The 57018-nt window shown below is 65.5% G+C and carries 58 protein-coding genes and 1 riboswitch (1 of these 59 only partly in view); of the genes, 37 read left to right on the plus strand and 21 right to left on the minus strand.

Annotated elements, in window-relative coordinates:
• Positions 1–313: 313 nt before the first annotated feature.
• The 3 genes from ACFWCF_RS22330 to ACFWCF_RS22340 all read right to left on the minus strand — a co-directional run bounded on the left by ACFWCF_RS22330 (position 314) and on the right by ACFWCF_RS22340 (position 2825).
• Positions 314–517, minus strand: a complete 204-nt coding sequence (locus ACFWCF_RS22330; protein WP_378566189.1) for a hypothetical protein — start codon at positions 515–517, stop codon at positions 314–316.
• Positions 518–1583: 1066 nt separating this feature from the next.
• Positions 1584–1853: a HicB family toxin-antitoxin system gene (locus tag ACFWCF_RS22335; protein ID WP_378566192.1), complete on the minus strand. Its 270-nt coding sequence runs from the start codon at positions 1851–1853 to the stop codon at positions 1584–1586.
• Positions 1854–1946: 93 nt separating this feature from the next.
• The gene (locus tag ACFWCF_RS22340) at positions 1947–2825 is read right to left on the minus strand and encodes a replication protein (protein WP_378566195.1); all 879 of its coding nucleotides are present in this window, start codon (positions 2823–2825) and stop codon (positions 1947–1949) included.
• Between the two features lie 273 nt (positions 2826–3098).
• Between ACFWCF_RS22340 and ACFWCF_RS22345 the strand changes: the two genes are divergently transcribed.
• Complete coding sequence (locus tag ACFWCF_RS22345) at positions 3099–3722, plus strand: YdcF family protein (protein WP_378493122.1); 624 nt, start codon at positions 3099–3101, stop codon at positions 3720–3722.
• Between the two features lie 25 nt (positions 3723–3747).
• Here the strand turns inward: ACFWCF_RS22345 and ACFWCF_RS22350 are convergent, their stop codons facing one another.
• Entirely contained in the window at positions 3748–3942 is a 195-nt protein-coding gene (locus ACFWCF_RS22350; RefSeq protein ID WP_378566198.1) for a hypothetical protein, read from the minus strand.
• 117 nt (positions 3943–4059) lie between these two features.
• Positions 4060–4533 carry a general stress protein gene (locus tag ACFWCF_RS22355; RefSeq protein ID WP_378566201.1) on the minus strand — a complete coding sequence of 158 codons (474 nt, stop codon included), beginning with the start codon at positions 4531–4533 and terminating at the stop codon, positions 4060–4062.
• Between the two features lie 139 nt (positions 4534–4672).
• On the opposite strand from ACFWCF_RS22355, the gene ACFWCF_RS22360 reads away from it, so the two are divergent.
• From ACFWCF_RS22360 to ACFWCF_RS22375, 4 genes are all read left to right on the plus strand, one after another.
• The gene (locus ACFWCF_RS22360; protein ID WP_378493125.1) at positions 4673–5284 is read left to right on the plus strand and encodes a TetR/AcrR family transcriptional regulator; all 612 of its coding nucleotides are present in this window, start codon (positions 4673–4675) and stop codon (positions 5282–5284) included.
• A gap of 25 nt (positions 5285–5309) precedes the next feature.
• Complete coding sequence (locus ACFWCF_RS22365; RefSeq protein ID WP_378566204.1) at positions 5310–6155, plus strand: ribokinase; 846 nt, start codon at positions 5310–5312, stop codon at positions 6153–6155.
• 341 nt (positions 6156–6496) lie between these two features.
• Positions 6497–6724, plus strand: coding sequence for a type II toxin-antitoxin system RelE/ParE family toxin (locus tag ACFWCF_RS22370; protein ID WP_378566207.1), 228 nt, complete (start codon positions 6497–6499; stop codon positions 6722–6724).
• Between the two features lie 6 nt (positions 6725–6730).
• The gene (locus tag ACFWCF_RS22375) at positions 6731–7036 is read left to right on the plus strand and encodes an XRE family transcriptional regulator (protein ID WP_378566210.1); all 306 of its coding nucleotides are present in this window, start codon (positions 6731–6733) and stop codon (positions 7034–7036) included.
• Between the two features lie 312 nt (positions 7037–7348).
• Here ACFWCF_RS22375 and ACFWCF_RS22380 read toward each other — a convergent pair whose 3' ends face one another.
• Both ACFWCF_RS22380 and ACFWCF_RS22385 read right to left on the minus strand, forming a co-directional pair.
• Positions 7349–8179: an ABC transporter gene (locus ACFWCF_RS22380; RefSeq protein ID WP_378566213.1), complete on the minus strand. Its 831-nt coding sequence runs from the start codon at positions 8177–8179 to the stop codon at positions 7349–7351.
• A gap of 42 nt (positions 8180–8221) precedes the next feature.
• A complete protein-coding gene (locus ACFWCF_RS22385) occupies positions 8222–8536 on the minus strand; it encodes a DMT family transporter (RefSeq protein ID WP_378566216.1) in 315 nt (104 codons plus the stop codon).
• A 9-nt stretch (positions 8537–8545) separates the two neighbouring features.
• Positions 8546–8611, minus strand: a riboswitch (guanidine-III (ykkC-III) riboswitch).
• A 151-nt stretch (positions 8612–8762) separates the two neighbouring features.
• Between ACFWCF_RS22385 and ACFWCF_RS22390 the strand changes: the two genes are divergently transcribed.
• Positions 8763–9878 carry an alpha/beta hydrolase gene (locus ACFWCF_RS22390; protein ID WP_378566219.1) on the plus strand — a complete coding sequence of 372 codons (1116 nt, stop codon included), beginning with the start codon at positions 8763–8765 and terminating at the stop codon, positions 9876–9878.
• 2 nt (positions 9879–9880) lie between these two features.
• Here ACFWCF_RS22390 and ACFWCF_RS22395 read toward each other — a convergent pair whose 3' ends face one another.
• From ACFWCF_RS22395 to ACFWCF_RS22405, 3 genes are read right to left on the minus strand one after another with little or no spacing between them, the layout of a single operon-like run.
• Positions 9881–10306 carry an HIT family protein gene (locus ACFWCF_RS22395; protein WP_378566222.1) on the minus strand — a complete coding sequence of 142 codons (426 nt, stop codon included), beginning with the start codon at positions 10304–10306 and terminating at the stop codon, positions 9881–9883.
• An 18-nt stretch (positions 10307–10324) separates the two neighbouring features.
• Complete coding sequence (locus ACFWCF_RS22400) at positions 10325–10813, minus strand: ArsR/SmtB family transcription factor (RefSeq protein WP_378566225.1); 489 nt, start codon at positions 10811–10813, stop codon at positions 10325–10327.
• Positions 10810–11904 carry a serine hydrolase gene (locus ACFWCF_RS22405; RefSeq protein WP_378566228.1) on the minus strand — a complete coding sequence of 365 codons (1095 nt, stop codon included), beginning with the start codon at positions 11902–11904 and terminating at the stop codon, positions 10810–10812. The genes ACFWCF_RS22400 and ACFWCF_RS22405 overlap by 4 nt, the downstream gene beginning before the upstream one ends.
• A gap of 118 nt (positions 11905–12022) precedes the next feature.
• Between ACFWCF_RS22405 and ACFWCF_RS22410 the strand changes: the two genes are divergently transcribed.
• From ACFWCF_RS22410 to ACFWCF_RS22425, 4 genes are all read left to right on the plus strand, one after another.
• Complete coding sequence (locus ACFWCF_RS22410; protein WP_378566231.1) at positions 12023–12688, plus strand: nucleoside/nucleotide kinase family protein; 666 nt, start codon at positions 12023–12025, stop codon at positions 12686–12688.
• 10 nt (positions 12689–12698) lie between these two features.
• Complete coding sequence (purD, locus tag ACFWCF_RS22415; protein ID WP_378566234.1) at positions 12699–13952, plus strand: phosphoribosylamine--glycine ligase; 1254 nt, start codon at positions 12699–12701, stop codon at positions 13950–13952.
• A gap of 84 nt (positions 13953–14036) precedes the next feature.
• On the plus strand, positions 14037–15839 hold the full coding sequence (locus ACFWCF_RS22420) for a CocE/NonD family hydrolase (RefSeq protein ID WP_378566237.1): 1803 nt from the start codon (positions 14037–14039) through the stop codon (positions 15837–15839).
• Between the two features lie 31 nt (positions 15840–15870).
• Positions 15871–17046 carry a pyridoxal phosphate-dependent aminotransferase gene (locus ACFWCF_RS22425; protein ID WP_378566239.1) on the plus strand — a complete coding sequence of 392 codons (1176 nt, stop codon included), beginning with the start codon at positions 15871–15873 and terminating at the stop codon, positions 17044–17046.
• Between the two features lies 1 nt (position 17047).
• Here the strand turns inward: ACFWCF_RS22425 and ACFWCF_RS22430 are convergent, their stop codons facing one another.
• Positions 17048–18676 (minus strand): GMC oxidoreductase, encoded by a 1629-nt coding sequence (locus ACFWCF_RS22430; protein WP_378566241.1) that lies wholly within the window; start codon positions 18674–18676, stop codon positions 17048–17050.
• 141 nt (positions 18677–18817) lie between these two features.
• Between ACFWCF_RS22430 and ACFWCF_RS22435 the strand changes: the two genes are divergently transcribed.
• From ACFWCF_RS22435 to ACFWCF_RS22465, 7 genes are all read left to right on the plus strand, one after another.
• Positions 18818–19429, plus strand: a complete 612-nt coding sequence (locus ACFWCF_RS22435) for a TetR/AcrR family transcriptional regulator (RefSeq protein ID WP_378566243.1) — start codon at positions 18818–18820, stop codon at positions 19427–19429.
• A 31-nt stretch (positions 19430–19460) separates the two neighbouring features.
• Positions 19461–20882, plus strand: coding sequence for an adenylosuccinate lyase (gene purB, locus ACFWCF_RS22440; protein ID WP_378566246.1), 1422 nt, complete (start codon positions 19461–19463; stop codon positions 20880–20882).
• Positions 20883–20944: 62 nt separating this feature from the next.
• A complete protein-coding gene (locus ACFWCF_RS22445) occupies positions 20945–21559 on the plus strand; it encodes a TetR/AcrR family transcriptional regulator (protein ID WP_378490875.1) in 615 nt (204 codons plus the stop codon).
• 24 nt (positions 21560–21583) lie between these two features.
• Positions 21584–22012, plus strand: coding sequence for an HIT family protein (locus ACFWCF_RS22450; RefSeq protein WP_378566249.1), 429 nt, complete (start codon positions 21584–21586; stop codon positions 22010–22012).
• Positions 22013–22016: 4 nt separating this feature from the next.
• The gene (locus ACFWCF_RS22455; protein ID WP_378566252.1) at positions 22017–23612 is read left to right on the plus strand and encodes an L-lactate permease; all 1596 of its coding nucleotides are present in this window, start codon (positions 22017–22019) and stop codon (positions 23610–23612) included.
• 65 nt (positions 23613–23677) lie between these two features.
• On the plus strand, positions 23678–24676 hold the full coding sequence (locus tag ACFWCF_RS22460; protein ID WP_378566376.1) for a Dyp-type peroxidase: 999 nt from the start codon (positions 23678–23680) through the stop codon (positions 24674–24676).
• Entirely contained in the window at positions 24673–25476 is an 804-nt protein-coding gene (locus tag ACFWCF_RS22465) for a family 1 encapsulin nanocompartment shell protein (protein ID WP_378566255.1), read from the plus strand. The genes ACFWCF_RS22460 and ACFWCF_RS22465 overlap by 4 nt, the downstream gene beginning before the upstream one ends.
• A gap of 44 nt (positions 25477–25520) precedes the next feature.
• Here ACFWCF_RS22465 and ACFWCF_RS22470 read toward each other — a convergent pair whose 3' ends face one another.
• The 3 genes from ACFWCF_RS22470 to ACFWCF_RS22480 all read right to left on the minus strand — a co-directional run bounded on the left by ACFWCF_RS22470 (position 25521) and on the right by ACFWCF_RS22480 (position 27621).
• Positions 25521–26003: a MarR family winged helix-turn-helix transcriptional regulator gene (locus ACFWCF_RS22470; protein WP_378566258.1), complete on the minus strand. Its 483-nt coding sequence runs from the start codon at positions 26001–26003 to the stop codon at positions 25521–25523.
• Between the two features lie 85 nt (positions 26004–26088).
• A complete protein-coding gene (locus tag ACFWCF_RS22475; protein ID WP_378566261.1) occupies positions 26089–26847 on the minus strand; it encodes a cutinase family protein in 759 nt (252 codons plus the stop codon).
• Between the two features lie 105 nt (positions 26848–26952).
• A complete protein-coding gene (locus tag ACFWCF_RS22480; RefSeq protein ID WP_378566264.1) occupies positions 26953–27621 on the minus strand; it encodes an alpha-ketoglutarate-dependent dioxygenase AlkB family protein in 669 nt (222 codons plus the stop codon).
• A 72-nt stretch (positions 27622–27693) separates the two neighbouring features.
• On the opposite strand from ACFWCF_RS22480, the gene ACFWCF_RS22485 reads away from it, so the two are divergent.
• From ACFWCF_RS22485 to ACFWCF_RS22515, 7 genes are all read left to right on the plus strand, one after another.
• Positions 27694–28374 (plus strand): TetR/AcrR family transcriptional regulator, encoded by a 681-nt coding sequence (locus ACFWCF_RS22485; protein WP_378566267.1) that lies wholly within the window; start codon positions 27694–27696, stop codon positions 28372–28374.
• A gap of 36 nt (positions 28375–28410) precedes the next feature.
• Positions 28411–28914, plus strand: coding sequence for a hypothetical protein (locus tag ACFWCF_RS22490; RefSeq protein ID WP_378566270.1), 504 nt, complete (start codon positions 28411–28413; stop codon positions 28912–28914).
• A 113-nt stretch (positions 28915–29027) separates the two neighbouring features.
• Entirely contained in the window at positions 29028–29846 is an 819-nt protein-coding gene (locus tag ACFWCF_RS22495; RefSeq protein ID WP_378566273.1) for an SDR family oxidoreductase, read from the plus strand.
• A gap of 22 nt (positions 29847–29868) precedes the next feature.
• Positions 29869–31092 carry an acyl-CoA dehydrogenase family protein gene (locus ACFWCF_RS22500; protein WP_378566274.1) on the plus strand — a complete coding sequence of 408 codons (1224 nt, stop codon included), beginning with the start codon at positions 29869–29871 and terminating at the stop codon, positions 31090–31092.
• Positions 31089–31871 carry an SDR family oxidoreductase gene (locus ACFWCF_RS22505; RefSeq protein ID WP_378566275.1) on the plus strand — a complete coding sequence of 261 codons (783 nt, stop codon included), beginning with the start codon at positions 31089–31091 and terminating at the stop codon, positions 31869–31871. Before ACFWCF_RS22500 ends, ACFWCF_RS22505 begins: the two co-directional genes overlap by 4 nt.
• Complete coding sequence (locus ACFWCF_RS22510) at positions 31864–32898, plus strand: phosphotransferase family protein (protein WP_378566276.1); 1035 nt, start codon at positions 31864–31866, stop codon at positions 32896–32898. Before ACFWCF_RS22505 ends, ACFWCF_RS22510 begins: the two co-directional genes overlap by 8 nt.
• Before the next feature lie 53 nt (positions 32899–32951).
• Positions 32952–33935, plus strand: coding sequence for an NADPH:quinone oxidoreductase family protein (locus tag ACFWCF_RS22515; RefSeq protein ID WP_378566278.1), 984 nt, complete (start codon positions 32952–32954; stop codon positions 33933–33935).
• Between the two features lie 64 nt (positions 33936–33999).
• On the opposite strand, the gene ACFWCF_RS22520 is transcribed toward ACFWCF_RS22515, so the two are convergent.
• Positions 34000–35436, minus strand: coding sequence for an MFS transporter (locus ACFWCF_RS22520; RefSeq protein ID WP_378566280.1), 1437 nt, complete (start codon positions 35434–35436; stop codon positions 34000–34002).
• A gap of 102 nt (positions 35437–35538) precedes the next feature.
• Positions 35539–36174 carry a TetR/AcrR family transcriptional regulator gene (locus ACFWCF_RS22525; RefSeq protein ID WP_378566282.1) on the minus strand — a complete coding sequence of 212 codons (636 nt, stop codon included), beginning with the start codon at positions 36172–36174 and terminating at the stop codon, positions 35539–35541.
• Between the two features lie 122 nt (positions 36175–36296).
• Here ACFWCF_RS22525 and ACFWCF_RS22530 point away from each other — a divergent pair, with 122 nt between their 5' ends.
• Genes ACFWCF_RS22530 through ACFWCF_RS22565 form a run of 8 tightly spaced genes read left to right on the plus strand, consistent with a single transcriptional unit; the run spans position 36297 to position 44329 of the window.
• Positions 36297–37088: a 3'(2'),5'-bisphosphate nucleotidase CysQ gene (locus tag ACFWCF_RS22530; RefSeq protein WP_378566284.1), complete on the plus strand. Its 792-nt coding sequence runs from the start codon at positions 36297–36299 to the stop codon at positions 37086–37088.
• Between the two features lie 11 nt (positions 37089–37099).
• Positions 37100–38005 carry a sulfate adenylyltransferase subunit CysD gene (cysD, locus tag ACFWCF_RS22535; RefSeq protein WP_378566379.1) on the plus strand — a complete coding sequence of 302 codons (906 nt, stop codon included), beginning with the start codon at positions 37100–37102 and terminating at the stop codon, positions 38003–38005.
• Positions 38005–39906 (plus strand): sulfate adenylyltransferase subunit CysN, encoded by a 1902-nt coding sequence (cysN, locus tag ACFWCF_RS22540; RefSeq protein ID WP_378566286.1) that lies wholly within the window; start codon positions 38005–38007, stop codon positions 39904–39906. Before cysD ends, cysN begins: the two co-directional genes overlap by 1 nt.
• Positions 39907–39950: 44 nt before the next feature.
• Positions 39951–40328, plus strand: coding sequence for a nuclear transport factor 2 family protein (locus tag ACFWCF_RS22545; protein WP_054714012.1), 378 nt, complete (start codon positions 39951–39953; stop codon positions 40326–40328).
• Positions 40325–41140 carry an SDR family oxidoreductase gene (locus ACFWCF_RS22550; protein WP_241997447.1) on the plus strand — a complete coding sequence of 272 codons (816 nt, stop codon included), beginning with the start codon at positions 40325–40327 and terminating at the stop codon, positions 41138–41140. The genes ACFWCF_RS22545 and ACFWCF_RS22550 overlap by 4 nt, the downstream gene beginning before the upstream one ends.
• Positions 41141–41176: 36 nt before the next feature.
• Entirely contained in the window at positions 41177–42322 is a 1146-nt protein-coding gene (locus ACFWCF_RS22555) for a sulfotransferase family protein (RefSeq protein ID WP_378566289.1), read from the plus strand.
• Between the two features lie 40 nt (positions 42323–42362).
• Positions 42363–43424, plus strand: a complete 1062-nt coding sequence (locus ACFWCF_RS22560; protein ID WP_132475332.1) for a DUF1214 domain-containing protein — start codon at positions 42363–42365, stop codon at positions 43422–43424.
• Positions 43425–43453: 29 nt separating this feature from the next.
• Entirely contained in the window at positions 43454–44329 is an 876-nt protein-coding gene (locus ACFWCF_RS22565) for a TIGR03619 family F420-dependent LLM class oxidoreductase (protein WP_378566292.1), read from the plus strand.
• On the opposite strand, the gene ACFWCF_RS22570 is transcribed toward ACFWCF_RS22565, so the two are convergent.
• Together ACFWCF_RS22570 and ACFWCF_RS22575 are read right to left on the minus strand one after the other, a co-directional pair.
• A complete protein-coding gene (locus ACFWCF_RS22570) occupies positions 44323–44814 on the minus strand; it encodes an FBP domain-containing protein (RefSeq protein WP_054714018.1) in 492 nt (163 codons plus the stop codon). The two genes, ACFWCF_RS22565 and ACFWCF_RS22570, sit on opposite strands and share 7 nt — an antisense overlap.
• A gap of 42 nt (positions 44815–44856) precedes the next feature.
• Positions 44857–45357 carry a MarR family transcriptional regulator gene (locus tag ACFWCF_RS22575; protein WP_132475341.1) on the minus strand — a complete coding sequence of 167 codons (501 nt, stop codon included), beginning with the start codon at positions 45355–45357 and terminating at the stop codon, positions 44857–44859.
• A 76-nt stretch (positions 45358–45433) separates the two neighbouring features.
• On the opposite strand from ACFWCF_RS22575, the gene ACFWCF_RS22580 reads away from it, so the two are divergent.
• Entirely contained in the window at positions 45434–47266 is a 1833-nt protein-coding gene (locus ACFWCF_RS22580; protein WP_378566296.1) for an ABC transporter ATP-binding protein, read from the plus strand.
• 95 nt (positions 47267–47361) lie between these two features.
• Here ACFWCF_RS22580 and ACFWCF_RS22585 read toward each other — a convergent pair whose 3' ends face one another.
• Positions 47362–48504, minus strand: coding sequence for an isochorismate synthase MenF (locus ACFWCF_RS22585; protein WP_378566299.1), 1143 nt, complete (start codon positions 48502–48504; stop codon positions 47362–47364).
• Between the two features lie 247 nt (positions 48505–48751).
• On the opposite strand from ACFWCF_RS22585, the gene ACFWCF_RS22590 reads away from it, so the two are divergent.
• Positions 48752–49777 carry an ABC transporter substrate-binding protein gene (locus tag ACFWCF_RS22590; RefSeq protein ID WP_378566302.1) on the plus strand — a complete coding sequence of 342 codons (1026 nt, stop codon included), beginning with the start codon at positions 48752–48754 and terminating at the stop codon, positions 49775–49777.
• A gap of 95 nt (positions 49778–49872) precedes the next feature.
• Here the strand turns inward: ACFWCF_RS22590 and ACFWCF_RS22595 are convergent, their stop codons facing one another.
• The gene (locus tag ACFWCF_RS22595; protein ID WP_378490903.1) at positions 49873–50283 is read right to left on the minus strand and encodes a hypothetical protein; all 411 of its coding nucleotides are present in this window, start codon (positions 50281–50283) and stop codon (positions 49873–49875) included.
• A 186-nt stretch (positions 50284–50469) separates the two neighbouring features.
• Here ACFWCF_RS22595 and ACFWCF_RS22600 point away from each other — a divergent pair, with 186 nt between their 5' ends.
• Positions 50470–51354: a phosphoribosylaminoimidazolesuccinocarboxamide synthase gene (locus ACFWCF_RS22600; RefSeq protein WP_378566305.1), complete on the plus strand. Its 885-nt coding sequence runs from the start codon at positions 50470–50472 to the stop codon at positions 51352–51354.
• A 5-nt stretch (positions 51355–51359) separates the two neighbouring features.
• Entirely contained in the window at positions 51360–53486 is a 2127-nt protein-coding gene (locus tag ACFWCF_RS22605) for a S9 family peptidase (protein WP_378566308.1), read from the plus strand.
• A 130-nt stretch (positions 53487–53616) separates the two neighbouring features.
• On the opposite strand, the gene panD is transcribed toward ACFWCF_RS22605, so the two are convergent.
• The gene (panD, locus tag ACFWCF_RS22610) at positions 53617–54039 is read right to left on the minus strand and encodes an aspartate 1-decarboxylase (RefSeq protein ID WP_378490906.1); all 423 of its coding nucleotides are present in this window, start codon (positions 54037–54039) and stop codon (positions 53617–53619) included.
• Positions 54040–54381: 342 nt separating this feature from the next.
• On the opposite strand from panD, the gene ACFWCF_RS22615 reads away from it, so the two are divergent.
• A protein-coding gene (locus ACFWCF_RS22615; RefSeq protein WP_378566311.1) for an amino acid adenylation domain-containing protein crosses the window boundary here: on the plus strand, positions 54382–57018 show its beginning. The gene runs 3966 nt beyond the window's last position; only the first 2637 of its 6603 coding nucleotides appear in the window; the start codon lies at positions 54382–54384; its stop codon lies off the right edge, out of view.

The following is a 57018-nucleotide window of genomic DNA, read 5'->3' on the forward strand; positions in this document are numbered from 1 at the left end:
CTTCGTCCCTCCTGGCTCGACTCGAACCAGGATCGGTGGAGAGGGGGTCAAATTTGAGATGCCATGCCGGGGTCAGTATTCACGTGCCGTCGACAACAGGGAGGTCGTGCTGCTCACGTGCATCAGAGAAGTACAGCGCAGCCGTTCGCGGACGGGCTCCGCTGATCGTTGCGCTCACCACCGTACCGGCCGCACCTACAGCGAACGAACAGAGGCCTCGGCCTGCTGGGTGCCAGCATTGCTCGGCCGGGCCCGGAGTGCACTGATCGGCATTGGCGGCGACCAGATCGGCAGATCGCTCGCCGTGAACTGGTCACCGACGGTGTGCCTCATCGTCCTCGGGCCAATAGGTGAACGCAAACCGGCACATCCCCGGCCTACCGGTGGTCAAAATGGTGTCGAACTCGAGCTCCTTCCACTCGATCTGCCGCCCGCGCAACACCTGGGCCACCTGATCTGCCGCTTCGGCGGGGGAGAAACCACAGGGTAGAGCGAGAGCGAACCGTGCGGTACCCACACTCGCAGGGTAAGCCATCCACAGAGGCACGCTCACGCGGACCAGTAGGTGAGCGCCCGTACTGGCGAGCCCATTCGGTCCGAAGCTCGCCGGATTCTTTGACGATCGGACTGGCCGGAGGAACGCTCCTTTGGGCGTTCTCGCCCGCCCCTACACGCGATTCGTTTGCTCCGATATCTCTGTAAAGCCGGAGGTGCGGGCAGAAGCTACCGGGGCGTCTCTCATGGATAATCATGGTTATCCATCAATATCATTATTCTGGATAGAGTCACAGACGGTATGCGTGCAGTGTCCTGGGCCTCGGGTGTTGTCAACACGGGTGGCGCTCGAACAACTCCATGACGTGCATGCGGATGTAATCGCATCCGCATCCGCATGTGCACGGGCGCGAACCGTGCACATGCGGCGGCGAGGCTTCGGCGTCGCGGTGGGCGTGCTGCTCGAGGTGGACCTGACGCCGTCGACGGAGCTGTCGTGTAGCGTCGTCGGTGACGTGGTGCTCCGACGGTCTCGACTCTGAAGCATCGTGCAGGAGAGCCGAATTCGCCGCAGGTTGACGTAATCTAGCTTATCGGCAATCTAGCGCCATCCAGAACTTCTGCAGCCCAAGAGGGTTGAGTGATGATCGAGCCGTCTTGTGGCTCTGCTCGACGTCGAGGCGCTACGTGGGTGCCCCTGATTGCATAGGGCCGGCATATGGCCTTTTGACGATCTCGTATCGCCAGCCCCGTCGACCTTGGCTGCATCTCTTGGCATCGGCACCTTGATCAACGCCAATCTGCGCAGGCATGGACAACAGACCGTCAGATCAAGAATCGAGCCATGCCCGGCATTCATGAGACGTGCGGGGACAGTTCTTCATGGAACGCCGATAAGATCGTGAACAAGCGTCGCACGGCTGGCGCCCTCGCTGCCAGCCGGCGTCTCGGATAGGGGTGCCGCAACTCCAGATCCGGGAGTTGGACGCGGAGGGCGCGGTGGTCAGGACCCGCCCTATTTCTATCCCGACCCAGTGACGTACTGCGCCCACCGCATTCGTGAGGCGCATTCGACCGCAGGCGGTGGGTCACGAGTTCACGAGTTGGCTGGCTCGTTGGAAGGTAACGCCGAGGATCGCACCGATATCGCGGACGGGGACGTTACGTTCGGCCAGGTCGTGGGCGAGCGCTTTGGCGTCAGCAAGGGCGCGGGCCTCGAGTCGTGCAGCCTCAGCTCGGTCGGTGCGGATTCTGTCGGCGCGGTCACCGGCGGGGACGCCATCGACGTCAAGGAACACGGTCACGGTGTTGTCCTCGATGCGGGTGCCGGTGGTGACTGCGATGTACTCGAGAGCCATCTGCTCGGCTTCGCTGACACGGCGGGCCTGGGTGAGTCCGTCGAGTTCGGGGATTGAGACCCCATCGCATCGAGATAACGAGTTCGACGCCCGTCACGCGGCACACCGGCATTCGCAGCGGCCGACGATCTCGTATTCGTCGTCCTCGATCCACCCGTTCACGCACTCGCTACAGGAACTCGGCCGAGGCAGCGAGCGACGGACCGGCAGGGAGGCCCACAGCCGGATCCAACCGTGGACGTGCATCGTCGGGTTCTCGGGCCGGTGCGCTCGGGTGGCCGCCGCAACGAGCGCGTCGATCCCGTGGATCGCGATCAGCCCGGTGATCTCGCGGCTCTGCTCGGGCTTGATGCGCGCGTACGACGCCGGGAGGCCTGCGGCGAGGGTTGCTGCTTCGAGCGTGCTGAAGAGCGCACGGGATTCGTCGACGACCGCGCGAGTCTTCCTGGCGAGAAAGTCTGCCGCTGACGACAACGACGTGGACGTTGCTGCGTCGTCATCGGTCGGTGCGATCGTGCGCGCGGCGTCGTTGTCGGTTTGGGTTCTTGATGATCCGTTCTTTGTAAGAGCGCCCGGTTCTCCGTCGGCCGCGTCACCGGAAGCCGATTTTCTGGGCTTCGGATCGGGAGTCGGGTTCCCGCTGATCAGAGGCTCTTCGTAGACAGTCTGGATGGTCGACCAGCGGCCGCGTTCGTCCTGGATCTTCTCGCGGACGAGATAGCCGTGCTCGGCGAGTTCGCGCATCGCGGTGCGGATCGCTTCGCGGCCTTCGCGTGGAGACTGCCGGGCGATGGCGTCGGAGCGAATACTCCAGTCGTGTGGCTTGGAGAGAAGCCAGATCAGCACCGCGCGTGCGCGGAAACTGAGGCGCTCATCGTTGATGAGAGCGTTGGAGAGGATGGTGAAGTTGTCGGCCAGACGTGGCCCACGACGGATACCACCCGTGTTGTGAACATGGGTATGCTCGGTCACTGTTCGACTCCTCATGTCAGTCGGACAACTGCCCGTCGCGAGGGCCTAATCTCGCGGCGGGCCTTTTCATTTGTGGTCGGAACTCTGGCATATGCGGTTCGGGTTTGTCCACGCTTCAGAGGAGCCCCGCACCGCGTTGTTGAGGGCTCCCAAATTTTCCTGCGAGTGTGGTGACAGCTCCCGATCGTGCGGATGCCATGCCCACGTAACCCATTCGATGTGGCACAGTGCGGCCCAACCGAAATCCGACCGCTCCCTGGAAGGTGGACGTGTATGAGTGGTGTGCGACGGACAGTGCTGGCGGCGACAGTGGCAGCAACGGCCACGCTCGGAGTCTCGACAGGGCAGGCAGCTGCAACACCGTCGGTGGACACGATCGTCAACGGAATACTGTCGGTCACACCGCTCTGTCAGGGCACCATCGACGAGTTGATCATTGCCTGCACCGAACTGGAGAAGCTGACCCCCCGCTTTCCGGTGATGCTCGATCTGAATCCGAGAGGCACCCATCTCGTCGTTCTCGGTGCGGGCCTGACCGAAGACGGCAAGATTCAGCCCGTGCTCGAGCAGCGACTCGAAGCAGCCCTTCGCGCGGCCGAACGTTATCCGGAGGCGCCCATCGTGGTTACCGGTGGAGTGCCGCGCGACGGCATCACCGAGGCCGAGGCCATGAAGGAATGGCTGGTGTCGCGGGGTGTCCCGCCCGAGCGTGTCATCGAGGAATCCGAGTCGACTTCCACCGTGGAGAACGCACGCTTCACCAATAATGTCCTGCTCGAGCGCCGCGCAACGGGAGCCGTGCTGGTGACCAACAAGGATCACCTCGCCCGCGCCATGATCAATTTCCGTCAGGCCGTCGACGCCAGGATTCCGGTGGCGGGCATCGTCGCTGTCTGAGACGACTATCAGACGGAGGCGAGCATCAGACGGGGGCGATCTCCAGATCGTTGTCGTCGACGAACACGAGGCGCCCGTCGTCGAGCGCCACCGCCCACCGGCGGATCGGTGCCCAGTTGCGCCCGAGGTCTTCGCCCACGGCCTGTTGGGATGTGCCGTAATCCTCCACGATCTTGCCGGGTATCGATCTGGTCTCGGCGACCCCGGCTCGGACGATCACGGCACTACCTACTGACAACTGCGGTGGAGAGTTCGACGTTGAACGGGCCATATTCGGATCATGCCACTTCGGCGCGGGCTTGTCGGGGCGAAAGCGTGTACTCGGGCGACGATCACTTCACCGCAGCGCGAGCTTCTCCCGGGCCTGGTCTTCGAAATCCTGCTCGACCATCAGGTCGTAGCGGCTTGCCTCGATGCTCTTGCGGGAGACGAAGTCGCGCCGACCGCCCGTGCTGTAGTGGGCCACGAAGCCGAGTGCGCCGCCCCAGAGTGCACCGAATGCGATACCGACGAGGATTGGCCCGGCGACGGTGCTCGCGGGGAGGAAGACGGTGAGTAGAAGGCCGAACAGCAGACCGGTCCACACGCCGACACCCGCGCCCTTGGCGGTCGAGCGGGCCGTGGTCATCCGGCCTTCGACTTGTTCGACGGTGGTGACGCCCTGACCCACGACCCGCAGGTACTCGACGGGAAAGCCTTCATCGGACAGGTGGTCGATGGCGTGTTCCACGGCGTCGTAGGTGCGGTAGCTCTCGAGGAGCGTCTCCGAATCGAAGTTGTACCCCGGAGTCGGTGCGTAGATCTCGGTCATGTGTAGCCCCTAAAAACTGCATAATTGGCAAAACGATACGCTCAGCGTAGCGTATCGTTTCGTAGGGTTTGATTTCGGGGGGTGTTCTTCCGCAGACTCGATGCATAGGCGAGGGACACTCGCCCTGGAAGGGATGGACATGGTTGTCGATGCCGACGTGGAACCCGCGTCCGTATCGCCGCGACGTTCCGTCAAGTCGCGTGCTGGAACGGACTCGAGAATTCTGGGTGCCGTCCTCGCGATTCTTCGCGCACACGGCCCGAACCGGGTCACCGTGGAATCTGTTGCGGCGTTGTCGGGTGTCGCGAAGACCACCATCTACCGTCGCTATGCGAACCGCGACGAACTGTTGGAGGCGGCCCTCGACTCGAAGGCCGCCGCGCCGCGCGTACCCGACGGGCTCTGCGTGTACGACCGGGTGAAATGGACCCTCGATCTGATCCGAGTGGCCATGTCCAGCGATATCGGTATGGGGAGCGTCAGCGCGATCCTCACCGACCAGGACCCTGACTTCACCGAATCGTTCCGCGACATCATCAACAGTCGAAGCCAGGTCGTCGCGGAGGTTCTCCGTGCTGCCGTCGTGTCCGGTGCGCTCCGCGCGGACCTCGACATCGACACCGCGGTGTCCACACTCGTAGGGTCGTACCTCGGTGCTTACCTGCGGCACGGCCGGGTCGACGAGACCTGGGCCGACGAAGTGGTGCACATGGTGTGCCCGGGGCTCGAACCGAGCAGTGTCGCCGACTGACACCGGCACGCCACGGCAGTGTGTCGTGGCAGTCGTCGGATCTCTGAATCTCGACCTGACCGCGCTCGTGAGCCGTGCTCCGGAAGACGGGGAGACGGTGCTGGGCCGGAGCTTGTCGACTCATCCCGGCGGAAAAGGTGCCAACCAGGCGATCGGTGCCGTAAGGGTCGCCGCGACCGCGATCGTCGGAGCGGTCGGACGCGACGATGCCGCGGATGTTCTGCGCGCCGCACAGCAGTCTGCGGGCATCGACACACGACACTTGACTGCACTCGACGCAGAAACCGGTCGCGCGATCGTCGTTCTCGCAGAGGACGGCAGCAACCGGATCATTGTGATCGGCGGGGCGAATCGACGACTCGACCGCGATCATGTGACCGAAGCTCTGGACGACCTCGATCCGGTAGTGGTTCTCACTCAGCTCGAAGTGCCGTCGGCGGTGACGAGCGCGACGGCAGAATGGGTGCGTGCCCACCGGCGCCGGCTGGTTCTCAATCCGAGCCCCACCATCCCGGTAGGCGCGGAGATTCTGCAGTTGGCCGATCCCCTCGTCGTCAACGAGCACGAGGCCGCGTACTACGCGGCCACCGAGCCGGGCACCGACATCGACGCCGTGGTCGGGAGGCTGCTCCAGCGGGTCCCCGCCGTCGTGGTGACACGCGGCGGTGACGATGTGGTGATCGGCACGAAGGGCGGTGTCGAGCACATTCCGGTGCCGGCCGTCACCGTGGTCGACACGACCGGTGCCGGCGACCATTTCGCAGGCACCCTCGCGGCCCTGCTCGGCACCGGTGTGTCGTTACGTGATGCAGTGGTGCGGGCCGGTGCCGACTCGGCAAAGCTGGTTGCGACGCGGCGAGAGGATCGCTGAGGCCTCGATGCGTTTGCCGCGCATTCAGACAGAAACGTCCTTCCGGAATGGTTGCTTCTGTCTATATGTGACGCGGAATCGTGACACAGCTGGGTGGTCATGTGTCCCGTCGTCGCCACGCGGTGCGAATGACGTATGGAAGCAACGTGGGATCTGCTCACCGCAGAAATCACTTCCAAGTGATATCACTTTGAGGTGATACTGTTGGTTTGTGGCGAAATGGGACGTGGACCTGGAGTTCGTCGAAAGCTGGTTGACCGACTTGGACCAACAGTCGTACGAACAGGTAGTGGCCGCGATCGAGTTACTCGCCGAACGCGGCCCGCAACTGGGACGTCCCCTTGTCGACACCATCAAGGCGTCCCGGCCACAAGAACATGAAGGAATTGCGTCCAGGGTCGAGTGGCCGGTCCGAACTGCGCATGCTGTTCGCCTTCGACCCAGCACGTCACGCGATCTTCCTCGTTGCAGGCGACAAGGCCGGAAGGTGGGACAAGTGGTACCGGGTGAACATCCCCATCGCCGACGAGCGCTTCGACAAGCATCTGAACCGATTGAAAGGAACGTGAGAACAAATGGCCAAGAGCCTTGACGACATGCTTGCCAAGCGGCCCGTGGACCGGGACGCGGTCAATGCGCACAAGACACGGATGCTCGACCAGGTCCGTGCTTACCGACTCAAAGAACTGAGAGAAGCGCTGGACCTGACCCAGCGGGACGTGGCCGAACGGCTGCATGTGGGTCAGAACCGAGTGTCGAACATCGAGCGCGGTGACCTCGAGCGAGTGCGGCTCGATACGCTCCGTCGCTACGTCGATGCGGTCGGCGGCACGCTCCGCATCGAGGTCGAACTGGGCGACGATCGCTTTCAGATCGCGTAGCGCACCGAGTTCGACCGGGGAGACGGGCTGAGGCGCACGTCTTCGCCTGATCGGTTCGGTGCGAAGGTCGTCATTCCGGAGGGGAGGGCAATGAGTTTCTCAGGCGCACAACTACAGCGTGCTGCTCGCGATGCCGCTGGCGCGCTGGGTGACGTCAGCCGCGGACGGCCGGACGCGGCGTCACGAAGCAGCTGGTCGAAGACCTGGTGTATGGGTCGTACGACCTCGTTGCAGGCCAGCTCCCCAAAAAAGCACTCTCATGAAGACACGTGAGTCGACATCGGTCGAGAACTGACGCGTCACAACTCCGGATCAGGGGGGCGGGAGGAGCTCGCCCTTGCTGCTGCGTAACCAGCGCCCGGGGAGTTTGCCTGCGAGGTCGCCGAGCGGGCCGACTGCGCCGCGAAGCAATTCGACGGTTTCCTGCAGGGTGTCGACACTTGCGTTCATCCGGATGATGCCCGGCGTGAGACTCGCGAGGGTCTCGGACAGTGACACGATCTGATCGAGCGGGCCACCCTCGGCGAGCAGGCGCTCGAGGGCGCCGTGCTCGGACAGCAGCACGTCGAGCGTGCCGCCGTCGGCGAGTACGCGTTCGACGACTCCACCGGACCGGAGGGCCGTATCGACGAGACCTCCGGGTTCGGTGAGCCGCTCGACTGCGCCGTCCTGCGCAAGCAACCGTTCGAGGGGGCCGTCCGGTGCGGTGATGCGATCGAGCAGACCGCCCTCGGAGAGCAGCCGGTCGAGAGCTCCGTCATCGGCGAGTATCCGATCGAGTGGCCCGCCGGGCACCGTCAGGCGATCGAGTGCACCGCCCGGTTCCAGGAGTCGTTCGAGTGGTCCGCCCGGGGCGGTGAGCCGATCCACCGGACCCCCCGTCGCGAGGAGGCGGTCGAGTGGACCACCGGGTCGCAGGGCCTGTCCGAGTCCGCGGTCGTCCGCCGTCAGCCGCGACACCTGCTGCAGCAGCCCGAGCGACTCGCGGGTATCGGTCAGCCCCACCGCGCCCAGAGCCGAATAGGTCGTCGGTTGCACCGCGATGCGAATGGTGCCGATGACCGTTTCGGCGACGAGCAGAGCGGAATCCGCTGCGGCCAGGCCGATCCGCAGCGGTGTCGAGAGCACGGACCCCAGATTCATTGGTTCACTGTAACCGGGGACACACAGAAATCGGTCCGGCGATCAGTGCAGGACCTTCAGCCCCACCACACATCCGACGATCCCGACGATCAACAGAATTTTCACGGCGGATGCAGCTTCGGTGCCGGTGGCCATCGCATACCCCACGGTCAGGGCCGCGCCGATACCGACCCAGATCGCGTAGGACGTGCCGATGGGAAGCGTGCGCATCGCGTAGGCCAGTCCGGCCATGCTGAACAGCAACGCAACGGCGAAGACGACGCTGGGGGCGAGTCGGGTGAAGCCGGCCGATTTACCCAACGCGGTGGCCCACACTGCTTCGAGGACCCCGGACAGTACAAGAATGATCCATGCCATGCGACAACTCCTGCACCGTCTTGTCGCTGGCCGGGTACGGTGCGCTCGTCCGGGAGACCGGATTCCGGTCACCTTCGTGCCAGGGTAGGAAACCCCGTAGACGGTGGCAATACGGCGGTGGGGAAGCTCACCACACAGGGCGCCTGCGACCCGGGTGATGCATCCGTACCTGCTCTAAAATCGTCTCGCAACGTGCAGCGTCGGTGGGTGTAGGGAAGCAGGACGGATGGGAATTACGGACTTCGTGTCGAACGCGGCACGGAACGCCTGGGGATTGTTCGTCGCGGACGGTGTCGCCGAGCCGTACCGGACGCCGTCGGTCGTCGTGGGCGACGGTCCGCATCGCACGCTGCGCCGCTTCGGCCCCGAAGGCTCCGGGGACCCGGTCCTGCTCGTGACACCGCTCGCGGCATCGCCCACCTGCTTCGACCTGATGCCGGGGCAGAGCCTCGCGGCGCACCTCGCGGGTCTGGGCCGCAGCGTCTTCCTCATCGAGTACGGGAAGATCACCGGCGACGACCGCGATCTCGGTCTCGAATTCTGGATCGACGACGTACTTCCCGAGGCGATCCACCGTGTTGCGGAACTGTCGGGAGGACGAGAGGTCGATGTCGTCGCGTGGAGCATCGCGGGAAGCCTGGCACTGCTCACCTCGGCGGCCCACCCGGAACTCCCGGTCCGCTCCATCACCACGTTCGGGACGCCCATCGATTACGAGAAGATCCCGCTGATGTTCCTTCCCCGGCTGGCGGGCAGGTATCTCGCCGAGCCGGCGCTCGACGTGGCCGATCACCTGTTCGGCGGGATTCCCGCACCGTTGGTGCGGATTGCGTACCGCGTCACTGCGATCGAGCGTGAGGTTCGGCGACCGTGGTTCGTCGCAGCCAATATCGCCGATAGCGACAAGCTCGCGCGCATGGAGCGCGTCGACCGCTTCCAGAACGAGATCGAGGGCTACGCGGGCCGCGCATTCCGGCAGCTCGCGGTACATGTGACGGTGGGCAACGAGCTGACGACCGGACGGATCGAGCTGGGCGGCCGCGTCGTCGACCTCGCCGATGTGGACGTGCCGGTGCTGGCGTTCGGCGGCACCGACGACGTCCTCGCCCCGATCCCGTCGGTCGAGCCGGTCACCTCGGTGCTCACCGGGGCACCGCGCGTCCGCTTCGTTCGTGTACCGGGCACCCACCTCGGGATTCTCGCCGGGACCGCGGCGCCCACCACCTCGTGGGCCGAGCTCGCCGAGTTCCTCGACTCTCCCCTCGGAGACGGCCCGGACCTGGAGTTCGCGGCGCCGGCCGACGAGTCGATGCCGACCACGTCGGTGACCGGGGCAGACTGAGCTCAGGCGGGGACGTGGTCTCCGTGCCCCTGCTCGCGCAGGGCCGCGCGGATCCTGTCGTGGGCGCGGTCGAGCGATTCTGCCGACGGGTCCTTCTCCGCCTGCCCGAAATCGAAGTCGCCGAGGGTGTGCGCGGGGAACACGTGCAGGTGCAGGTGGGGAACCTCGAGCCCGGCGATCACCAGGCCCACACGCGGCGCCTCGTACGCGGCGCACACCGCGCGGCCGACGATCCTGGCGACACGGTTGACCTTGTCCGAGAGGTCGTCGTCGATGTCCTGCCAGTGGTCCACTTCCTGTCGCGGTACGACGAGGACGTGCCCTTCGGTCAAAGGGTTGATGGTGAGGAACGAGACGACGTCGTCGTCCTCCCACACGAAACGTCCGGGAAGGTCACCGGAGATGATCATGCTGAACACGGAAGTCATACGGGCACAATAGGCCGCTCACAGCTCCTCGGCGACATCTGCGGCCGCGAGGGAGAGGACGAGCAGCGGCACGACCTTCGCAGGTGGGATGTGGTAGCGGTTGCGGGATTGCTGTTCGACGATGTGTGCTGCCGACAGCGTCCTCAGGTGGTGATAGAGGCGGCCGGGTGACGACAGGTCGGTCGCTTCCTGCAGTTCGGCTGCGGTGGCAGGCCCTCTCAACAGCGTGCGCACGATCGCGAGCCGGGCGGGGTTGCCGAGCGCGTCGAGGACACCCGAGATCGAGGACGCATCCAATCGGAGGGTGGCGGCAGCGTCGTAGTCGATGGTCCACGACACGTTGCCGTACAACGACACCGCGCCGTGGTATCCGATGCTGCCCGCCGTCCCAATGGATGCGTCGGCGCTGGGGCTCTCGTCGGATCCGGTGCTGCCCTCGAGGAGTCGGACACGACGTTCGAGGTCGGCGATCCTGTCCTCGTAGTTGCCGGTCGGGCGGTCGTTCACACAGCGCACCGTATCTGATCGAGGATCTCGGGCTCGCTCATCGCCGCGAACATCAGGCCTTGGTGCGCGAAGCTTCCGAGCGCGGCCGTGTAGTCGGCTTCCGTCATGTTCGACGTCAGTATCACCGCAGTTGCGACGGAGCCGTCGGCCAGTCGCAGGCTCATTGCCTCGGTGAGTATCCCGGGCAGATTTCCGCCCTTGAATCCGAGACCGTCGGTTCCGGGAGGTGCGGGCTGCCATTCCAGGTGACCGCGAGCGATGTCCGTTCCGCTCCCGAACGACCCGTCGGCGATCGTCCGATGGATGCCCGCAAGCTGGTCGGCCGTTCCCGCGTTGTCTTCTCGTTGAATCCGGTCCATTTCGCCGAACGGGTCGTCGGGCAACACATCGGGTTGCTGAAGGAGTCCGAGGATCTCGGCGCGGAAACCGGGATCGTCCGCGTAACGCTGCGCGCTGTCCCACAGGTCGGCGCCGGTGTCCTGCGGTGCAAGGAACGCGAGCGTATTGCCGAGGAGGGTGGGCGGTTCGAAGTCGTCCCAGCCGCCCTGTTCGGCAGCTGCCGACAGTGCGTCGTCGCCGAGCCGATCACGTAGATAGTCGGGTGCGGCGTTGTCGCTCTCCTGGATCATCGCGGTCACCAGGTCGTCGAGAGCGACCGTGCCCTCTGGGGTGACGCCGAGGCGTTCCAGTGCGGCGGGGTGCGCGCCGCCGTCCGTGTCCGGGAGGTACCAGCGTTCCCATTCGGCGACAGGGATCTGTTCGGCGGGGTCGAGGGTGCCGTCCGCAACGGCCTGCGCGTACGCGGCAAGGTGGACGACCTTGACCGCGGATGCGAGTGGCTGTGGGTCGTCGGCGCGGTGTGCGACGACGTTCCCGTTCCCGTCGTCGATGACGAGACCGACGGCGTCGGGGTGTTCGGCGAGGTATCCGACCCAGCCTTCGGGGATCGCCACGTCGGAGGCAGGGAGCGTAGCGCAGTCTGCGGTGGCGCTCGTGTCGGTGGCGGTGGCTTCGTCGGGTGGTGCGTCGGTGCACGCCGTGAGTGTCAGGGCGGCTGCGGCGGCGAGTGCGGCGAGGACCTTCGGCGACATGGCTGCTCCGTACGTTCGGAAATTCGTGAGTTCGGAAATTCGGAATTCCGGATTAACGATAGGTGTGGCAGGGGTGCGTGTCCAGCCCACGGAGTCGGCCGGTCGTATCCTCACCGTCATGAACGGGCCCGGATCCGCACGTGTCGGCACGCAACGCGCGCTGATCGCGGAGCTCGTCACCGAGGTTCTGGCACCGCTGCCTGCAGACCGGCGGACGGTGGTCGGGCTGTGCGGACCGCCCGGGTCCGGGAAGAGCCGCGCGGCGGGACTACTCGTTGCAGCGCTCACCAGAGCCGGAATCGAGTCCGGATCGGCGCCGATGGACGGATTCCACCTGTCCGACGCGCAACTCGGCGCGCGCGGTGCACGCGGGCGCAAGGGCGCACCGGACACCTTCGATGTGGCGGGATACCGCGAGCTCCTTCAACGCCTTCGGCTCCGCCGCGCCGAAACGGTCTATGCCCCCGACTTCTCGCGCAGACTCGACGACCCGGTGGCTGCGGTGCATGCCATCGAACCGTCTGCCCGCGTGGTCGTCACCGAAGGGAACTACCTCCTGTTCGACACCGGGGGATGGGAGACGATCCGTCCACTCCTCGATCTCGTGATCTATCTGGACGTGCCGGATACGACGCTGACCCCGCGCCTGGTCCATCGGCATCGCGTGGGTGGCCGCGCGAAGTCGCAGGCCCGCGACTGGGTTCGCGAGGTCGATCTGCCCAACGCCGCGGCAGTCGCTCGCACCCGTGGCCGTGCCGATCTCGTGTGGAGCCCCGTCCCGTAGTCTGTCGTGCGTGCGCGTACTCGTTATCGGCTCCGGTGCCCGTGAACATGCTCTCGCCCTGGCGCTGTCCCGCGACCCGGGTGTGACGGCCGTTCTGGCTGCTCCGGGCAACGCGGGCATTGCCAAAATCGCCGAGCAGCATCCGGTCGACGCCTCTTCCGCCGACGAGGTCGTCGCGCTGGCGAAGGGCACGCAGGCCGATCTCGTCGTGATCGGGCCCGAGGTACCGCTCGTCCTCGGTGTCGCCGAGGCCGTCCGAGAGGCAGGCATCCCCTGCTTCGGCCCGTCTGCCGACGCGGCCCGCATCGAGGGATCGAAGGCCTTCGCGAAGGACGTCATGGCCGCCGCAGGGGTGCGTACCGCGCACAGCGAGGTCGTCGACACGCCTGCAGTCATCGACGAAGCACTCGATCGCTTCGGCCCGACCTGGGTGGTCAAGGACGACGGCCTTGCCGCGGGCAAGGGCGTCGTGGTGACCACCGACCGTGACGCCGCGCGCGATCACGCAGCGGAGATCATCGAGAACGGGCACCCTGTCCTGCTGGAGTCGTTCCTCGACGGACCCGAGGTATCGCTGTTCTGCCTCGTCGACGGCGAGACGGTGGTGCCGCTGCTTCCTGCGCAGGACCACAAGCGTGTCGGCGACGGCGACATCGGCCCCAACACCGGTGGTATGGGTGCCTACACACCGCTGCCGTGGCTGCCGGAAGGTGCCGTCGAGCAGATCGTCGACGAGGTCGTCAAGCCGGTCGCGGCCGAACTCGTGCGTCGTGGATGCGGGTTCTCCGGCCTGCTCTACGCCGGCCTGGCCATGGGCAAGGAAGGTCCCGCGGTCGTCGAATTCAACTGCCGTTTCGGTGATCCCGAGACGCAGGCCGTCCTCGCGCTCCTCGAATCCCCGCTCGGCGAGGTGCTGGGCGCAGTCGCGAACGGCACCCTCGCGCAGCTGCCCCCGCTGCAGTGGCGCGACGGCGCCGCCGTGACGGTGGTGCTGGCCGCGGAGTACTATCCGGCGAGCCCGCGCACAGGCGACGTGATCACCGGTGCCGACAGCGACACGGTCCTGCATGCAGGTACGAGCCGCCGCGACGACGGTGCGCTCTTGTCGGCAGGCGGTCGTGTGCTGAGCGTCATCGGGGTCGGCGACGATCTCGAGGCGGCACGCGCGGACGCATACGAGACGCTGGACGACATCAAGCTTCCGGGCGGCCATTTCCGCAAGGACATCGGCCTCGCTGCGGTCGAGGGTCGCATCACGCTCTGATTCGATCTCGCGCGGGAAGAACTTGCGCGTACTGCGAGTATGTTTCACACTCGGTGCATCTTCTGAAGGGGCCAGAGGTGGGACATGGGTTCGTGGAAGTATGTGTCGACGCAGGATCCGACTCCGCTCGAGCATCACTGCGTCAGGCTGTATCCGCTACCGAGCGACATCACCGTCGAGCGTGACGTCCCGATTCGCACTGCAGACGGCACGATCCTGCGAGCGAACGTGTATCGGCCGGAAGGGCTCGAACAGTGCCCGGTCCTCGTCTGCGTCACCCCGTACGGCAAGGACGCCGGTGTCGACGACTACCCGGTGAATTTCGGCGAGCTCGCGGAGTCGGGAAACTTCGTCGGAGAACTCGAACTGAGCGACCAGACGGCATTCGAAGCACCCGACCCCGGCTACTGGGTGCCGCGCGGCTACGTCGTCGTCGTCGCCGACCTACGCGGGTGTTTCGCCAGCGACGGCCGCCCGCGGTTGCTGCTCGGCCGGATCGCGGCGGACGCCGCCGACGTCATCGAATGGGCCGCCGAACAGCCGTGGAGTACCGGCAAGGTGGGCATGGCCGGGGTATCGCACCTCGCGACGTTGCAGTGGTACACCGCAGCGCAGCACCCGCCCCACCTCGCGGCCTTCTCTCCGTGGGAGGGCATCACCGACCCCTTCCGCGACACGCTCAGCCACGGCGGCATCCCCGAAACACATTTCAGCGATTTCTGGTGGCGCGCGACGCAGCGCGGCACCCGCGTGCCGTCGGCCTCGATCCGGAAGATCTCGCCGTGGCTGTGGCGCCGATTCCCGGACCGTTGCAGGCACGTCGTCGGCCCGCCGCCCTTCGCGGACATCACGGTGCCCGCCCTGGTGGGAGCATCGTGGTCCGACCAGGGGCCACGCACACGCGGCTCGATCACCGGCTACACCCAGCTGGGATCGCCCGACAAATGGCTGTACACGCACGGCCGCAAGACCTGGCAGATGTTCTACGGCGCCGAAGCACTGGACGTGCAACGCCGATTCTTCGACCATTTCCTCAAGGGCGAGGACAACGGGTTCGACGAGGTTCCGCGCGTTCGCCTCGAAACCCGCCACGACCTGCGCACCTACTCCGAGCGCCACGAATCGCAGTGGCCGCTTCCGAACACCCGCTACGTTCCGCTCCACCTCGATCACGCCACCGGAGGTCTGCACCCCGAGCGATCCGACGAGGCGGTGAATGCCCGGATGTTCCCCGTCGCAGGCGACGAACTGGTCTTCACGACGACATTCGACGAGGACACCGAGATCTCCGGCCACGCGGCCCTCCGGCTGTGGGTGGAGGCCAAGGACGCCAAGGACATGGACCTGTTCGTCGCTCTGAAGAAGATCGATCCGTCGGGGAACGAGGTCCGATTCGAAGGACACGACGGTTTCGAAGAGGGAGTCGTCGCGCACGGCTGGATCCGGGTCTCGCACCGCGCGCTCGATCCGGAGGCGTCGACCGCATATCGCCCGGTGATCGACCCGGCCACGTACTGGCCGCTGTCAGCGGGACAGATCGTGCCCGTCGACATCGAGATCATGCCGCACAGCACCTTCTTCGAAGCAGGATCGTCGCTCGTGCTGGTCATCACCGGCCAGGACTTCGACACTCTCCCGGACATCCGGCACGACGACACGATCAACCAGGGTTTCCACATCGTGCACGCCGGTGGGCAATACGATTCGCATCTGCTGCTGCCGGTGGTGCCTGCCGCGGTCTCCACGGTCGACGTCATCGACACTGCTGTGTCGTGTGAATCCTCGGGGTCGTGTGAATCCTCGGGGTCTTCCGAAGCCGCCGGTTCGCCCGACGGCCTACCCGTCGCGTGGGGGCCCGTGTTCGGGCGCCAGCACGTCCGACTCTGAGAGTCCGGCGCGGACGACTACCGTCGATGTCGTGCGCATTGAATCCCGACGCTCCCGTATCGAGACGTTCCACGTCATGGATGTGTGGAAGGCTGCCACCGAACGGCAACGCACCCACGGCGACGTGCTGAGCCTGGCTGCCGGTCAGCCGTCGACGCCTGCCCCGACCCCGGTGTTGCGCGCCACCCGGCACGCCGTCGACACCGAACTCCTCGGCTACACCGAGACCTTCGGAATCCTCCCCCTGCGTGACACGATCGCCGGATACCACCGCGACCGGTACGGGATCGACGTCGACGCCGACGACGTCGTGGTCACCACCGGATCGTCGGGTGCGTTCACCCTGCTGTTCCTCGCCGCATTCGACCCCGGCGACACCGTGGTCGTCGCACGTCCCGGCTACCCGGCATACCGCAACACGCTCGCGGCGCTCGGCTGCAACGTCGTCGAGCTCGACTGTGGCCCCGACACCCGCTATCAGCCCACCGTCGCGATGCTCGAGGCTCTCGACACGCCGCCGGCCGGGCTGGTGGTCGCGAGCCCGGCGAACCCCACCGGCACCATGATCGACCCGGACGAACTTGCTGCGCTGGCCCGCTGGTGCGACGACCACGACGCGCTCCTGATCTCCGACGAGATCTACCACGGCCTCGAATTCGGCACTCCCGGTGCACCGGCTACGTCCACTGCATGGGCGACGTCGCGGGAGTCGGTCGTCGTCGGGTCGGTGTCGAAGTACTTCTCGATGACGGGATGGCGACTCGGGTGGATGCTCGTGCCGGACTCGCTGCGACCCGCCCTGCAGCGTCTGGCATCGAACATGACGGTGTGCCCGCCGTCGATCTCGCAGTTCGCGGCGATCGAGGCGTTCGGCGCCGAAGCGCGTGTCGAACTCGACGGGCACGTCGCTCGCTATGCCGCCAACCGCGACGTGCTGCTGACCGGGCTACCCGATCTCGGCATCACGAAGCTGGCGCCGGCCGACGGCGCGTTCTACGTGTACGCCGACATCGCCCATCTGCTCGACAACGAGAACTCGGCCGCGTGGTGCTCCCGGCTGCTGCGCGACACCGGTCTGGCGCTCGCACCGGGGATCGACTTCGACACCGTATCCGGCGATGAGACGGTGAGGCTGTCGTTCGCCGGGTCGACCGCGGACGTGTCGGCAGCGTTGGACCGGCTCGCCGGATGGCTGCCGGTGCCCTGAATTACCTTCCCGCTGAGATGATCTGCGCGATGTTGCGTTCGGCAAGTGCGGCGATGGTCAACGACGGATTGACCGTGCCGGTGCTGCCGGGGATCAGCGCGCCGTCGACGACGTAGAGGCCCGGGTGACCGTGCACCCGTCCGTAGCCGTCCGTCGCGTCGCCCATCACCACACCGCCGAGCGGATGCGCGGTGAACGACGCGTTGACGTCCGAGGCCATCGGCTCGGCGCCGGGGACGGTGCCGCCGGCTGCAGCCATCTTGTTGTGCACCGCCCGGAGCGCGTCGATGCTCGCGCGTTCGCCGCCCGCCGGCCAGTTCACTACTGCGCGATCGGCATTCGCGTCGTACACCACGTCAGCGCGGGTCGGGTCGAGCGTCATGCCGAGGGATGCGAGCATGCCGACGTCCTTCGCGGTGCCCGCGACGAACCAGTTCTCGAGGCTTAACGGCAGCCCCGACTCGTCGACCACCCGTGACGCGGAAGGCGCACCCTGATCGCCGCCGAAACCGTTGGTCAGTGCCACCGAGCGCACGAGCACCGCGTCGCCGTTGGTTCCCCAGCCGCGGCCGACGTGCTCGTTGAGGTTCGCGAGCGATCCCGTGTGGCGCGCCTTGACGAGCAGCTCGGTGGTGCCCACCGAACCTGCGCCCAGCACCAGCCGGTCGCAGGTCAGCGTCGAGGTGCTCAGAACGGTGCCGAAGGGATCGACGGCCTGGACGTCCACTACGTAGCGACCGTCGGGTTCCTGCCCGATGGACAGCACACGATGCGCGTGGCACACCTGGGCGCGGCCGGTGGCCTCCGCCGCGGGAATGTAGTTCTGGGTGAGGTCGAACTTCGCGCCGTTGGAGTTGCCGAGGTTGGTCTCGCCTGCCACCGCCGAGCGGCGCACCGACCCGGCAAGCTCGGCGCGGACGACGTCCCAGTCCCAGATGCCGTCGATGCGGTGCGGTGTGTAACCGGCCTTGATGGCGTCGTCGTCCCAGCGTCGGGAGTGCGTGAACTCGTCCGCGTTGTAGATGTCGTCGGGCATCGTGTCGAGTCGCAGCATCGACCGCACCTTCGGGTACCACGTCGAGTTCATCTCGTCGTAGCTCAATCGGTCGCCGAACACCTGCTGGAAGAAGCGCTGTTCGGGGGCGATCATCACGCCCGTGAACACGATCGAGCCGCCACCGACGGCGGCTCCGCGCCACACCGACATGTTCGGGTAGTCGGTCACGTCGAGTACGCCCGCGAAGTCGTCGCACACGACGGGAATGCCGGTCGGGCCGGTGAACGAGGTGCGGTGGTAGTAGCCGCGACCGTCGGCAAGCAGATCGGTTGTGAAGATCTCCCGCTGCGGGTCGCGCGGCCAGCGCATACCGCGTTCGAGGACGGTCACCTGCGAGCCGGATTCCGCGAGCCGCAGCGCAGCGACGCTGGCACCGAACCCGGAACCCACCACGATGACGTCCGAGTGGGCCGGCGGTGTGGGGGGAGGGGTGAACAGTTCGGGAATGAGACGACGGTATTCGTCGATTCCGAGGGGGAGTGCCGAGGCAACCGGAAGCCGGGTGCCGGGCACACCGACGGAGGCCACGGCCGCACCCAATGCTGATGCCTGTAGGAACCGACGACGCTTCATTGTGGTTTTCGCTCCGATCGTGTCGATACGATCGGGGGCGCGACAGCCGAGCCCCCATGCTGCGACAGCGAGCTCATCGTACCGGCAGCATGTCCCACCGTTCGGCCCTGGTGGAGGCGGTCGGGCTGGCACGATGACGAGGTGTCGATTGCTGCGACTCCGAAGGGCGAACGGCGCCGTCAGGCGCTGGTCGAAGCTGCAGCCGACCTCGTTCGCGAAGGCGGTATCGACGCGGTGCGGCACCGGTCCGTCGCCACCCGTGCGGGCCTACCGCTTGCGTCGACGACGTACTACTTCGATTCGCTCGACGACCTCGTGACCTGCGCGGTGCATTTCAACAGTGCGCGCGAACTCGACGAGATGGGTCAGTGGGTGCGTGAGGTCTCGCAATCGCCGCGCACCGTCGGCTCCACCGCCGATCTGATCGTGGATCTGCTCATCGGTCCGCGCGCGATCGGGCCGGCCGACCGCGAACGTCTCATTTCGCGATACGAGCGTTACGTCGCGACAGCACGTCATCCCGAATTGCGCGCTGTGCAGCTGGAGATGCGTGAACAGCTCGACGAGTTGCTCACCGAGCTTCTCCACCGATGCGGCCGCGACGTGCACGCCGATCAACTGCGTCGGCTCGTCGCGGTGGTGGACGGCGCGGTGCTCGGTGGTCTCGGGGAGCTCGACCCCGATCCGAGAGCACTCGCACGAGGGATCTTGATCGACGTCGTGGAAACCGTCGCTCCGGCGGCCGATGAGTGATCGCGGGCGCGGGTCCGTAAACTGTCGCTCTGTGAGCAACATCCCGAACGTCCTCGCCACCCGGTACGCCAGCCCCGAATTGCGGCAGTTGTGGTCGCCGGAGCACAAGATCGTGCTCGAGCGGCAGCTGTGGCTCGCAGTGCTGCGTGCGCAGGCAGAGCTCGGGATCGATGTGCCGGAGGAAGCGCTCGCCGACTACGAGCGTGTGCTCGACAAGGTCGACCTCGACTCCATCGCCGACCGCGAGCGCGTCACCCGTCACGACGTGAAGGCCCGCATCGAGGAGTTCAACGCCCTCGCCGGTCACGAGCACGTGCACAAGGGCATGACCAGCCGCGACCTGACGGAGAACGTCGAACAGCTGCAGATCCTGCGGTCGCTCGAGCACATCCACGCACACGGTGTCGCGGTTGCTGCGCGTCTCGCCGCCCGTGCTGCGGAGTACTCGTCGCTGGTGATGGCCGGACGCTCGCACAACGTCGCTGCGCAGGCCACGACCCTCGGGAAGCGGTTCGCGTCGGCGGCCGACGAACTCCTCCTCGCCCTGCAGCGCGTGCGCGAACTGATCGACCGGTATCCGCTGCGCGGGGTCAAGGGCCCGATGGGGACCGCCCAGGACATGCTCGACCTGCTCGGCGGCGACGCCGACAAGCTCGAGCAGCTCGAAACGAAGGTCGCGGAGCACCTCGGCTTCTCGCACGTGTTGACGAGCGTCGGGCAGGTGTATCCGCGTTCGCTCGACCACGATGTGCTGTCGGCGCTCGTGCAGGTCGGTGCGGGCCCGTCATCCTTCGCACACACCGTCCGCCTCATGGCCGGACACGAGCTGGTCACCGAGGGGTTCCAGCCGGGGCAGGTGGGCTCGTCGGCCATGCCTCACAAGATGAACACGCGCTCGTGCGAACGAGTCAACGGGCTGCAGGTGGTGCTTCGCGGCTACGCCTCGATGGCCGCCGAACTCGCAGGTGCACAGTGGAACGAAGGCGACGTGTTCTGCTCGGTCGTGCGTCGTGTCGCGCTGCCGGATGCGTTCTTCGCGATCGACGGCCAGATGGAGACCTTCTTGACGGTGCTCGCCGAGTTCGGCGCGTACCCGGCGGTGATCGAGAAGGAACTCGTCCGGTACCTGCCGTTCTTGGCGACCACCAAGGTGCTCATGGCTGCGGTGCGTGCGGGAGTGGGCCGGGAGACCGCGCACGAGGCCATCAAGGAGCATGCGGTGGCCGTGGCGCTGGCGATGCGTGAACAGGGCCGCGAACCCGATCTGCTCGACCGCCTTGCAGCCGACGACCGGTTGCCGCTCGACCGCGCAGGGCTCGATGCCGCGTTGGCCGACCGCACGGTGTTCGTCGGTGCTGCCGAGGCGCAGACCGCACGTGTGGTTTGCGCCGTGGAAGATTTGGTAACGCAGTATCCGGAGGCGGCGACGTACTCGCCGGCTCCGATCCTGTAGACACAGGAGACGGCTACCAGGGGAAAGTTCGATGGGGGTAGCTGCACACAACAGGGGAGACAATGGCTTCGGAGAAGTTGGAAAACAACGGGCGGATCAGGGACGCGGCGCGCACACGCACCGCGCTCCTCGACGCCGCGCTCGAGGTGTTCCTCAGGGACGGATATGCCGAGGCTGCGACCGAAGAGATCGTGGCCGTGGCGGGGGTGACCCGGGGCGCGCTCTACCACCACTTCGCGAACAAGCGTGAACTGTTTCGTGGAGTGATCGAGCGCATCCAGAAGGAAACCGAGGAATCCTTGGTTCCGAAAGAGCCCTACGACGATCGATGGGAAGCGTTCACCGTTGCGGTATTGACGTCCCTCGACGCGGTCTACGACCAGGCAACCCGCCGATTGCTGCTGATCGAGGCACCTGCGGTACTCGGATGGGCCGAGGTTCGGGAGACCCACCGTGGCTCGACGTTGCGCAGCATCGAACGCATGCTGGAGTCTTTCGAACCGGACACGGCACCGTCGATCCGTGAATCGGTGCTCGCTCATCTGATCATTGCTGCCGTCGAGGAAGCGATGCTGTACCTCGCGCACAGTGACGACCCCCAGCGCGACCGCAGCATCGTAGAGGCGGAATTGCTCAAGGTACTCGGCGCTGCTCGCCGACCGGCTGTCGAAGCGTAGCCGCGGAGTGAGATTCTTACCTTCGTGAACGACTGTATTTTCTGCGCGATCGTGGCGGGAGTGGCACCGGCGAGCGTGGTACTCGACGAACCCGATGTACTCGCGTTCATGGACATCCGTCCCTTCACACCGGGGCACCTGCTGGTCGTGCCCAAGCGGCACGCATCGGGACTGGCACATCTCGAGCCGGACGACGGGTCAGCGGTGTTCGACGCGGGCCGGCGCATCGCAACGGCCCTGCGAGCGAGTTCCCTGCCGATCGACGGCGTGAACCTCATGCTGGCCGACGGTGTGGCCGCAGGCCAGGAAGTGTTCCACGTGCACCTGCATGTCGTGCCGCGCACGGGCGGCGACGGGTTCGGGATGCGTGCCCGCCCGCAGTCACCCAACCGCACGGTGCTGGACGGCACCGCCGATGCGATCAGGTCCGCTCTGACGGTGCCCGAGGGGTGACCTCGTGACCTACGTGCAGCCGATCGCGCCGATCGGTGAATCGCTCGCATGGTCTGCCCTGGTCGCATTCCTCCCGCTGCTGACGATGCTCGTGATGCTGGCGGTGTTCCGGGTCAAGTCCTATGTCGCCGCTGCGGTCGCGGTCGTCGTGGCCATCGCGGTTGCCGCGACGGTCTACGGGATGCCGTTGTCGTCCGCGATCGGCTCCGGTGTCGAGGGCGCCGCCTTCGGCGTCTTCCCGATCATGTGGACCGTCGTCAGCGCTGTGTTCGTATACCGGCTGACGGTGGAGACGGGCCATTTCGACGTTCTGACCCGTGCATTCGCGCGGATCTCCCCGGACCATCGCATCCTGACGATCGTCATCGCGTTCCTTTTCGGTGCGCTCCTCGAAGCCGTCGCCGGTTTCGGAACTCCGATCGTCGTCGCCACCGTCGTGCTGATCGGAGCGGGTCTGCAGCCCGTTCGGGCGGCGGCCGCGGCGTTGATCGCGAACGCTGTCGGAACACCTCTCGGCGTCATGGGAACCCCGATCCTCACCATGTCGAAGGTGTCGGAGATTCCGATCGAGGAGATCGGTCCCGTGGTGGCGGCCCAGGTGTGCCTGCTTGCTGTGTTCGTTCCGTTGGTGCTCGTGGCGGTCGTCGGCGGTGCCCGGGGGGTGCGGGAGACATGGCCGGCGGCGGTCGCAGTCGGTATCGCCTTCGCGTCCGCGCAGTTCCTGTGCGCGAGTTACTTCGTGGTCGGATTGAGCAACATCGCGGGTGCAGCGGCCGGGCTGGTGGCGCTGCTGGTCGTGTTGCGATTCTGGTCGCCGTCCACCGGGGCGGCGCCCAGTGCGCCGCAGCACGAACGCGACAGCACACGCCGTGTGGTCGAAGCGTTCGCGCCCTACGCGCTGATCGTCGCGGTGTTCCTGATCAGCCGCATCGGGCCCGTCGCCTCGGTGTTGTCGCGCGCGACATTCTCGTTCACGTGGCCGGGCCTCGACGTGGAGACCGCCGCAGGCGGGGTTCCCGCGGCCGAGACGTTCACGCTGAATCTGCTGACCGCGCCGGGCACGATCGTGTTCGTCGCGGCACTGTTGTCGATCGTGTTGTTGCGGGTCGAGGCGGGGGATGCGCTGCGCTGTTTCATCGCCGCGGTGGTGCAGTTGAAGTGGTCGTTCGCGACGGTGACGTCGGTCGTAGCGTTGGCGTACGTGATGAACCTGTCGGGTCAGACCGCGACCATCGGCCAGTTCCTCGCGGGTGCGGGCGCCGCATTCGCTCTGCTGTCGCCCGTTCTCGGATGGCTCGGTGTGGTGGTGACGGGTTCGAACACCGCGTCCAACGCGATGTTCGGCAGCTTGCAGGTGTCGGCGGCGCAGCAGGCAGGACTGAACCCGACGGTCCTCGTCGCAGGCAACATGACCGGTGGTACGGCCGGAACCCCGATCGCGCTGCAGAACCTCGCGTTGGTGTCGTCGGTGGAAGGTCTGGCGGGCAGGGACGGAGTGCTGCTGCGCCGGTTGCTTCCGGTGAGCATTGCCGCGCTCGTCGTGTATTCGGTGGTGGTGTGGTTGCAGACCACGTCGGTGTTGTCGTGGATGGTGACGTAGGGCTTCGCCGCCCCATTCGGCGGCTGTTCCATTACGGTGATCTTGTGCCAGTTTCGCAGCCGATCATGACGCCCCTGACCGAGGCGGCAATCTTCCTCGTCGTCACGGTGGACGAGGGAGGTGAACCAGCGGTCCGGGACCTGCTCGGCGACCTCGCGGGCCTGCGTCGATCCGTCGGTTTCCGGATCCCGGAGGGCGGCCTCTCGGTCGTCGTCGGAGTCGGGTCGACGCTGTGGGACCGGCTGTTCTCCGGCGCTCGCCCCGCCGAACTCCACGAGTTCGTACCGCTGGACGGCGAGACGCATCACGCGCCCGCGACGCCGGGAGACCTGCTGTTCCACCTGCGGGCGTCGACGATGGACCTGTGCTTCGAGCTGGCCGGGAAGATCAACGATCGACTGCGCGGCGTTGCCGCGGTCGTCGACGAAACCCACGGATTTCGCTACTTCGACCGCCGCGACCTGTTGGGGTTCGTCGACGGCACCGAAAACCCCGAGGAAGACGAGGCCGCCGACGCAGCGTTGGTCGGGCCCGGCGACCCCGACTTCGCCGGTGGCAGCTATGTGATCGTGCAGAAGTACCTACACGATCTCGCGACCTGGAACGCCTTGTCGGTCGAAGAGCAGGAGCGTGTGATCGGACGCACGAAGCTCGACGACATCGAACTCGATGACGATGTGAAACCAGCGAATTCGCACGTCGCGCTCAACACGGTCGTCGACGACGACGGTGTCGAACAGCAGATCCTGCGGGCCAATATGCCCTTCGGGAATTTCGGAGCCGACGAATTCGGCACGTACTTCATCGGCTACTCGGGGACACCCGACGTGACCGAACAGATGTTGCGCAATATGTTTCTCGGAGATCCGCCCGGAAACCACGACAGGATCCTCGACTTCTCCACGGCCGTCACGGGCACGCTGTTCTTCTGCCCGGCCATGGAGTTCCTCGACGACCTTCCGCCGGCACCGCCGGAACGAGAGGTCATCCCCGAACCGAATGCACCGACCGCCGGAGACGGATCTCTCGGAATCGGCCCTCTCAGAAGGAGTTCAACGCTGTGAACAACCTGTATCGCGAACTTGCCCCGATCACGGGCGCGGCATGGGCCGAGATCGAGGAGGAAGCGTCCCGCACGTTCAAGCGGCACGTCGCCGGCCGCACCGTCGTGGACTTCTCCGGCCCGCACGGCACCGATTTCGCGGCCGTCGGTCTCGGCCGCACCAGTGAGATCGCTGCGCCGGCCGACGGGGTACGGGCACGGCAGCATCGGGTCGCGCCCGTCGTCGAACTGCGAGTGCCGTTCACGCTCTCGCGCGAGGAACTCGACAACGTCGAGCGCGGCGCGCACGATGTCGATCTCGATGCGGTGAAGGACGCTGCGAAGAAGATCGCGTTCGCCGAAGACCGCGCGATCTTCGAGGGCTACGCTGCCGCCGGGATCGAGGGCATTCGTGCGTCGTCGACGAACGCTCCATTGCACCTGCCCGAGGATCCGCGCGACATTCCGGAGACCATCAGCCTGGCGTTGTCGGCACTGCGTCTCGCGGGTGTGGGCGGCCCGTACTCGGTGCTGCTGAGTGCCGACGCATTCACGAAGGTCAGCGAAACCTCCGACCACGGCTACCCGATCCGCGAGCAGATCCGTCGACTGATCGACGGCGACATCATCTGGGCGCCGGCGATCGACGGTGCTTTCGTCACCACCACCCGCGGCGGCGACTACGACCTGCAGGTCGGGCAGGATCTGTCGATCGGCTACCTGTCTCACGACGCGGAGAACGTGCAGTTGTACTTCCAGGAGACCTTCACGTTCCTCGTGTACACGGGCGAGGCCTCGGTCGCGTTGCTTCCGCCATGCTGACCTCGCGGGTCGGTCCGGCCGTCTCGAACGGGTGGACCGACCCGTCAGCGTTGTGTCTGTTGCTGCTTCTGGGCGGCTGCGTTGACGCGGCCGAGCACCCGGTGTAATTCCTCGAGTTCGGAGATGTCGACGCCGAGTGCGTCGACGACCTGCCCCGGCACGGATTCGGCGGCGGTCCGCAGAGTGCGGCCGGCGTCGGTCAGGTCGACGACCAGTCGCCGCTCGTCGATCGAACTTCGGGTGCGGGTGATCAGGCCGAGCATCTCGAGTCGCTTGAGCAGCGGCGACAGGGTTGGGGAGTCGAGTTGCAGGAGCGCGCCGATGTCCTTGACGGCCAACGGCGCCCGCTCCCACAGGGCCAGCATGACGAGGTACTGCGGGTGGGTCAGTCCGAGTGATTCGAGGATCGGCCGATACACCGCGAGCACCGCGCGGTTTGCCACCGACAGGGCGAAGCACACCTGACGATCGAGGGCGAGGAGGTTGTCGTCGGATGAGGTCTGCGAAGCGGGGATATCGACGCTCATATGATCACCGTACCGAATCGATCGCGCATCAATGGATCGTGGGCGATTTGGTCGTTTTCGATTCGGATGCTGGTCCGCGCGCGCGTCAGGGTTGGTAGTCGGGGTACTTCGTGTGGAGTTCCAGGTATCCCGTGACGTTTTCCCGGAGCCAGTCCTTGCCGTCGCCGGGGGTGCGGCCGTCGCACACCGCGTCGCCTTCGATGCAGATTCGTTGGACGGGGATCTGACCGAATTCGCTGCGGGCGCCGCCGAGCGTCACGCCGGGAACGACGGGGCCCGGGAACAGGGTCTCGATGCCGCGGGTGTCGCGGGGATCCGAGTAGAGGATGCCGCTGATCCGGTCGGGCGGGACGGATTCGTCGGCCGCAATCTCGGCGAGGACGTCGCCGGCGATCGAGGCGCCCTGCGAGTAGCCGAGGATCAGCAGGTCGGCGTCGGGACAGGTGCTGTGCCGGGCGGCAATGGTCTCGCGGAGGCGCTCGTGTCCGACCTGTTTGGACCTGTCGTAGGCGATGGCGCCGTCGTCGTCGATGCCGTCGCCGTCGTCGTGCGAACCGGTACTGGGCATCGGTACGACCACCGCGGGGTAGGGGATGTGTTCGACGACGGTGCCCGGACCGCGGTAGCGGTCGGAGATCTCAGCGAGCGGCGAGTCGGGGTCGATCGAGTCCGGAGTGCGGAAGCCCTTGGTGCCGTCGACCGCGAGGACATACCGATCGGCGCAACCGGGGACGGGTTCGGCGGACGCCGTGCCGACCGGAACGGTGAGCCCTGTGATGATCAGGCCGGTGGTGAGTAACCCTGCTGCGAGCAGGCCGAGAGCGCGGGAGTGTATCCGGGGCATGCGTAGTTCTCCTCGTGTGCCCCCGACAGGCGATATTCGAATTCGACAATAGCGGCGTTTCGGTCGCTTCGCCTGTCCAGAATGCGAACTTTTCGGTGATGGTGATCACCTGCGGGTGTGGCCGAGCCCGGTCGCCCGGAGAGTGACGTTCAGTCGTCCTCCCGCAATCCCGATATCGGCGGGTCCGGTTTTCGGAAAAACCGAGGGTACACCGTGATACGCGAACCGCGAAGGACCGCCGAAGACGAAGAGATCCCCGGACTCGAGCCGCACATCGGTGTACGGCCGACCCCGCGTCTCGCAGGTTCCGAATCGAAAGACGCATGCGTCGCCGATGCTCAACGACACGATGGGCTCAGCGATGTGTTCGTCCTTGTCCTGGTGCATTCCCATCCGCGCGCCTGCATCGTAGAAATTGATCAGGGCGGTGTCCGGTTCGTAGTCGTCGGCCGGACGCGAGTACGCGTCGGCGACCGCGCGGCGGCCGAGATCTGCGAGCCAGTGGGGGAGCGGTGCGACGGGCGCGTCGTCGACGTCCACTGCCGTGCGCGTGTAGCGATACGGGGACCAATGCCATCCGAGACAGACGGTCTGCACCGACATCACCCCGCCTCCGGGGAGTGCAGTGTGTCGCATGGGGGCCGGGCCCCGCGCCCAATCGCGGCATGCGTCGACCAGTCCGCGCTGCGTGTCGCGGTCCAGCCACCCGGGCACGTGCACCGCGCCCGGCGCGACCTCGTGACGTGCACGGGGAAGTGGGAGAGGTTCGCTCACGGTCGCGGCTCCTCGGTGTGCTCGTCGTCCAGGGTGGTCAGCGGTCACGTGCCGATCACGTATAAATACAGAATGCCAAGCTCAGACACCGACGACACCTTCGACGAAGCTCCTCCGTCGATGGCGCCGTCGTCGTTGCTGCGCGACCTGCCGGTCACCGAGCGGGGGGTGCGGACGCGATCGTCGTTGATCGCCGCGGCCCGGGCGGTGTTCGAGAGCGCCGGCTACCTCGATACCCGGCTCGTCGACATCACGAAGCATGCGAAGTGTTCGGCAGGCACGTTCTACACCTACTTCTCGAGCAAGGAAGAGATCTTTGCGGCGGTGCTCGAACTGGCGCAGGAGGACATGCTGCATCCGGGCATGCCGCGCGTGGCCGACGAGGACGATCCGGCCGCGGTCGTGGAGGCGAGCAATCGGGCGTATCTCGAGGCGTATCGGCGCAACGCGAAGCTGATGGGGCTGCTGGAACAGGTTTCGCATATCGATCCGGTGTTCCGCGAACTGCGTCAGAAGCGGGGTGACGCGTTCATCCGGCGTAACGCGCGCAGCATCGCGCATCTGCAGGACCGCGGCCTCGCCGACCGTGAGGTCGATGCGCTTCTGGCGTCGAGGGCGCTCTCAGGCATGATCAGCCGGCTCGCCTTCTCTCACTTCGTCGTCGACGACGATGAGTCCGTGGACATGGACGCGCTCGTGTACACCGCGACCCGGCTGTGGGTCAATGCGCTGCGGATCCCGCAGGGAACCTGAGACGTCCCGGGTGCTCGGCCGTCGTACGATGCCGGTATGACGACGACTCGCATCGCCGCCCTCGCTCTCCTCACAGCCGCGGCCTGCGTTGCCTGTAGCCAGCAAGAAGTAACCGTGACCCGCAACGGCACCGTCGTCTCGACGGTGGCGGACCCTGAAGCGGCGGAGGGCATCGACCCGTGTACCGCCCTCTCCCGCGAGACTCTCGACCTGTTGGGGGCGGGGGAGGCGGTGCCGCGCGAGTTGTCCGCCGAGCCGGGATGCGAGTGGTCCGGGATGAACTCGTACATCACGCCCTCGGCGACGTTGTGGGTGTCCGGGAGGTCCGAGCCCGAAAGTGTCTGGGAGGCCACAACCGTCGCGGGTGTCGAGGTCGAGATCTGGACTCTCGCACCGGAAGGGGGCAGATACATCGCCCGCTTCGATGACCTCACGTTGTCGCTGAACTATCTGCGCGCACGCAGTGAGGTTCCCGCGGGCGAGGCCTTGGACCTGCTGATGGCCGACGTGCTTCGCGCGTACGGACGCGCCGAGGCATAAGAGTCCTCCGCGGGTCGTGCAGCGTTGCGGACCCGCGCAACCCCGACAGTTGAAGTTGACGCCGCATTCAACTTATAGTGCGAGGACGAGGAGCACGACTGTCGGGAGGCAAAGTGGACGTTGCAGGGAAAGTCGCCATCGTGACCGGCGGGGGAAGCGGGATCGGTGACGCCCTCGCAGCGCGGCTCACGCAGGCGGGAGCGCGCGTCGTGGTCGTCGACCTCGACACCGCCGCTGCCGAGAAGACGGTCGCGCGCATCCTGGCGGAACACCCCGGCAGTGCCGTCGCCGCCGGAGCGGACGCATCCGATGCCGCCGCGATCGCCAGGGTCATCGAGATCGCCGAAACCCGCTTCGGGCCGGTCGATCTGTACTTCGCGAACGCCGGAATCACCGGCATGCACGGACTCGACCTCGACGACGACCAGTGGGAGAACATCTTCGACGTCAACCTTCGGGCGCACATCCGCGCCGCGAAACTCCTCGTCCCGGGATGGGTGGAACGCGGCGAAGGGTACTTCGTGAGCACCGCGTCCGCGGCAGGTCTACTCACCCAGATCGGTGCGGCAGGATATTCCGTCACCAAGCACGCCGCCGTCGGATTCGCAGAATGGCTGTCGGTGACCTACGGCGACCGGGGCGTCCGCGTCAGCTGCATCTGCCCGATGGGTGTCAACACGCCACTGCTGTACGCGGGCAGCAACTCCGGCGAGTCGCTCGGCGACCTCGGAACCCGCGCCGTGACATCCTCCGCGGCCGTGCTCGAACCCGCCGACGTCGCCGAGATCGTGCTCGACGGCATCAGGGAAGAGCAGTTCCTGATCCTCCCGCACCCGGAGGTACTCCAGATGTACCGGAACAAGGGTGCCGATTACGACCGCTGGCTGCGTGGAATGCGGCGCTACCAGCGGTCTCTGATGTCCGAATCCTGATCAACTCTTCGAGGAGTTTGCCATGTCTCTGTTCGACCTGTCACCGCGCGCCGAGAAATATCGGACGGACCTGCTGGAATTCATGGATTCCCACGTCTACCCGGCCGAGGCCGTCTACCACCGTCAGATGGAGGAAGCAGGCGACCCGCACTTCCACCCGCCGATCATGGAGGACCTCAAGGCGGAAGCGCGTTCGCGCGGACTGTGGAATCTCTTCCATCCACATCCGGAGTGGGGCCCCGGACTCACCAACCTCGAGTACGCGCCCCTCGCCGAGATCATGGGCCGAAGTCCGCTGGCGTCGGAGGCCTGCAACTGCGCCGCACCGGACACCGGCAACATGGAGGTGTTCACGCTCTTCGGCACCGACGAACACAAAGAGAAGTACCTGAAGCCGTTGCTCGACGGCACCATTCGCTCGGCCTTCGCAATGACCGAACCCGACGTCGCGAGTTCGGACGCCACCAACATCGAGATGTCGATGGTCCGCGACGGCGACGACTACGTCCTCAACGGGCGTAAGTGGTTCGCGTCCAACGCGATGCACAAGAACTGCAGGGTCCTGATCGTGATGGGTAAGACCGACCCCGCGGCGGCTCCCCACCGGCAGCAGTCGATGATGGTCGTCCCCATCGACGCACCCGGCGTCACGGTGGTGCGCAACCTCCCTGTCTTCGGTTACCACGACCGCGAAGGGCACGCCGAAATCCTGTTCGAGGACGTGCGCGTTCCGTCGAAGGACGTCCTCAAAGGTGAAGGCGAAGGCTTCGCCATCAGCCAGGCGCGTCTCGGCCCCGGCCGGATCCACCACTGCATGCGTGCGATCGGTGTGTCCGAACGCGCACTCGAACTGCTCTGCCGCCGTGCACAATCACGCGTCACGTTCGGTAGACCCGTCGCCGACAACGCCAACATCCAGGACTGGATCGCCGAGGCGCGCATCGAGATCGAGATGATCCGCCTCCTCACTCTCAAGACCGCGTACCTCATGGACACCGTCGGCAACAAAGAAGCGCGCACCGAAATCGCGGCGATCAAGGTCGCGGGACCGAACATCGCGCTGAAGATCGTCGACCGTGCGATCCAGGTGCACGGCGGCGGCGGCGTCACCGACGACTTCCCGCTCGCCATGGCGTACGCGCATCTGCGCACACTGCGTCTGGCCGACGGCCCCGACGAGGTACACAAGCGCGCGATCGCGAAGCAGGAACTGCGCAAGTACCGAGACCTGCGGCCCACCTCATGACCGGGTTCGACCTGACGAGCAGGACAGCGATCGTCACCGGCGCCTCCCGCGGCATCGGATTGGAAACCGCCCGCGCCCTCGCAGAGGCGGGAGCGAACGTCGTCGTGACGTCGCGCAGCCAGGAATCGGCGGATGCCGCCGCTGCCGACATCGGCCCGGCTGCGCTCGGTGTGGGTGCACATGCCGTCGACGAGGAGGCTGCGCGTCGATGCATCGACCTCACCCTCGACAAGTTCGGCAGCATCGACATTCTCGTCAACAACGCCGGAACCAACCCGTCGTACGGTTCGCTGATCGAGCAGGACCACGCGCGGTTCGCGAAGACCTTCGACGTGAACGTGTGGGGTCCGATGCTGTGGACATCGTTGGCGGTGAAGGCGTGGATGGGCGATCACGGTGGCAGCATCGTGAACACCACGTCGATCGGCGGCATGAAATTCGAGGCGAATATCGGCGTGTACAACGCGTCGAAGGCCGCACTGATCCACCTCACCAAACAGCTCGCGCTCGAGCTGTCGCCGATGGTCCGCGTCAATGCCGTCGCACCCGGTGTCGTGAGAACCAAACTGGCCGAAGCACTGTGGAAAGACCACGAACCGCGGGTCGCGGCGTCCACACCGCTCGGGCGCATCGGTGAGCCCGTCGACATCGCGTCGGCCGTTCACTTTCTCGTATCGGATGCGGCGCAGTGGATCACCGGCGAGGTGATGGTGATCGACGGCGGCCGGCTGCTGGGCAACGCGGCGTCGTTCCGGCAGGGAGGCGCGCGCGATGCCTGAGACCGTGGTGGTCGGGATCGATACCGACGCGGTCACGGCGTGGGTCGCCGAAATCGTGCCTGCGCTTGCGGGCCCGCTGACCTTCGAGCGGATCGGGCTGGGGCAATCCAACTTGACCTACCTGATCGGCGAGGCATCCGGCCGACAGTGGGTGCTGCGCCGACCACCGTTGGGCACGTTGCTCGCGTCTGCGCACGATGTTGCGAGGGAAGCCCGGATCCTCTCGGCCCTCGAGCACTCCGCCGTACCCGTACCCCGGATTCTTGCGGTGACCGACGACCCGTCGGTCACCGATGCGCCGCTCGTCCTGATGGAGTTCGTCGACGGACTCGTCGTCGACCGGATGGCGGTGGCCGAGACACTCACCCCGAAACAGCGACACGCGATCGGGATTCGCCTGCCTCGGACGCTTGCGGCGATCCATGCCGTCGACCTCCACGCGGTGGGGTTGGCGGATCTCGCGAGCCACAAGCCCTACGCCCAGCGGCAGCTCACCCGGTGGTCGGGTCAATGGGAACGCTCGAAGACACGCGAGATACCAGGCCTCGACGACCTCACCCGGAGATTGTCCGCCAGTATCCCGGAACAGCGGGAAGTCACGCTCGTCCACGGCGACTTCCACCTGCGCAACCTCATCACCTCACCCGACGACGGTGACGTGAGAGCCGTACTCGACTGGGAATTGTCCACACTCGGAGAACCCCTGGCGGACATGGGAAGCATGCTCGCGTACTGGAGCGAACCCGGCGAGCACACCGCGGGAGACTTCCCGGCCACACAACTGGACGGCTTCCCGAGCCGGGCCGAACTCGTGGAGATGTATCTCGCCGAGACCGGTCGCGACCCCGCCGCACTGAAGTTCTGGCATGCACTCGGGTTGTGGAAGGTGGCGATCATCGCCGAGGGCGTGATGAGGCGCGCGCTCGACGACCCGCGCAACAAGGCAGCCGCGAGCACCCCGACCGTGGAGCGCATCGACGCGCTCGTCGACGCAGCCCGGGCAGTCGCGGCCGATGCCGGAATCTGACCGACCGACAACCACCGAACTGAAGACTGTGACTACGTGAAGGCTGTGATCTTGTGAAAGCGTGGCGTGTACACGAACTCGGTGAGCCGCGAGATGTACTCCGGTTCGAGGAGATCGACGATCCGGCGGCAGGCCCCGGGCAGCTGCTCGTTCGAATGCTCGCGGCACCGGCCAACTTCCCCGACGTGCTGCTGTGCCGGGGAAAATATCAGGTCAGGCCCCCGCTGCCGTTCACGCCGGGAGTCGAACTGTGCGGTGAGGTGATCTCCGTCGGGGAGAACGTCACCCGTTTCTCCGTGGGCGACAGGGTCATCGGAAATCCGAATCTGCCGCTCGGTGCGTTCGCCGAGCGCACCGTGATGGACGAGGTGAACGCATTTCCTGCACCCGCGTCGCTCGACGATGCGTCGGCGTCGGCGTTGTTCATCGGATATCAGACCGCATGGTTCGCATTGCACCGCAGAACACGCCTGCTCGAGGGAGAGACGCTGCTCGTGCACGCTGCTGCGGGCGGTGTGGGCAGCGCCGCGGTGCAACTCGGCAAGGCTGCCGGCGCCCGTGTGATCGGCGTGGTGGGCGGGCCCGAAAAGGCCGAGTATTGCAGGACGCTCGGCGCCGACCTGGTGATCGACCGGCACACCGATGATTTCGTACCGCTGGTCAAGGAATTCACCGGCGGCAAGGGCGCCGATGTCGTGTTCGATCCCGTTGGCGGCGATGCCTACACCGGATCGACGAAGTGCATCGCGTTCGAGGGCAGGATCGTGATCATCGGCTTCGCCGGCGGAACCATTCCCACCCCGGGACTCAATCACGCACTGATCAAGAACTATTCGATCATCGGCCTGCACTGGGGTCTCTACAAGGAACGCAACCGCGCGGTGATCGAAGAATGCCACACCGAACTCGCGGCTCTCGCCGAGTCCGGGGCGATCGCGCCACTGGTCAGTGAGCGGCTGTCATTGTCGGAGCTCGCCGATGGGATTGCGCGGCTCGGTGAGGGAACGACCGTGGGCAGGGTCGTCTTCGAGCCGTAGCAGTACGCCTCGACGCAGTGATCGGCCGGCGGTTCTCGGAACCGCCGGCCGATCCTGAGTTCCGTCAGTTCTTCTGGTATTTGATGCTGAGTGTGAGCACGATCGTGATGGCACACATGACCACGAGCAACGCGCACACGGCCCCGAGCGCGGCCACCGTCGGCGTCGACGTGCCGGGCACGACGAGGGTGGCGAGCAGGACCGTCGTGATCGACGTGCCGATCGCCATCGCCGCGGTGCGCACGACCGACTGGCTTCCGGTGATCTCGCTGGTGTTGTGCTCGGGCACGAACTCGACCAGCAGGTTCGGCAGTGCCGTGTAGGCGAACGCGGTCGCAACGGAGACGGCCACCACCAGTGCGGTCATGCCGACGACCGAGCCGTGGAAGAGGAAGAACGAAGCGCACGCGATCATGAACACCGTGGTGCCGAGGAGCAGCGACGACCGGGCGCCCAGTGCTGTCGCGATCTTGCCTGCGAGCGGGGTGAAGAGCATTCCGATCATGGCGCCGACGAACGAGAGCATCCCGGCGTGGGTGGCCGACAGGCCGAGTCCGAACGGCGCGGTGGTGGGTGTCTGCATGATGATCGGAATGAGCATCGTCGTCACGCCGATCGGGCCGATGCCCAGCGCCACGGTGGCGAGCATGGTGGCGGCGACGTTGCGTTCGGCGAGCAGGCGCAGGTTGATGATCGGAGACTTGCGGCCCAGTTCCCAGCGCACCCACCAGGCGAAGATCGCAATGCCGATGACCAGCAGGCCGAGCACGCGGGGGTCGCCCCAGCCCCACGACTTGCCCTGGGTGAGCGCCAGCAGGATGGCGGTCACGGCGATGGCCAGACCGATCGCGCCGACGAAGTCGACCTGTTGACGTTCGGTGTCACGATGACGCCACGGCAGCACGGCCTCGACGAGGACGACGCATCCGATGGCGTAGACGGCTGTGACGACGAACATGTACCGCCAGTCGCCGAGGTCGATGATCAGGCCGGCCACGAGAAGCGATGCGGCACCGGCGGCGACCGCGGAACCGGCGATCAACGCGACGGCCATCGGCACCTTCTTCGCCGGGAGGTGCTCGCGGGCGAGGCCGATACACAGGGGCAGGATCGCGCCTGCGACGCCCTGGATCGCACGTCCGAGGATGACGCCCCAGAGAGTGCCGAAGGCCATGCTGACGATGGATCCGACTGCTGCGCAGATCAGGACGATGATCAGGACGCGCTCTCTGCCGTACATATCACCGAGGCGGCCACATACGGCGGCGGAGGCGGCAGCAACCAGTAGGAACGCGGTGACGCTCCATCCGACGGCAGATGCGTCCGTATTGAAGATCTCGGTGAACGTCGGGAGCGCCGCGTACATCATCGATGTCTCGAACGCGCTGATGATTTCCACCGCGATCAGCACGGCCACGATCAACCAGACCGGCCTGGTCCGTTCGTACCGCCGTTGTGCGCGTGTCGACCGGGGCCGATCGGGTAGAACCGATGTACTCATACGAGCTCCTGAATTCCGTGAGGCTTCGAGGAGCACCGTAGGGTTGTGTGCGTGGTCACATCGGTGGGATACCGCTGAGCGGGACCTTCGGCAGGGCAGATGTCAGTTCTGTGTCCGCGGCTCGTCGTCCACTGTGATCGCCCTGGTCAGTGATTCGGCGGCGAATCGGGTGAGCTCTGCGTGGTCGAGTTCGGCCGCCCAGTTGTGGACGATGGTGTCGGCCACGCCCTGAAGGGCGGACAGGACGAACGGGAGCATGGACGGGTCGTCTCGTAGGACACGGCCTTCGGATGCTGCGGCCTCGGTGAGTGCGGCATGGAGGCCGGCGTTGTACTCCCGTGCGGTCCGGCGCACCTCTCGGACCGATTCACGTTCGGTGCGGTCGTCGCCTTCGACGTCGCGCCAGGTAGCGGTGAAGCGGCCGACTCGGCCCCACTGGCGAGTGGACTCGGGGATCACCGCGGCAAGTAGCGCCGCGACTCCCTGGTCGCGGGGGAGGGCTGCCACGAACGACCGGGACTCGATCTGACTCTCGTTGAGTAACGAGGTGAAGATGTCCTGCTTATCGGTGAAGTACTGATAGATCAGCCCGACGCTGGTTCCGGAGCGTTTCGCGACCGAGCGGATCGTGAGTGCGGAGTACCCGCCCTCGTCCAGCAGAGCTGCGGCCGCATCGAGAGTGCGGCGACGCCGGGCTTCCGCATCCCCGTAGATGGATTTGTTGCTCGATTCGCCCATTGTCCCACCGTAGCCGGGTATCGGTAGCTGCCGATGTCCGCATTGCGGGTGTGTCCCAGTGAGATCGAACAATGTTCGAAGCGGGATTGAACAATGTTCGTTCTGTGGTTAGAGTCTCAATCATGGACCACCGCGCCCCTGTGGCGACGAAATCGACCCCTCCCGTCGTGAACGCAAGCGACACGCTCGCGGCCACAGAACTGGCAACAGGCGCGGGAGAATTACTCCTCGAACTCCGTCTCGGTCTCGAAGCCGGAGGCGCCGATCCGGATGAGATCCGCCGGATGGGAGATCTGAGGAGCCACGAGTGGCTCGTCCGTGCGCTCGAGGCCAAGTTTCCCGAGGACGCAGTGCTCTCCGAAGAAGGCGCAGACGATCTTGCCCGTCTCGGCTCGGACCGTATATGGATCGTCGACCCGCTCGACGGGACCCGGGAGTACGGCGAGTCCGGACGTACCGACTGGGCCGTGCACGTCGCCCTCGTCGAGAGCGGACTGCTGACGGCCGGAGCGGTCGCGATGCCCGCACTCGGGGTGACCTACTCGACGGGCGACACACCCTCAATCTCCTCGCCGCAACCGCGAACCCCTCGCGTGGTGGTGTCCCGCACCCGCAAACCCGAACCCGTCCTGGCCCTCGCGTCCGCGCTCGGCGGTGAACTCGTGGAGATGGGGTCGGCCGGCGCGAAAGCGATGGCCGTGGTGCGGGGTGAGGTCGACATCTACGCCCACACCGGCGGCCAGTACGAGTGGGATTCCGCCGCCCCCGTGGCGGTTGCACGCGCCGCCGGGCTGCACGTGTCACGAATCGACGGCTCCGAACCCCGCTACAACCAGGAAAACCCCTGGATGCCCGACATGTTGATCTGCCGCCCCGAACTGGCCGGCGAAGTATTGGAGGTGCTCGGACGATGAACAGTCCCACCATCAGTAAAACCCTGACACACCTGGAACGTCTCGAGGCGGAGAGCATCCACATCATGCGGGAAGCAGTCGCCGGGAGCGAGAACCCCGTGATGCTGTACTCGGTCGGCAAGGACAGTGCCGTGATGTTGCATCTGGCCCGCAAGGCGTTCTACCCGTCCCGCCTGCCCTTCCCGCTGCTTCACGTCGACACCACGTGGAAGTTCCGCGACATGTACACGCTGCGTGGCGAGACTGCCGCCGCAAGAGATCTCGACCTGATCGTGTACAAGAACCCGGAATGTGTCGAGAAGGGCATCAACCCGTTCACTCATGGTTCGGCGACCCACACCGACATGTGGAAGACCGAAGGCCTCAAGCAGGCGCTCGACCTGTACAAGTTCGACGCCGCATTCGGCGGCGCGCGCCGCGACGAGGAGAAGTCCCGTGCCAAGGAGCGCGTCTTCTCCATCCGCTCCGCCGAGCACCGCTGGGATCCGAAACAGCAGCGGCCCGAGCTGTGGCGGATGTACAACGTCCGCAAATCGCCCGGTGAGTCCCTGCGGGTGTTCCCCCTGTCGAACTGGACCGAACTCGATGTGTGGGAATACATCCGGCAGGAGAACATCCCGATCGTCCCGCTCTATTTCGCGGCGAAGCGGCCCGTCGTCGAACGCGACGGCGCACTGATCATGGTCGACGACGACCGGATGCCGCTGCTGCCCGGCGAGGTCCCCGAGCTCAAGAGTGTGCGCTTCCGCACCCTCGGGTGCTACCCGCTCACCGGCGCCGTCGAATCCACGGCCGAGACGTTGACCGACATCATCCAGGAAATGTTGCTCACCACCACCTCCGAGCGTCAGGGTCGCGTGATCGACCACGACTCCAGTGCCTCGATGGAGAAGAAGAAGCAGGAAGGGTACTTCTGATGACTCAGCCTTCGGAACTGATCGCCGACGACATCGAGCAGTACCTTGCACGGCACGCGAGCAAGTCGATGCTCCGATTCATCACGTGCGGCAGCGTCGACGACGGCAAGTCCACCCTGATCGGCCGCCTGCTCTACGAGTCGAAACTGGTCTTCGAGGATCAGCTTTCCGCGCTCGAAGCCGATTCACGCAAGGTTGGCACCCAGGGTGAGGGCCTCGACTTCGCGCTTCTCGTCGACGGTTTGGCTGCCGAACGCGAACAGGGCATCACCATCGACGTCGCGTACCGCTACTTCTCGACCGAGCAGCGCAAGTTCGTCGTCGCGGACACTCCGGGTCACGAGCAGTACACCCGCAACATGGTCACCGGTGCGTCCACCGCCGACCTCGCGGTGATCCTCATCGACGCCCGCAAGGGTGTGCTCACCCAGACCCGCCGGCATTCGTACCTCGTCTCGCTTCTCGGTATCCGCCACGTGGTGATCGCCGTGAACAAACTCGACCTGGTCGACTACTCGCAGGGCGTGTTCGACGACATCGTCAGCGAATACACGAGTTTCGCGAACGAGATCGGTCTCGGAGGCGTCGTCGCGATCCCCATGTCGGCGTACGTCGGTGACAATCTCACCGAACGCAGCTCCAACACACCCTGGTATCACGGGCCGACGCTGATCGAGCACCTCGAGAACGTCGAGATCGACGACGACCTGCGCAATGGCCCGTTCCGCATGCCGGTGCAGTGGGTCAACCGCCCGAACCTCGACTTCCGTGGCTTCTCCGGCCAGATCGTCGGCGGAGCCGTGCGTCCGGGCGACCGGCTGCGAGTTCTCCCCAGCGGCAAGGAGTCCACCGTCGCGCGGATCGTCACCATGGACGGTGACCTCGACGAGGCCATCGCCGGTCAGTCGGTCACCATTACTCTCGCCGACGAGATCGACGTCAGCCGCGGCGATGTGCTTGCCGGAGCGGAGGTACTGCCCGGTGTCGCCGACCAGTTCGAGGCGCACGTGGTGTGGATGGGCGAACACGAAATGCTGCCCGAGCGTCCCTATCTGTGTCAGATCGGGACGATGGCGGTGCAGGCACGCATCACCAAACCCAAGCACAAGGTCAACGTCAATACTCTCGAGAAGACTGCGACCAACACGCTTGCGCTCAATGAGATCGGCGTGTGCAACATCAGCTTCGACCGGCCGGTGCCGTTCGATGCCTATGCTGCGAATCGCGATACCGGCGGGTTCATTCTGATCGACCGGCTCACCAACACCACGGTCGGCGCCGGTATGATCGCGCACTCGCTGCGACGTTCCGACAACATCCACTGGCAGGCCGTGGACGTCGACGGTGATGCCCGCAGGGCGCTCAACGGCCACGGATCGCAAGTACTGTGGTTCACCGGCCTGTCCGGATCAGGCAAGTCGACCATCGCCAACGATCTCGAGCGCAAGTTGTATGCAATGGGCTGCCATACCTATCTCCTCGACGGAGACAACATCCGGCACGGACTCGGCCGCGACCTCGGATTCACCGAGGCCGACCGAGTGGAGAACATCCGACGCGTTACCGAGGTGGCCCGGCTGATGGCGGATGCCGGCCTGATCGTCCTGGCGTCGTTCATCTCTCCGTTCCGTGCTGACCGCGACGCGGCACGCGAAGTGATCGGCCCGGACCAGTTCTGCGAGGTGTTTGTCGACACCCCGATCGAGGTCGCCGAACAGCGAGATCCCAAGGGCCTCTACAAGAAGGCGCGCCGCGGCGATCTGACGAACTTCACCGGAGTCGACTCCCCGTACGAGCCGCCGGAAAATCCCGAACTGCGAATCCGCACGACCACGACCACGCCCGAGGAAGCAAGCGGGCTGGTAGTCGAATTCCTGCGCGACCGCGGCATCATCGCCTGACCACTTTCGTCGAGTAAGTCGTTCATCACCAGAAGGAGGGCCCTGTGCCCAGTCGTGACGAAATCTGCTCCGTCATCGAATCGTATGTGAAGCATCTGAGCAATCATGAGGTGGATCAACTCGTGTCGCTCTTCGCGGCCGATGCCGTCCAGCACGAGCCGCTGGGCATGAATACCTACCGGGGGATCGAGGAAATCCGGGAGTTCGACACCGAGTGCGCGAAGGTGGAGTTCTCGGTGACGCGATACTCGCCCATCACGGTCTTCGGCCGGTACGCCGCCACACAGTTGAGGATCCAGCGCGAGGGGATGCGCGAGTTCCTCGCCACCGACCTGTTCGAGTTCGACGACGAGTGCCGGATCGTCTCGCTCAGCGTCGTGATCGATATCGAAGCCCACGCGGATCAGGCCGGATCGCGGTGACGAGAGCCGCGATCCGGCCTGCTCAGACGACCCCCCGACTGCTCGATAACAAGATCGTGGTGGTCTCGGGCGTGGGGCCGGGGCTGGGCCGGTCCGTTGCGATCCGTGCCGCAGAGGCAGGCGCACGGGTCGTGCTGGCAGCGCGTACTGCCTCGCGGCTCGACGCTGTCGCGGAGGAGATTCGGGCAGGCGGCGGCACCGCTTTGTGTGTGCCCACCGACCTCACCGACGGGGAGTCGGTGCAGTCTCTCGCGTCGAGCGCGCTCGAAGAGTTCGGCCGGATCGATGCGGTGGTTCACAACGCGTTCGTCGTGCCCGCGCATGGCGGGCTGCTCGACGCCGCGCTCGACGACATCCGGCAGGGCGTGGACATCAACGTGCTGGCCTCGCTCGCTCTCACGAAGGCGCTGGCCCCGGCGCTCGTGGAGTCGCAGGGTTCGGTCGTGATGATCAATTCGATGGTGATCCGGAACCGATTGCCGAACTTCGGTGCCTATCGGGTGATGAAATCGGGTCTCCTGGCGATCGCCAGGAGCCTGTCGGTCGAGCTCGGACCGAAGGGCGTCCGGGTGAATTCGGTGGCTCCGGGGTACATCTGGGCCGATTCGGTGAAGCGGATGTTCGAACGGCAGGCGGAGCAGCGTGGTGTCGATCCGGACGTGATCTACGCCGAGGTCGCGGCAGGCACCGATCTGCGCCGGCTGCCCGAGCCCGACGACATCGCGAACGCGGTCGTGTTCCTCGCCTCCGATTTCGCGCGGGCGATCACCGGGCAGTGCCTGGATGTCGACTGCGGTCACACCCACCACTGAGACATTCTCGCAAGGACATTCTCGCAAGGAGTATGGATGACACACGATTACGACGGCATCGGTTCCATCGAGGACCTGCACCAGGCCGCGCGTGAGGCTGCCGGATACAGCGACTTCGGCAGCGACGACTACCTCGAAGGGCTGCAGGTTCTCCTCGATTCCTTCGAACGCGAGGCCGATCTCACCTCACAGGGGCGGATGATCGCCCGCAAGATGATCGTCAGTGCACTCTCGGGTCGCCTGACCAGCGAAGCCGGATTCTCCCGCTACCCCGCACACGTCGACGTCGCGGTCGAGCGACCTGTCTTCGTGTGCGGCCTGACGCGGACGGGGAGCACTGCGCTGCACCGGCTGCTCAGCGCGGACCCGGCGCATCAGGGCGTCGAGATGTGGCTTGCTGAATCACCACAGCCTCGCCCCGCTCGCGAGACATGGTCGGAGAACGCGGATTTCCTCCGGTCGGATGCCTTCTACCGGGCCCGCCAGGAGAATGAGGCGGATCTCATGAAGGTGCATTTCATGGGAGCGGAAGAAGTCGAGGAATGCTGGCGGCTGCTACAGCAGACGATGCTCTCGATTTCCTTCGAGTGCGTGTCGTACATACCGTCCTACTCGACGTGGTTGGCCGAGCAGGACTGGACTGAGACCTACGCGAGGCACAAGAAGAATCTGCAGCTGATCGGGATGAACGACCCGGGGCGTCGGTGGGTTCTCAAGAGCCCCAGCCATGTGTTCGCGATCGACGCGATCATGCGCGCCTACCCGGACGCATTGATCGTGCGCACATTCCGCGATTCACACACGTCTATGGCGTCCACCTTCAGCCTCGCCGAGCAGGGCAAGCACGACATGTCGGATGCGTTCGACCGCGAGACCATCGGGCGTACTCAACTCGAGTTGTGGGCGCGGGGTAACTGGGAGTTCAACGAGGCTCGCGCCCGCTACGACGCGGAACAGTTCATCGATGTCGACTACCGGGATTTCGTCGCAGACCCGACCGGCACGGTCGAGAAGATCTACGCGCAGTTTGCGATGCCGTTCACGGACGCCACACGTGCTGCGGTGGAGGCGTCGCATCAGGGCAGCCTCGCCGAGCATCGTCGCCCGTCGCACGTCTACTCGCTCGAAGACTTCGGGATCACGGCCTCCGACGTCGATCGGGCATTCGCCGCCACCGCCTGAAGCGGACCTCGGAACACCGACCGAAGAACAGGACCATCATATGAACGCGACCTGGGAGAAGTTCTGCGCCGATCTTCTCGAGACCGGCAACATCCTGCAGGACGAGATCGTCCCGCAGGACTCGACGACCCAAGCCGAAGGTGTCCGCTACCTGAGCCGGCTGCTGCGCTACGCCACCATCAACTGCGTCGAATACACCGATCCACGGTGGCCACAGTTCACCTCGGCGCCGAACCCGAACATGATGACGAAGATCGGTGCCGACAACCCCGACAACCTGTACATGCGCGCGAACATTTCCGGTAGGTACACCTACCGGATCACGGGCACGCGGGGGACCGTGCCGCTCGTGACGTTCGGGTCGCGGGTCAACCGGTACCACATCGACGGCACCATGCTGCAGACCGGCGACCTGCACGGCCACGATCTCGACGTCGACGAACACGGGCGGTTCACGTTCATCGCGAGCGTCGACGCACCCGCAGAAGGGTCGTGGCTGCCGCTCGCCGCGGACAGTAACCTCATCTCGGTTCGGCAGACGTACCGGGACCGGCGCAGCGAGGTTCCCGCCGAGCTGTCCATCGAATGCCTGAACCCCGACGGTGAATTCGTCCCGTTGAGCTCGGAAGAGATGTCCGGCCGCCTCGGAAAGGCCATCGGCATGGTCCGCGGCACCGCGAACACTTTCCTGGAATGGTCGCGCGAGTTCCAGGGGCAGCCCAACGAGATCTTCGACCGCGGACAGGAAACGTTCCAGAACGCCGGTGGTGATCCCACGATCTTCTACCTGCACGGCTACTGGAAACTCGCCGCCGACGAAGCCTGGGTGATCGAGACCGAGGTGCCGAACTGCGAGTACTTCAACTTCGTGCTGCAGAACTTCTGGGTCGAGTCGCTCGACTACAACCGGACCAACATCTACATCAACAACCACACGGCGAAGCTGAACGACGACGGCACGTTGACGATCGTCGTCGCCGCGAAGGATCCCGGATTCGGCAATTGGATCGATACCGATTCGCACACCGAGGGCACGTGGGCGATGCGCTGGATCAAGGCCGATTCGCATCCGATCCCGGCGTCGCGGGTCGTGAAGTTGTGAGCTCAGTGCCCATGAAGAGATCAGGGCCCATGAAATGGGCACTGCCCGCCGCGATGATCGATGCGGGAGACCTGCCCGCCTTCGCTCGGGTGGCCGACGAATGCGGCTACGACGCGATTGCATTGCCCGACTCCGTCTTCTACCCCGAGACGGTGTCGGCCGACTATCCGTATTCGGCGGACGGCAAGCGGATGTGGGCTCCCGAGACGCCGATGCCCGATCCGTTCATCGCGATGACCGCGATGGCGGCCGTCACCGCGCGCGTGCGGTTCTACACCAATGTGCTGAAGCTGCCGCTGCGCGATCCACTGCTCACCGCGAAGCAGGTGGCGACAATGGCGGTGATGTCGCAGAACCGCATCGCGGTCGGCGTCGGACTGTCGTGGATTCCCGAGGAATTCGAGTTCACCGGTACCGAGATGCGCACTCGCGGTGCGCGCACCGACGAAGCCATCGCGATCGTCAAGGCGGTGTGTTCCGGCGAGGGGCCGCAATGGGTCGAATTCCACGGTAAGCATTACGATTTCGATCGTCTGATGATCAGTCCGGCGCCTGACCGGCCCGTCCCGATCTACGGCGGCGGTCACAGCGAAGCGGGTCTGCGGCGCGCGGCGCGGCTCGGAGACGGCTGGATCTCGGTCAATACGGATACCGAAGCGCTGGCATCGGCGATCACACGACTGACGGAGCTCCGTTCCGAATTCGGCCGTGCCGATGTGCCGTTCGAGATCGATGTGTCGCCGACAGACGTCTCCGATGTCGACGGATACCGACGCCTGGCCGATATCGGGGTCACTCGCGTGCGGGTGGCGCCCTGGCGGATGTACGGCGTGGATCCGTCGGATCCGCAAGCCAGGCTCGACGCGATCCGACGGTTCGCCGACGACGTGATCGGTGTTCAGTAGGCGCCGACGCGGGCGATGAACGCGTCCAGATTGGACCGGACGCGCTCGATCCGGCCGTCGAGTGGGGAGTCGTCGCGGTACAGACGGCCCCCACTCGGCGTCTTCTTGCGGCGTGCGTAGAGCGAGCAGCCGAGGTCGGCACACATGTAGATGCCGACCGTATTGCCCCGGCGTCCGGCGTCGCCGGTCTTGCTCGCCGCCATGAGGTGCACTCCGCCGTTGGGGTGCGTGGTCTGGCAGATCGAGCACATCTGCGCGGGGCGGCGGCCACCGGACTCGTGTCGCAGTGCGACCCCGACGATGCGGTCGCCCTGCTCGGCCACCACGTAGCAGCGGCCGGGATACGACGGGTCGGTCCAGCCGAGGAAATCGAGGTCGTCCCAGGGCAGACCGTCCAGGTCGGCGGGGACGGACAGGCGCTTCGCGTCACCTTTCGAGCAATTGATGAACGACGACCTGATGTCGCGTTCGCTGACCGGCAGCATGGATGCGCCTTCCTTCTCGACTGCGTTCGACGTTCGCCGACGCTACGGACCTTCGTTCGCTGAGGCAACAGAATTTCCGTCGCGGGACTCCCGGTCGTGACCGTCGGCGTCGTGACCGTCGGCGAGTTTGCGGAGCAGGCGGGCGAGCTCTGCGCGTTCGGCGGCGTCGAGCCGGGTGAACACTTCGGCCGCGTCGGCGTCGCGTGCGGCGTCGAGCTCGGTCAGTAGGCGTCGCCCGTCAGAAGTGAGTTGTACGCACACCGCGCGCCGATCGGCCGGGTCGGGTAGTCGCTCGGTCAGACCGCGGGACTCGAGCCGGTCGACGACCTCCGTCACCGACCGCGGCACGATGCGCAGCGACTTCGCGACGACCCCCAACCGGGCCGGTTCGTCTGCGTTGCCGATCACCCGCAGCGCCCGGTGTTCGTGCGGGGACAGCTCCCAGGGCCGGATTCTCTCGTGCCACCGTTTTCGCAGCGTACGGGTGGTGGCCATGAGAAGGTCGCGGAGTGTGGCGGGGGAGTCCGACATGACGTTCACCATACCTCAGTTGACTGTTACCTCTTAATGAGGCAACCTCACTAAGTAGGAACGAATCATGAATCGAGGTGGTGCGCACATGATGCAGCCCCCACCCGGCCAGGGCGGCGGCAGAGGCCGCGGATCCAAGGTCGACCCCAAAGACATCGAACAGCTGAAGGAATCACCCGTCAGCCTGCGGCGCATCGGCGCCCTGTTCGCCCCCTACCGCTGGCAGATCACCGTCGTCGTTGCGCTCATCGTCGCGTCGTCGGTCATCTCGCTCGCGAACCCCTTCCTCGTCCGCGCCGTCATCGACGACGCGATCCCGCACCAGAACGTGAGCCTGCTGCTGTGGGTGGTGGGCGGCATGCTCGCCGTCACCGTCGTCAGCTCCCTGCTCGGCGTCGCTCAGACGTGGATTTCCACGACCGTCGGGCAGCGGATCATGCACGATCTGCGAACTCGCGTGTTCTCGCACCTGCAACGGCAGTCGTTGAGCTTCTTCACCCGGACTCGCGGTGGTGAGATCCAGTCGCGGCTGACCAACGACATCGGTGGAATGCAGTCGGTGGTGACCTCCACGGCGACGTCCATCGCCTCCAACGTCACCACCGTGGTCGGTACCGCCGTCGCGATGACGATCCTCAGCTGGCGACTGGCGCTACTGTCGCTGATCGTGCTGCCGCCTGCCATCTGGCTCACGCGCCGTGTCGCGATGATGCGACGCGTGATCACCGCTCGCCAGCAGCGCCGCATGGCCGATATGCAAACGCAGATCGAAGAGGGGCTGTCCGTCAGCGGAATGCTGCTCGTCAAGACTCTCGGCACCGGGCCCGCACTGTCCGGTAAGTTCGCGCAGACCTCCGACGAGCTCGCCGATCTCGAACTGCACGCGCAGCTGTCCGGACGCTGGCGCATGGCCACCATGAACATCGTCTTCTCCGCGATCCCCGCGGTGCTCTATCTCGTCGCCGGCCTGCCCGCTACCTCCGGCGGCATGACGATCGGTACCCTCGTCGCCTTCACCGGCCTGCAGGCGACCCTGTTCCGGCCGCTGATGAGCCTGCTCGACGTCGGAATCACCGTCACCAGTTCGCTCGCGCTGTTCAGCCGGATCTTCGAATACCTGGACCTCACCGTCGAGATCGACGGCCCGGAGAGACCGGTCCACGTCGACCGCGAACGGGTCGCGGGTGCAGTGCGATTCGAGAACGTCGACTTCCGGTACGACGGCGCGCACCGCCTCGCACTCGACGACGTCACCCTCGACGTGCCTGCCGGTGCTCAGATTGCCCTCGTCGGCGAGACCGGTTCGGGCAAAACCACACTCGGCGGTCTCGTCGCGCGGTTGTACGATCCGACATCGGGGCGCGTCACGATCGACGGTGTGGACCTGCGCGACATGGCGCTCGCCGATGTTGCCGCGCTGGTCGGTGTGGTCTCGCAGGAGACCTATCTCCTCCACGCGACCGTGCGTGAGAACCTGCGCTACGCGAAGTCCGACGCGACCGATGCGGAGATCGAGGCCGCCGCCCGCGCCGCGCGCATCCACGACCTGATCGTGTCGCTGCCGGAGGGCTACGACACCGTCGTCGGAGCCCGCGGTCACCGTTTCTCCGGTGGTGAGAAGCAGCGGCTCGCCATTGCGCGGACGTTGCTGCGCGACCCACGGATCCTGGTGCTCGACGAGGCCACCAGCGCGCTCGACAACGAAACGGAACGTCTGGTGCAGCAGGCGATCGACACCGCGCGACACGGCCGCACGACGATCACCATCGCGCACCGCCTCTCGACGGTCCGCGACGCCGACGAGATCGTCGTACTCGATCACGGCAGTATCGTCGAACGCGGTAGCCACGACACGCTGGTCGCGCTCGGCGGCCGGTACGCGGCACTCGCTGCCCGAGTCGAGCAGCCGGTCGCCGTGTGAGCTGAACTCTCGCGAGGATTTTCGCTTCCCGCTGCCACGATCGTGGATGTGGGAAGCAAGAATCCGCGCGGATACCTCAGCGGTGGATCACAATCTCATCGTTGGACCCCGAAGGCCTCGAGGACGGTACCGAACTTCACTGTGGTCTCGGCCAATTCGTCGGCGGGATCGGAATCTGCGACGATGCCTCCGCCCGCATGTGCAGTCAGTGTCGTGCCGTCGGGTTCGAGGACCGCGCAACGGATGGTGACCATCCATTCGCCGTCGCCGTTCTCGTCGCACCAGCCGAGTGCGCCCGCGTAGAAACCGCGGTCTCCTTCGAGTTCGCGAATCAGATCGCGGGCGGACTCGGTGGGGGTGCCGCAGATCGCGGGTGTCGGATGGACGGAAAGTGCCAGGTCGAGGGCGGTCACCGACGGGTCGCGAAGTCTGCCCGACACCGGCGTTCCCAGATGCCATAGGTGCCGAGTGTTGGTGAGGGAAGGGTGATTCGGAATGTGCAGTTCCGAGCACAGCGGCTCGAGCGATGCCCGCAGGGAATCGATCACGTGGGCGTGTTCACCCAGGTTCTTGGCGGATGCGCGAAGTTCCTCGGCTGTGGCGCGGTCGAGTTCGGGGTCCGAACTCCGGGGTGCGGAACCGGCGAGGGGGTGCGCGGTGACGAGGTCGCCACGGCGGCGGATGAGTACCTCGGGGCTTGCACCCACCAGGTGACGTCCGGACCACTGCGCGCCTGCCGCACTGAGATCGACGGAGAAACCGTTGCCGACGGTGTCGTGGGACACCAGAGCGACAAGAAGTGTTTCGGGATCGATGCGGCTCTCGGCCTCGAGAGTGAGGGCTCGGGCGAGGACGACTTTCTCCAGCGTGTTGTCGTCGGCACGGAGCAGACCCAGCGCCGTGGTCACGCGGTCGACGTGTTCGACCTCGGCGGGCATGACTCCGGAGATCCGGATCGTCGGTAGCGCAGGCGTTTCTGTCGTGAATGCGGTGGCGGTGTGGTCGAGAACCTCGGGCGCGGTGAGCGCTGCCGGGTGGTCGGGGGCGAAGGGAAGAGCTCCGACCACGGCGCGGATCCGTCCGGTGCGCAGCGCGGACACGGCGTCGGCGGCGGAGTCGAAGCGGTCGTGAACACCGTGGGCGAGCACGGTGCCGTGAGGGCGGGACAGCACGAAGGGGGGCGGTGCGGTCCGTCCGGCCCGGTCGGTTGCGGCGGCGACGGCGACCGGTGCTTGCATGCTCACACCTTTCGGTTGCGGCTGATCGGCCGCGGCGGCTGCGCGCGACCGGTCACGAAACTATACGGTTAGCCTTACCTTTGCTATCGCTACGAATCGTGTTGCGCGACGAGAAGGGTCGGTTCGCCGAAATTCCGGGTGAAATCGGATGGACGGGGCGCTTGGCTTGGTCCGTTCTTTTGGTTAGCCTAACCAATCGTGACCGGGGCAACGCGCTGCCGGCGACGAGACATGTGGGAGACACACGATGCGGGTTCTGAAACGGAGCCGGGTGCGCAGCGCCGCAGTGCTCGGCGCGGCGGCCTTGTTGACGGTCGGGTTGGTGGGATGTTCGAGCGACAATGGAGGCTCCGAAGAAACGGATACCGCTGCTTCGACGGAGACTCGCACCTTCGAGGCTCAGAACGGTTCCATCGAGATCCCGGCAGATCCGCAGCGCATCGTCGCCTGCGGCTACGCGGTGCTTCCTCTGATCCAGGCAGACGCCAACCTCGCTGCAGTGTGCGAGTGGACGCGAGAGACCGAGAACATGGACGAGGAGACCCTCGCCGCATACGAGGAGCTGCCGAAGGTCGCTCCCGACATGTCGGTCGCCGACCTCAACTACGAGGCCATCACCATGGCTGAGCCCGACCTCATCATCATGGGTGTTCCCGCGATGGTCCAGGAGCAGCTCGACATGGCCACGCTGGAAACGCTTGCGCCGGTGGTGTTCCTCGGTCCCAGTATCCCGGGTCAATGGCGTGAACTCGGCGAGCAGTTCGCCGATGCTGCGAACGTGAGCGACGCCTACGGCGAGTTCAAGGACGAGTACGACGCGCGCGCTGCGGAACTCGCCGACAAGTACGCCGGTACCCTCGGCGGCCTGAAGTTTGCCGGTGTGTGCAGCGAGTGTGGCACGAACCCCGGTGAATACATGCGCGAGTACAAGTCGTCCTACACCTCGAATCTTTTCGACGACCTCGGCTTCGACTTCCCCGGCGAGCCGGCCGACCCCGCGATCACCCACGGCGAGTACCTCTCGTTCGAGAAGCTGCCGGAGAACCTCGGTGACGCCGACGTGATCGTCTACGGTATCGAAGCGGACGGCTCCGTCACTCCGGCACTGCAGGAACTGTTCGACTCACCGCTGTGGAAGGAACTGCCCGCAGTCAAGGCCGGTAACCTCGTCGCCGTCAAGCATGCCAATGCGGCAACCTACGAAACAGCGCTTCTCGCACTCGATTCCATCGACGCAGCACTCGAGAAGCTGCCCGCCAACCAGTCGCAGTAAAACTGCCTCGCAGCGGGTGCGAACCTGCGGCACCGCACGCCCGAACGGCCCTCGCTCCTGGGGGCCGTTTGCGTGCCCGAATCAATGTTCGCGGATCAGGGACGCAGAGCGTTCTTGGTGGTGCGTGCCCACGACTCGATCGCCGAGTAGCTGTCGCCGACACCCTGTGTGTAGGCCACGAGAGCTCCGTACAGGTGTGCTCCCTCCGCGGCCAGCTCGATCGTGCCGACCCAGTGGGATGCGCGCGCCATCACGGCCGCGGAGATGTCGAGGCGATCGCGTGTCTCCCTCGAGACCGTGGCGAACGACTCGTCCGCGATCTGGAACGTCTCTTTGACGCCGCGCCAGTAATACTCCGCGTCCATTGCCGCGCGCAGTGATTCGTAGTCGGTCGTGTCCTGCATCGCCGTGGCATTCCGGAGCTCGTTCGACGCCTGGCCGGACGAGCCGAGGGGGATGTACGTGATGTCGTCGGTGGATCTGTTATCGCCGCGTCTGGTCCTCACCGAAGAGATGGTGCCCCATCATGCGGCAGAACGAAACAATCGGTTTCGTTCCGATCGCGATACGATCACGGCAGGGCCTCAGCGTGCACCGCCGCTCCCATGGACGGGGGGGTGACGCCTGCCCCGTCGATGGGATATCCGCCACGGAGTGCGGTATGCGTCGGTGTCGACCACTAGGGTGTCACCGTGCGTCCTTCACTCGATTCCTACTCACACCTCGCAGGCGGCAAGGTCCGCGACCTCTACATCGTCGACGACGAGCACCTGCTGCTCGTGGCCAGCGACCGGATCTCGGCCTACGACCACGTCCTGGAGACCCCGATCCCCGACAAGGGGCGCGTGCTCACCGCGATGAGCGTGTTCTTCTTCGACCACCTCGACGCGAACAACCACCTGGCGGGTGAGCCCGACGACGAGCGGATTCCCGCCGAGGTCCTCGGTCGCGCATTGATCGTCAAGCGCCTCGAGATGGTGCCGGTGGAGTGCGTCGCCCGCGGCTATCTCACCGGGTCCGGTCTCGCCGACTACCAGACCACCGGCTCGGTGTGCGGCGTGAGCCTGCCCGAGGGACTGGTGGAGGCCTCCCGGCTTCCCGAGCCGATCTTCACGCCCGCGACGAAAGCCGACCTCGGTGATCACGACGAGAACATCAGCTTCGAGCAGGTCGCCGAGAAGATCGGGCTGAATCTGGCGATGCAGCTGCGCCAGGACACCCTCGACATCTACGACCGGGCATCGATCTTCGCCTACGAGCGGGGCATCATGCTCGCCGACACCAAACTCGAGTTCGGTCTCGACAAGGCTGGCAATCTCGTGCTGGCCGACGAGGTGCTCACCCCCGATTCGTCCCGGTACTGGGATCTGGCCGAGTATGCGGAAGGCAAGGTGCAGCCGAGCTTCGACAAGCAGATCGTCCGTAACTGGCTCACCAGCGACGAATCCGGATGGGACCGCGCCTCCGACACACAGCCCCCTGCGTTGCCCCAGCACATCGTCGACAAGACCCGTGCGCGGTATATCGAGGCCTACGAGCGCATTTCCGGACTGTCCTTCGACGATTGGATCGGCTGACCACGATGACCTCCCCGACCCCGCCCGTTGCCGCGAAGGTTCCGCACGAGCGCATTCACCACGGTCACACGTTCGTCGACGACTACGAGTGGCTGCGCGACAAGGACAACCCGGAGGTGATCGCGTACCTCGAAGCCGAGAACGCGTTCACCGAAGCGCAGACCGCGCATCTCGCGCCGGTGCGGGAGTCGATCTTCGAGGAAATCAAATCGCGGACGCAGGAGACCGACATGTCGGTCCCCGCTCGCATGGGCGAGTGGTGGTACTACGCCCGCACAGTCGAGGGCAAGCAGTACGGAATCCAGTGCCGATGCCCGATCACCGACCCCGACGATTGGACCCCGCCGGAGGTCACGGCGGGCACCGAACTGCCCGGCGAGCAGGTGCTGCTCGACGGCAACGTCGAGTCCGAGGGGCACGATTTCTTCTCCGTCGGCGCGTTCTCGCTCAGCCACGACGGCACACTGCTCGCGTACTCCACCGACGTGGTGGGCGACGAGCGGTACACGCTGAAGTTCAAGGACCTCACCACCGGTGAACTGCTCGCCGACGAGATCCCGGGCACCGCACCCGGTGCCACCTGGGCTCTCGACCACAGTCACGTCTTCTATCAGACGGTCGACGAGTCCTGGCGCCCCGACACCGTGTGGCGGCACCGGCTCGGTACCGCCGTGGACGATGATGTGAAGGTCTTCCACGAGCCCGACGAGCGGTACTGGGTGTCGATCGGTGCCACGCGCAGCGAGAAGTACCTGATGATCTGGGTGGGATCGAAGATCACCACCGAGGGCTGGGTTCTCGAATCCGACAATCCCACCGGCGAGTTCCGCGTCCTGTTGCCTCGGCGTGAGGGCGTCGAGTACGGCGCCGAGCATGCCGTCGTCGGAGGCCAGGACCGGTTCCTGGTGTTGCACAATGATGTCGACCCGAACACGGGGGAGAAGGCCGAGAACTTCGTCCTGGCGGAAGCTCCCGTCGACGATCCGTCGGCGCTGCGTACCTTGATCGAGCATCGCAAGGACGTCCGGCTCGAGGATGTCGAGGCGTTCGAAGGCCACCTCGTGGTGAGCTACCGACGTGAAGCGCTCACCCGGATTGCGGTGTGGCCGCTCACCGCCGATGGTTACGGCGACCTCCACGAACTCGAATTCGACGAAGAGCTGTTCGCCGTCGGCCCGGGCGGGAACCCCGAGTGGAAGCAGCCTGTGCTTCGCCTCGGCTTCACGTCGTTCATCACCCCCACCCGGGTCTACGAGTACGTCGTGGGCACCGGAGAGCTGCTGCTGCGCAAGTCGCAGCCGGTGCTCGGCGACTTCGATCCGTCGCACTACGAGCAGCGTCGTGAGTGGGCGACGGCCGACGACGGCACGAAGATCCCGATCTCGATCGTCGCGAAGAAGGGCACTTCTGCGAACGCCCCGACCCTGCTGTACGGGTACGGCTCGTACGAGGCCAGCATCGACCCCGGTTTCTCGGTCGCGCGCCTGTCGCTGCTCGACCGCGGCATGGTCTTCGCGGTCGCGCACGTACGCGGCGGCGGCGAGATGGGCCGGCACTGGTACGAGCACGGAAAGTCGCTCACGAAGAAGAACACTTTCACCGATTTCGTTGCGTGCGCACGGCATCTCGTCGACACCGGTGTCACGAGCCCCGACCGGCTCGTCGCCGATGGTGGTAGCGCGGGCGGGCTGCTCATGGGAGCGGTCGCGAACATCGCACCCGAGCTTTTCGAGGGCATCCTCGCCAACGTGCCCTTCGTGGACCCGCTCACCTCGATCCTCGATCCGTCGCTCCCGCTGACGGTGATCGAGTGGGACGAGTGGGGCAACCCGCTCGAAAGCCCGGAGGTGTACGAGTACATGCGCTCGTACAGCCCGTACGAGAACATCGAGGCGAAGGATTACCCGGCGATCCTCGCGATCACGAGTATCAACGATACCCGCGTGCTGTACGTCGAACCCGCCAAGTGGGTCGCGAAGCTGCGCGCGACGAAGACGGGCGATTCGCCGTTGTTGCTCAAGACCGAGATGAGCGCAGGCCACGGCGGCGTGTCGGGCCGGTACGAGAAGTGGCGCGAGGTCGCGTTCGAGTTCGCGTGGGTGCTGGAGACTTCCGGCGCTCACCGCCCTTAGACGCCGGCGCTCGATCGTCGCCAGGTAGCACCATGTGCCAGTGTGGCCCCGAGGGGACCTGCACCGGCGACTCGAATCGGCTGTTCGGCCGTTCCGACTCGCCGGTGCGATCCGTCCACGGCTACTGACGTCAGTGTGCGGTGAGGTGGCGAGAAGAGATCTGCTCGGTGGATCCCGGAACCGGTTCGGCAGGGTCGCTACCAAGTGAAATGATCTTGTTGTCGGAGTCGACGTGTACAACCTTCGGTTCGTGCACGAGGAGTTCGGTTTCGTCGAGCTGAAGGTACGACATGATGATGACCAGGTCGTCAGGGTTGACGAGGTGCGCTGCAGCGCCGTTGATGCAGATGACACCGGAGTCGGCATCGCCGGTGATGACGTAGGTCTCGATGCGTGCGCCGTTGGTGATGTCGACGATCTGTACCTTTTCACCTTCCACGAGGTCGGCGGCACGCATGAGGGTTGCGTCGATCGTGACAGATCCGACGTAGTGCAGATCGGCTTGGGTGACCCGGGCTCGATGGATCTTGCCGTTGACCAGTGTGCGGAACATGTTCACTCCGTTTCCGTGGGGTTGATCGTGCGGGTCCGAGCTCTGTGATCAGGGCTGGACTCAGAGGTAGTGCCGAACTCGAATTCAAATCGGATCCGGTTGCAGCGGAAAGCATATCGATCGACCGGATTCCGTTCCTCCGTGTCGAATCCGGGTGATATCGCCCCATGCTCGTATGCGGAGCGACAGTGTCGTCGAGATCACGACGATAGGTTAGCCTAACCGAGGCTAGGAGTAGGGGTTCTGGGGCGAGCATGAACCGAGATCATAGGGTAGCTTCACCTAAGTTCTTGACCATCGGGTGGCGAGGGAGTTGGGTCGGTGCATCGGCAGGCGACAGGTGTGGGTGATGTTCGGGCGGTCGTTGCGAGCGTGATCGGCGTGGAGCAAGAGACGATCGGGTATCGCGCCAACCTTTTCGAGTTGGGACTCGAGTCGCTGGTCCTGATGCGGCTGGTGGGGCGTTGGCGTCGGGACGGGCTGAATGTCACATTCGCCGACCTGGCCGAGGAGCCGACGATCGAGCGCTGGTCAGCGGTTCTCACCGCTGCAGGTGGATCCGCGACGCCCGCGCCCACCCGGAATCTCCGAGTGTCCAGTGCTGACAAGTTCGACCTCGCGGTTCTGCAGCACGCCTACTGGGTGGGGCGGGGCGTCGACCAGGCCCTCGGAGGGGTTGCGCCGCACTTGTACACCGAATTCGACGGTCCCGGACTCGATCCGGACCGTTTTCGGGCCGCGCTGAGAGCTGTCGCGGAGCGTCACGGAATGATGCGTGCCAGGATTACCGACAATGGTCAGCAAGAGATCTTGCCGACCACGCACGACCGGCCAGTGAAAGTGATGGACCTCGCAAAAGAGGATGCCGACGCCGTCGAGACGTATCTCGGTGCCGCACGGCACCGTCTCTCGCACCAGAAACTCGACATCGAAGCGGGTGAGGTCTTTTCGGCCGAGCTCACGCTCTTGCCGAACGGGCGTTCTCGTCTGCACCTGGACGTCGACATGATCGCCGCGGATGCTGTCAGCTACCGCATCATTCTCGATGACATCGCAAGGGCATACAGCGGAGAGACTCTGTCTCCCATCGGGTACAGCTACGGGCAGTACCTGTCGGATCGGCCCGAGGCGCGGCGGGAGTCCCGGGCAACGGCGGAAGCCTACTGGAAGGATCGTCTCGAGGACCTGCCTGGCGCCCCATCTCTGCCACTTGTCGACGGAGACAGTGGCGACGCGGTGGCCACCAGGCTCGCGTTCCATCTCGATGCCGCCGGATATGATCGACTGCGTTCAGCCGCACGCGCATTCGGAGTGACACCTGCCGCGGCCGTGGCCACGGCGTTTGCCGAGGTGGTCGGTGCATGGTCACGAGAATCCCGGTTCTTGCTGAATGTCCCCATGTTCGACCGGCTCGAGACGCATCCGGACGTCGCTCGATTGGTCGGCGACTTCTCCAGTTCTGTGATGCTCGATGTCGACCTCGAAGATGACCTGTCGTTCGTGGAACGGGTAAGGGCACTTCAGGCGACATTGCATGCGGGCGCGTCCCACGCGGAGTATTCCGGGGTCGAGGTCCTGCGTGATCTGGGTCGTCTACGTGGTGAGCAGGTGCTTGCGCCGGTGGTCTTCACGAGCGCACTGAGTCTGGGCGAACTGTTCCACGAACGCGTGCGTGAAGTGTTCGGCGATCCTGCATGGATCATTTCTCAAGGGCCGCAGGTGGTTCTGGATGCACAGATCACCGAACTCGACGGCGGTGTCCTCGTCAACTGGGACATCCGCGAGAACGAGTTCCTTCCCGGCGTTCCCGCTTCGATGTTCGCGGCGTTCGAGCGCCTGGTCTCGTCGGTGGTCGATGGGGGACCGGACTTCTGGAACTCCGGTATCCCCGCCCTGCTCCCCGCGATGCAGAGTGATGCTCGTGAGTCCGTACCGGTCGGTGATGCACAGCTCGAGTGGCCTCAGCCGTCTGATTCACCCGTGCTCCTGCACGCCGGGTTCTTCGAACGAGCCGCAGCCACACCGGCTGACATCGCGCTGACCTGGGCCTCGGGGAGCACGCTCACCTACGGTGCGCTCGCCGACAAGGCGTTGCGGGTCGGCGCTGCGCTCCGCGCCGGCGGTGTTGCTGTGGGCGACGCTGTCGGAATCACACTGCCCAAAGGGCACGAGCAGGTGATCGCGGTCCTCGGTGTCCTCGCCGCCGGTGGGGTCTACGTACCGATCGGAGTGGACCAGCCACAGTCACGCGCGGACCTCATCGCCGAGGCGGCGAAGTTCGTAACCGTGATCGGGCAAGACCTGTCGATGACAGACGCGCTCGCGTACGAACCGCTGGCGCGACCGCATCTCGGATCGGATTCCGATACCGCGTACATGATCTTCACGTCGGGGTCGACGGGGAGACCCAAGGGCGTCGTCGTTCCCCACATCGCGGCGATGAACACGATCAGCGACATCATCGGCCGATATGAACTCGTCGAGTCGTACCGACCGTTGTGCCTGTCCGAACTGGACTTCGACCTGTGCACATTCGACCTGTTCTCATGCTTGACGGTCGGCGGCACCGCAGTGCTGATCGAAGAGCACGAGCGCCGGGATCCACAACGATGGGCTCGGATGATCGTCGATCATCGAGTCAGTGTCATCAGTTGTGTCCCACCGCTCCTCGACATGATCCTGTCCACCGGGCTCGACCTCGGCGATTCGCTGAAGCTGGTGATGCTCGGTGGGGACAAGGTGACGATCGACCTGTTCCAGCGTCTGCGGGCGGCAGTGCCCGGATGCCGGTTCGCAGGGCTCGGCGGAGCAACGGAGACGGCGATCCACAACAGCATCTGCGAGGTGCGCACCGTAAACCCCCGCTGGCGGACGGTCCCGTTCGGTACACCGCTGCGGAACATGGTGTTCCGAGTGGTCGACCGGCACGGGCGGGACGTTCCGCAGTGGGTGGGCGGTGAACTGTGGGTGTCCGGAACA

The organism is Rhodococcus sp. NPDC060090 (assembly GCF_042729855.1).
Taxonomy (GTDB): Bacteria; Actinomycetota; Actinomycetes; order Mycobacteriales; family Mycobacteriaceae; genus Rhodococcus.

Bases quoted from the DNA above. Each gene is read 5' to 3' on its own strand.
- ACFWCF_RS22355 (WP_378566201.1), bottom strand. From the start codon at position 4,533: ATGACCGAGATCTACGCACCGACTCCGGGGTACAACTTCGATTCGGAG.
- ACFWCF_RS22505 (WP_378566275.1), top strand. From the start codon at position 31,089: ATGACCGGGTTCGACCTGACGAGCAGGACAGCGATCGTCACCGGCGCC.
- ACFWCF_RS22445 (WP_378490875.1), top strand. From the start codon at position 20,945: ATGGCTTCGGAGAAGTTGGAAAACAACGGGCGGATCAGGGACGCGGCG.
- ACFWCF_RS22520 (WP_378566280.1), bottom strand. From the start codon at position 35,436: ATGAGTACATCGGTTCTACCCGATCGGCCCCGGTCGACACGCGCACAA.
- ACFWCF_RS22605 (WP_378566308.1), top strand. From the start codon at position 51,360: ATGACCTCCCCGACCCCGCCCGTTGCCGCGAAGGTTCCGCACGAGCGC.
- ACFWCF_RS22420 (WP_378566237.1), top strand. From the start codon at position 14,037: ATGGGTTCGTGGAAGTATGTGTCGACGCAGGATCCGACTCCGCTCGAG.
- ACFWCF_RS22590 (WP_378566302.1), top strand. From the start codon at position 48,752: ATGCGGGTTCTGAAACGGAGCCGGGTGCGCAGCGCCGCAGTGCTCGGC.
- ACFWCF_RS22470 (WP_378566258.1), bottom strand. From the start codon at position 26,003: ATGAGCGTCGATATCCCCGCTTCGCAGACCTCATCCGACGACAACCTC.
- ACFWCF_RS22335 (WP_378566192.1), bottom strand. From the start codon at position 1,853: ATGGCTCTCGAGTACATCGCAGTCACCACCGGCACCCGCATCGAGGAC.
- ACFWCF_RS22345 (WP_378493122.1), top strand. From the start codon at position 3,099: ATGAGTGGTGTGCGACGGACAGTGCTGGCGGCGACAGTGGCAGCAACG.
- ACFWCF_RS22580 (WP_378566296.1), top strand. From the start codon at position 45,434: ATGATGCAGCCCCCACCCGGCCAGGGCGGCGGCAGAGGCCGCGGATCC.
- ACFWCF_RS22360 (WP_378493125.1), top strand. From the start codon at position 4,673: ATGGTTGTCGATGCCGACGTGGAACCCGCGTCCGTATCGCCGCGACGT.
- ACFWCF_RS22575 (WP_132475341.1), bottom strand. From the start codon at position 45,357: ATGGTGAACGTCATGTCGGACTCCCCCGCCACACTCCGCGACCTTCTC.
- ACFWCF_RS22430 (WP_378566241.1), bottom strand. From the start codon at position 18,676: ATGAAGCGTCGTCGGTTCCTACAGGCATCAGCATTGGGTGCGGCCGTG.
- ACFWCF_RS22570 (WP_054714018.1), bottom strand. From the start codon at position 44,814: ATGCTGCCGGTCAGCGAACGCGACATCAGGTCGTCGTTCATCAATTGC.
- ACFWCF_RS22525 (WP_378566282.1), bottom strand. From the start codon at position 36,174: ATGGGCGAATCGAGCAACAAATCCATCTACGGGGATGCGGAAGCCCGG.
- ACFWCF_RS22530 (WP_378566284.1), top strand. From the start codon at position 36,297: ATGGACCACCGCGCCCCTGTGGCGACGAAATCGACCCCTCCCGTCGTG.
- ACFWCF_RS22485 (WP_378566267.1), top strand. From the start codon at position 27,694: ATGCCAAGCTCAGACACCGACGACACCTTCGACGAAGCTCCTCCGTCG.
- ACFWCF_RS22410 (WP_378566231.1), top strand. From the start codon at position 12,023: ATGAACGGGCCCGGATCCGCACGTGTCGGCACGCAACGCGCGCTGATC.
- ACFWCF_RS22385 (WP_378566216.1), bottom strand. From the start codon at position 8,536: ATGGCATGGATCATTCTTGTACTGTCCGGGGTCCTCGAAGCAGTGTGG.
- cysN (WP_378566286.1), top strand. From the start codon at position 38,005: ATGACTCAGCCTTCGGAACTGATCGCCGACGACATCGAGCAGTACCTT.
- ACFWCF_RS22510 (WP_378566276.1), top strand. From the start codon at position 31,864: ATGCCTGAGACCGTGGTGGTCGGGATCGATACCGACGCGGTCACGGCG.
- ACFWCF_RS22585 (WP_378566299.1), bottom strand. From the start codon at position 48,504: ATGCAAGCACCGGTCGCCGTCGCCGCCGCAACCGACCGGGCCGGACGG.
- ACFWCF_RS22375 (WP_378566210.1), top strand. From the start codon at position 6,731: ATGGCCAAGAGCCTTGACGACATGCTTGCCAAGCGGCCCGTGGACCGG.
- ACFWCF_RS22490 (WP_378566270.1), top strand. From the start codon at position 28,411: ATGACGACGACTCGCATCGCCGCCCTCGCTCTCCTCACAGCCGCGGCC.
- ACFWCF_RS22555 (WP_378566289.1), top strand. From the start codon at position 41,177: ATGACACACGATTACGACGGCATCGGTTCCATCGAGGACCTGCACCAG.
- ACFWCF_RS22405 (WP_378566228.1), bottom strand. From the start codon at position 11,904: ATGTCGCCGAAGGTCCTCGCCGCACTCGCCGCCGCAGCCGCCCTGACA.
- ACFWCF_RS22390 (WP_378566219.1), top strand. From the start codon at position 8,763: ATGGGAATTACGGACTTCGTGTCGAACGCGGCACGGAACGCCTGGGGA.
- panD (WP_378490906.1), bottom strand. From the start codon at position 54,039: ATGTTCCGCACACTGGTCAACGGCAAGATCCATCGAGCCCGGGTCACC.
- ACFWCF_RS22475 (WP_378566261.1), bottom strand. From the start codon at position 26,847: ATGCCCCGGATACACTCCCGCGCTCTCGGCCTGCTCGCAGCAGGGTTA.
- ACFWCF_RS22500 (WP_378566274.1), top strand. From the start codon at position 29,869: ATGTCTCTGTTCGACCTGTCACCGCGCGCCGAGAAATATCGGACGGAC.
- ACFWCF_RS22460 (WP_378566376.1), top strand. From the start codon at position 23,678: ATGACGCCCCTGACCGAGGCGGCAATCTTCCTCGTCGTCACGGTGGAC.
- ACFWCF_RS22395 (WP_378566222.1), bottom strand. From the start codon at position 10,306: ATGACTTCCGTGTTCAGCATGATCATCTCCGGTGACCTTCCCGGACGT.
- ACFWCF_RS22565 (WP_378566292.1), top strand. From the start codon at position 43,454: ATGAAATGGGCACTGCCCGCCGCGATGATCGATGCGGGAGACCTGCCC.
- ACFWCF_RS22380 (WP_378566213.1), bottom strand. From the start codon at position 8,179: ATGAATCTGGGGTCCGTGCTCTCGACACCGCTGCGGATCGGCCTGGCC.
- ACFWCF_RS22560 (WP_132475332.1), top strand. From the start codon at position 42,363: ATGAACGCGACCTGGGAGAAGTTCTGCGCCGATCTTCTCGAGACCGGC.